Origin of the sequence: Chryseobacterium sp. StRB126 (assembly GCF_000829375.1) — a bacterium.
Taxonomy (GTDB): domain Bacteria; phylum Bacteroidota; class Bacteroidia; order Flavobacteriales; family Weeksellaceae; genus Chryseobacterium.
Genome location: NZ_AP014624.1, coordinates 573,993 through 631,663, shown reverse-complemented (window position 1 = coordinate 631,663; position 57,671 = coordinate 573,993). Strand labels below are relative to the sequence as shown.

The following is a 57,671-nucleotide window of genomic DNA, read 5'->3' as shown; positions in this document are numbered from 1 at the left end:
TTGAAAAAGAAACGATGAATCAACTGATGGAAGGTATGGAAACCATCCTTGATCAGATTATTGATAATCAAAATATAACAACAGGGCAAATTTCTCTTTTAACTGAAAAAAAATATAGAAATCTTACAGAGGACTGGAATAATACATGGGTTTCCATTTCTTCGCAAAAGACCATTCATCAGCTATTTGAAGATCAGGTTTCAGAAACCCCTGATCATACGGCATTGATATGTAAAGATATAGAGCTGTCTTATCAGGAACTGAATGCACGTTCAAATCGTTTAGCTAACTATCTCACAGGGAATTATAATATTAAACCGGATGATCTGATCCCTCTTTGCCTGGACCGTTCAGAACATATGCTTATTGCCATTCTTGCAGTAATGAAAGCGGGAGCAGCTTATGTACCGATAGATCCGTCATATCCTGCCGAAAGAATACAGCATATTTTAAAGGATACAAACCCCTTATTGGTTCTTGCTCAGGAAAGTACACAAGAAATCATAACTCAAAATACAGAAGGAAACCTGGATGTCTTATCTCTTGACAGCCTGTCTTTCAACAGCATACTTGCAAGGATGAATACCAATAATCCTCTTACTGAGGTTAATGACAGGAATCTTGCTTATGTGATCTATACCAGTGGAACCACGGGTATGCCTAAAGGGGTGATGATAGAACATAAAGGAGCGGTTAATTTAATTCATGACCTTTATCCACGTTATGGTTTAAACAAAACTGATGTTATCCTTCAGTTTGCGAACTATGTTTTCGATGCTTCAGTAGAGCAGATATTACTGGCTGTATTAAATGGAAATACGCTGGTATTGATAGAAAGTCAGAAGCTTTTACTCAACGAAGAGGCTTTTGTAAAAACATTAACGGATCATAGCGTTTCTTATATCCACCTTACTCCTTCCGTACTGCAAAGTATTGATGTAACTAAGGTGAAGAGTTTACGTATACTTAACTCAGGTGGGGAAGCTTTACCTACAGATTTGCATAACAAATTAAAAGATGGAGCATTTAAGTTGGTGAATTCCTATGGCCCTACTGAAACTACTGTTACCTCACTTGTTAATACCAATTCCAACGTAAACAATATCGGAAAAGCAATTGCGAATACCAGTATTTATGTTCTTGATTCTTATTATCGTCCTGTACCTGTAGGTGCCATTGGAGAACTTTATATTGGTGGAGCAGGGGTTGCCAGAGGCTATTTGAATCGTCATGAACTCACTTTGGAACGCTTTCTGAAAAACCCTTTCCAAACGGAAGAGCAAAAAGAAAAAGGTGAAAACGGGCGCATCTATAGAACCGGAGACCTTGTGCGTTATCTGCCTTCCGGAGACCTTGAATATATTGGGAGAAATGACTTCCAGGTAAAAATCCGTGGGTATAGAATAGAGCTGGGTGAGATTGAGAACAGGCTTCAGGAATATCCGGACGTGAAACAATCGGTTGTGTTGGCTAAAGAAAATAAGACAGGTCTTAAATACCTTGTAGGGTATTATGTTTCAGATTCTTCAATAGAGTCGGGACTTCTTACTACATTCTTATCACAGACATTACCGGAATATATGGTTCCTGTAGCATTTGTGCATCTTAATTCTTTGCCATTAACGATCAATGGAAAACTTGACCGAAGAAGCCTTCCGGAACCTGAATTTACAGCAGGAACGGATTATACAGCACCTGAAACTGAACTTCAAAAACAATTATGTCAGATCTATGCTCAGGTTCTGGGTTTAAATTCAGCAGATATAGGAATTTATGATGATTTCTTCAGATTAGGAGGAAACAGTATCATGGCGATCAAACTTATCAGCAAGATTAAGCAGGTTCTTGGTATCAGGGTAGAAGTAGCGGCTATTTTCAGCCACAAAACGATTGCTTCTTTGGCTGATGTATTAGCCGATGGAACTCAGCCTGAAGAACAGGTTGCCATTACCCCTGTAAAAGTAAATTCTCCGGAGGAACAAAGATTATCATTTGCCCAGGAAAGGCTTTGGTTTATAGAGACTTATGAAGGCGGAAGCAGTGCCTACAACATTCCAATGACGGCAATTCTGGATGAAAAAACAGATATTTCCGTACTGAAGAAAGCTTTTGAAGCGGTTATTAAACGTCATGAAGTGCTGCGCTCTGTCATTAAAACAACAGAAGATGGTGTAGGATATCAGATTGTTACTGATACTATGCCTGAATGGAAAGTGACCGAAATAAGCAAGAGAGAAGACCTAGAAGAAGCCATAAACAAATGTGCCAATAAGATCTTCCGGCTTGAGACAGAAATTCCTATTGAAATAAACATTTTCAGATTCGAAAACCAATATTATCTGTCAGCAGTCATTCACCATATTGCCTTTGACGGATGGTCTACGGATATATTCCTCAAAGAAATTCAGACGATCTATCAAGCTCTTCTCAATAATGAAAAGCCTCAGGGGCTTTCTGATCTGCCTGTACAGTATAAAGATTATGCTTTATGGCAACGTGATTACCTTGCTGGGCAACGTCTTGAAAAACAGATTAACTACTGGAAAGATCAGCTTCACGATTTCCAGAATCTGGATCTTCCGACTGACTTCAGAAGACCTTCCCAGATTTCTTACGAAGGAGAAAATCTATATTTCAGCTTAGATGAAGAACAGAGTGAAAAACTGAGAACTTTATCTAAAAACCTTGGAATAAGCCTGTATTCAGTCATGTTAGGAGGCTATTATCTGATGCTTTCTGCATATTCAGGACAGGATGATATTGTGGTAGGAAGTCCTATCGCCAACCGTCATCATGCAGGGCTGGAAGATATCATTGGATTCTTTGTCAATACATTGGCATTGAGAGAAACATTAGATCCCAAACAAAAGCTTAAAGAGTTCCTTCTTCAGGTTTCAAAATCAGTTACCGAAGCACAGTCTCATCAGGACTTGCCATTTGAGAAGCTGGTAGAGGAACTTGGAGTAGAGCAGGATACCTCAAGACATCCGGTTTTCCAGGTGATGTTTGGTCTTCAGAATTTTGGAGGGGATTCTTCTCAAAATAATCAGAACAAGCTGTTTTATCCTTTTGATGGAGAAATAGACTATCAGGTGGCTAAATTCGATCTGACGACCATGATTGATGATGGAGAAGACCATATCAAAGGAATGTTCAACTACGCTAAAGCCATTTTCTCAAAAGAAACGACAGGCAATATGATCCGTTCTTATGAGTTTTTACTGGAGCAGATAGCAGAAGGTGATGCTCAGAATGAAATGACTCTTTCCGAGTTGAATCTGGTCCCTCATGTTCAGTATAAAAAATTAACAGAAGAATGGAATGCGACTTATAAAGCATATCCATCAGAAATAACAATCCATCAGCTTTTTGAAGATCAGGTGAAAAAGACTCCTTCTCAAACAGCTTTGGTGTATCAGAATATCCGTTTCTCTTATCAGGAGTTGAATGAAAAAGCCAATCAGCTGGCTCATTATCTGAGTGATAACTATGCGCTTCAACCGGATGATCTGGTACCAATATGCCTGGAGCGATCTGAAAATATACTGATCGCCATTCTTGCCATACTAAAATCAGGAGCAGCTTATGTTCCGATGGATCCGTCCTATCCTTCAGACAGAATACAGCATATTCTTCAGGATACTCAGACAAAACTGGTGATCGGACAGGAAAGTACAGCAGAAAAACTGAAAAATACACCTGTTGAGGTTATTTCTTTAGACGATATCAATCTTAAAGCAAAACTTGAAATAGCATCATCTGAAAATCCTGTTACCCAGGTAAGCGCCAATAATCTTGCCTATGTAATCTATACCAGCGGAACAACAGGATTGCCAAAAGGAGTAATGATTGAACATTCAGGGGTGATAAACCTCATTGAATCAATGATAAAGGCTCACCAACTTCAAGAATATCAGGAAGTAGGATGCTACTCCAACTATGTATTTGATGCCTTTGTATATGAAGCATTCCCGGTATTATGCAATGGAAATACCTTGTGGTTATATAGCAATGATCTCAGAACCTCAGTAGGAGGGCTTAATGAATATATCAAAGAAAATAATATTGAAGTTTCCTTTATTCCGCCTGTTCTGTTAAGAGAAGTGGTAGAGAATGGAACGAACCTGAAACTCATATTTGCCGGAGGAGAAAGTTTTCCTGCTCTGGATAAAAATATTGATGATATTATTTTTGTGAATGAGTATGGTCCTACAGAAGGAACAGTCTGTGCAACACTTCATTACTATAAAGAAGATAGAAATCCATTGAATATTGGTGCCCCGATTGCCAATACCTATGCATATGTTCTTGATCAGCAAAATCGATTAGTTCCTGTAGGAGCTGTAGGAGAATTGTATATTGGAGGAGCGGGTATCGCAAGAGGTTATCTGAATCGTCCCGAACTAACGGAAGAACGCTTTATTTCAAATCCTTTTCAAACCTCTGAACAAAATGAAAAAGGGGAGAACGGAAGATTGTACAAAACCGGAGATTTGGTACGCTGGTTACCAAATGGTGAGCTGGAATATGTGGGCAGAAATGACTTCCAGGTGAAAATCCGCGGCTATCGTATCGAATTAGGAGAGATTGAAAGTACTTTACTGGGATATTCTGAAGTCCGTCAGGTTGCTGTATTGGCCAAAGAAAATAAAGCAGGATTGAAATATCTGGCTGCTTATTATGTTTCTGATGCGGCTATAGATTCAGAACTGCTTTCAGAATACCTATCGGCATCTCTTCCTGAATATATGGTTCCTGGTGCTTTTGTGCATTTAGTTAAATTACCAGTAACCATTAACGGGAAATTAGACCGAAAAGCTCTTCCGGAGCCGGATTTTACAGGCAGTAAAGAATACACAGCTCCGGAGACCTTCCTTCAGAAACAGCTTTGTCAGGTTTATGGCGAAGTATTAGGATTAGATGCAGACTCCATCAGCATTCATGATGATTTCTTCAGATTGGGGGGAAACAGTATCATGGCCATTAAGCTGATCAGTAAGATTAAACAGGCTTTACAGCTACAGGTAGAAGTTTCAAAAATATTCAATCATAAAACCATTGCTTTATTATCATCCGTTTTATCAGATGAAACTCAGGGTAATCAACAGATAAATATTGCCCCTGTAGAAGTTAATATTCCTGAAGAGCAGAGTTTATCTTTTGCCCAGGAAAGATTGTGGTTCATTGAAAATTATGAAGGCGGAACCAGCGCTTATAATATTCCAATGGCCTTCCTTTTAGATAAAAATACAGACATTACGATCCTTTGCAAAGCTCTGGATGCTATTGTAATGCGTCATGAAGTGCTTCGTTCTGTTATTCGCATGACCGATGAAGGAAAGGGTTGGCAATTGGTAATGAATGATATTCCAGCCATTCATCATAATGAGGTGAAAACAATGCAGGAGCTAGAAGAAAAAGTGAGTTGTGCAGCCAATAAGATTTTCCGTTTGGAAGAAGAATTACCTATAGATATCAACATCTTCAAGCTTGAAGAAAGTTATTATTTATCAGTAGTGATTCATCACATCGCATTTGACGGATGGTCCACAGACATCTTCTTAAAAGAATTAATCAGTATTTACAATGCTATTAAAGAAGGGCAGCCACACGAATTGCCTGCCTTAAAGATTCAATACAAGGATTTTGCACTATGGCAGCGTAATTATCTTACAGGAGAAAGACTTGAACAGCAAATAGGCTACTGGAAAAACAAACTTAGCGGATTCCAAAATCTTGATCTGGCAACAGATTTCAAGAGACCGGCTCAGATATCCTATGAAGGAGAAAATATCTATTTCGGCCTTGATACGGAGCAAACCCAGAAGTTGAAAAATCTGTCAAAAGATCTTGGAGTAAGCTTGTATAGTATTTTGTTAGGTGGATATTATTTAACACTTTCCGCTTATTCCGGGCAGGATGATATTATTGTAGGAAGTCCTATTGCGAACCGTCATCATGCAGGTCTTGAAGATATGATCGGGTTCTTTGTCAATACACTGGCACTCAGAGAAACTATTGATCCGAATCAACAGGTAAAAGACTTTATTTTACAGGTTGCCCAATCGGTAACAGAGGCACAATCTTATCAGGATCTTCCTTTTGAAAAACTAGTGGAAGAATTTGGGGTAGAGAAAGATACTTCAAGACATCCTGTATTCCAGGTGATGTTTGGACTTCAGAGTTTTGGGGAAGAGGTTTCTCAACCGGAAAATGAAACCACATTGCTATATCCTTTCAATGGAAATATTGATTATCAGGTAGCTAAGTTTGATCTGACGACCATGATTAACGATATCGGCCATAGCTTACAGGGAATGTTCAACTATGCGAAATCTGTTTTCTCAAAAGAAACCGTTCAGAATATGCTGAATACATATCTGTTCCTGCTTGGTCAGATCGCAGAAATCAATGATACAGAAAGCCTTGCTATATCCGAATTGGATTTGATTTCTGAAGAACAGAATACAGCAGTTTCTAAGCTGTTGTCTTCCGGCGTTCACTATCCGAGTGATACTACCATTCATCAGTTATTTGAAACGCAGGTTGAAAGAACACCAGATCATACAGCTGTTGTCTATCAGGATGTAAGATTATCTTATCGTGAGCTTAATGAACGTTCCAACCGTTTGGCGAATTATCTTATTGAAATGTATGATATTCAGCCTGATGATCTCATTCCTCTGTGCCTGGAGCGTTCCGAAGAAATGCTTGTGGCTATTCTGGCCGTGTTAAAATCCGGAGGAGCTTATGTACCGATGGATCCATCATATCCTGCAGACAGAATCAAACATATTCTTTTGGATACAGGCGCAAAAATTGTCATCACACAAGCAGGTTCAGAACTTAATGTTCTTGAAGCTTGTGGAGACACTACTTCCATGCTTATTTTAAACGATCCTAAGCTTGAAACTGTTCTTAAAAACAGCAGCATTGAGAATCCGGTTACTTCTGTGGCTTCTGGTCATCTGGCGTATGTAATCTACACCAGTGGAACAACGGGAATGCCAAAAGGAGTACTGCAGGAACACCGCAATGTAGCGCGTTTATTCAGTGCCACCGATCATTGGTATCAGTTCAATGACAAGGACGTCTGGAGCTTATTCCATTCCTACGTATTTGACTTTAGTGTATGGGAAATCTGGGGAGCGTTGTTCTATGGTGGAAAATTATTAGTTCCATCCTCTGAACAGACCAAAGACACGAATTTATTCTTCAGCTTATGTATGAAAGAAGGCTTAACGGTACTCAACCAGACTCCAACTGCATTCTATCAGTTTATTGATACCGCACTTCAAAGAGAAGAACAGTTAACAAACCTTCGTTATGTTATTTTCGGAGGAGAAGCGCTAAATCTGGCTTCTTTAAAACCTTGGTATGAGCGTTATCATTCTGCACCAACACTCATAAACATGTATGGAATTACAGAGACTACCGTCCATGTAACCTACAAGAAACTGAGTGCAGAAGACCTGGATAAAGTTTCATTGATCGGAGAGAATATTCCAGATCAGGGTATGTATATCCTTGACAAACACCTTCGAGCAGTTCCAGTAGGCGCTGTAGGAGAGCTTTATGTAGGCGGAGCGGGAATTGCCAGAGGCTATCTGAATCGTGAAGAGCTCACCGCAGAACGTTTCATCAGCAACCCTTTCCAGAGCTTGGAAGAGAAGAATCAGGGAAGTAATGGAATCCTGTACAAAACAGGAGACTTGGTACGCTACCTTGCCGATGGTGAGCTGGAATACATCGGAAGAAATGACTTCCAGGTGAAGATCCGCGGATACAGAATTGAGCTAGGAGAGATTGAAAACAGGCTTCAGGAATACCCTGAGGTAAAACAAGCCGTTGTTTTAGCCAAAGAAAACAAAGCCGGACTGAAATACCTTGTTGGATATTACGTATCAGAAAAAGCGAATGAAGTAAACGATCTTACCGCATTTTTATCAGAGGTATTACCAGAATATATGGTTCCTGCAGCTTTTGTTCATTTAACATCATTACCGCTTACTATCAACGGAAAGCTAGACAGAAGAGCGTTACCTGAACCCGAATTTACAGGAGGCAGAGAATACACAGCCCCTGAGACCGAATTACAGGAGAAATTATGCCAGATCTATGGTGAAGTCCTTGGACTGGATGCTTCAGGAATCGGTATTCATGATGATTTCTTCAGATTAGGAGGTGATAGTATTATCAGTATTCAGCTTGTCAGCAGAATCAGACAAAGGCTTGATATAAGAGTAAGTGTTAAAGATATTTTTACCACCAGATCAGTCCTGAAACTTTCCGAATTAATGGAAAGCAAGGCTAAAGAAGAACAAACTCAGATTCTGACGGAACAAGGTCAGCTTACCGGAAGTTTATCCTTTTTACCTATCCAGGAATGGTTCCTTAATTTGGTTGAAGAAGGCTATGTAGGAGATCTTAATCACTGGAATCAATCTTTCCTGATTACTGTTCCTGAACTTAATACGGAATTACTGAAACAAAGTATAAAGCTGCTTATTGAAAAACATGATGCCTTCAGAATCTATTATCCAAAAGAAAATAATACCTATACTCAACAGTACGGAATAGAGCATATACCGGAAATTAAAGATCTTGATATTTCAGGAATGTCATCAGAAGACCTTTCCAAAGTATTCACAGAATGGCAGTCTCATTTTGAGATAGAAAAAGGACCTTTATTCCAGATTGGATATGTTCATGGGTACAAAGATGGAAACGCAAGAATCTTCTTTGCATTACACCATTTGATTATTGATGCTGTAAGCTGGAGAATTATTACGGAAGATCTGAAAAATATATACCAGACGCTGGAAAAAGGAAATCAGCCTGAAGCATTTGTAAAAGGAAGCAGCTACCGCCAATGGACTGAGGCTGTAAAAGGATATCTTCTTGATAACTCCGAAGCCAGAACCAAAGAACTTGCTTACTGGGCTCATACAGCTGGAAATGTTGCGAAAAACAATGATATTTTAGCTGAAATATCTTCTGAGGATTATCATTTTGCAAACCTTAGTCTGGAAGAAAGCTATACAGAAAAGCTGATTAGAGAGATTCATCATGTTTATCATACTCAGATCAACGATATCTTATTATCTGCTCTTGCTTCTGCACTTTCAGATCTTACCGGAACATCAGGACATGCCGTTCTTCTGGAAGGTCACGGCCGTGAAGAGGTGTTCAATAATCTGGATATTACAGAAACGGTGGGATGGTTTACTTCCATGTATCCATTACTGCTGCAAACCGGGAAAGATGTAAAAGATACGGTGGTTTTAACAAAAGAATCGCTGAGAGGTATTCCAAATAATGGAATTGGGTATGGCAGTCTTGTAGGATATACTGAACAGGCACTTCCAAAAATCAGTTTCAACTATCTTGGGCAGCTTGACCAGGAAGAAAATACAGGCGAGAAAACCTGGTATATTTCAGGGGAAAACAGTGGAAATTCCATGGGTGATAAAAACCGAGACAGTTATATCATTAGTGTCAACGGAGCCATTGCCGACGGACAGCTTCGCTTTGGAATATCAGGGTATCTTTCACAGGATCAGGTAGATCTGCTTACTCAAAAATTCGAAGAATATATAAAACAGATTGTTGATGAATTAACAACAGAACAGAGAACCTGGTTAACACCATCAGATACAGAGAATATCGTTGCTAAAGATCAGCTGATGTATATTCAGGAATCCGGAGCAGTAGAAGGTGTATATCTTGCTAACAGCTTACAGGAAGGTTTTGTGTATCATGCATTGAATCAGGGAGATACTGATGATGCCTACCGTGTACAACTGGTGTGGGATTATCTTTCTGAAATGAATCTTGAAAAGCTGAAAGAAGCATGGGTATATACTCAAAATCAGCTTCCTACATTAAGACTGAGATTTGACTGGAGTGAAGAGATTGTTCAGATCATTGACAAAAAAGGAACTCTTGACTGGCGTTATCACGATCTGAGTGAAATGAACAAAGATCAACAGGAAGATCTGATTACGGAACTTACTCAGAAAGACCGTTTCGAAGTATACGATCTTGCAAAAGGAAGTCTTTTCAGAATATATTTATTCAAACGTTCAGAGAAGCATTATACCTGTCTGTTCAGTAATCATCATGCCATTCTTGATGGATGGAGCATGCCTATATTCCTTACACTTATTCATGAGGCTTATTTAAAACTCATTAAAAATCAGGAACTTTCTCCGGCACCGGATGAAGCGTATGCAGAAGCCCAAAAGTATCTTCAGAACCATAAAGATTCAAATTCTGACTTCTGGAAAGGCTACATGGGACTCCTTGAAGACCGTGAAGATATAAGCGGTTGGATCAAAGATTCGAAGAAGCATATTGACCTGTCCGAATATAAGCAGATTGTAGATCACCGCTCCATAAAAATGTCGATTGGTGGTGAACAATACCAAAAATTGAAGAAACTTACGGCAAAGAATGGGTTTACCATCAATGCTGTACTTCAATACTTATGGCACAAACAATTGGCGATTTACAGTGGAACTCAGTCTACGGTGGTAGGAACTACAGTTTCCGGAAGAAGTATTCCGGTAGATGGCATTGAATCATCAGTTGGGTTGTATATCAATACCTTACCGTTGATCGTGAGCCATACCGAGGGTAAAGTAGCAGATATTATTTCAGAAATCCAAAACAGAATCAGTGAACTTAATACCCATAGTAGTGTAAATCTTGCCAGCCTTCAGCATGACGGACGCAGAATTTTCAGCAGCTTGTTTGTATACGAAAACTATCCGGCTCCGAAAGGCGATGAGGATAATGAATTGTCATTTGTATTTAAAGGCTCTGTAGAGCGCCTGGATTATCCATTGGGTATCGTAGCTTATGAAGCGGGTGATGAGGTTTGGCTAAATATCAGTTATGAAGGGTATCTGTTTGAAGAAAGCATGATACAGCAATTAATCAGTGGAATGAACACTGTTTTGGATCAGATCCTTGAAAATTCAGAAATTTCATCCGAACAATTATCTTATCTGACCCAGGAAGAATATAAAACAGTTTCCAAGCTGTGGTCTTCCGGCGTTCACTATCCGAGTGATACTACCATTCATCAGTTATTTGAAACCCAGGTTGAAAGAACACCAGATCATACAGCTGTTGTCTATCAGGATGTAAGATTATCTTATCGTGAGCTTAATGAACGTTCCAACCGTTTGGCGAATTATCTTATTGAAATGTATGATATTCAGCCTGATGATCTCATTCCTCTGTGCCTGGAGCGTTCCGAAGAAATGCTTGTGGCTATTCTGGCCGTGTTAAAATCCGGAGGAGCTTATGTACCGATGGATCCATCATATCCTGCAGACAGAATCAAACATATTCTTTTGGATACAGGCGCAAAAATTGTCATCACACAAGCAGGTTCAGAACTTAATGTTCTTGAAGCTTGTGGAGACACTACTTCCATGCTTATTTTAAACGGTCCTAAGCTTGAAACTGTTCTTAAAAACAGCAGCATTGAGAATCCGGTTACTTCTGTGGCTTCTGGTCATCTGGCGTATGTAATCTACACCAGTGGAACAACGGGAATGCCAAAAGGAGTACTGCAGGAACACCGCAATGTAGCGCGTTTATTCAGTGCCACCGATCATTGGTATCAGTTCAATGACAAGGACGTCTGGAGCTTATTCCATTCCTACGTATTTGACTTTAGTGTATGGGAAATCTGGGGAGCGTTGTTCTATGGTGGAAAATTATTAGTTCCATCCTCTGAACAGACCAAAGACACGAATTTATTCTTCAGCTTATGTATGAAAGAAGGCTTAACGGTACTCAACCAGACTCCAACTGCATTCTATCAGTTTATTGATACCGCACTTCAAAGAGAAGAACAGTTAACAAACCTTCGTTATGTTATTTTCGGAGGAGAAGCGCTAAATCTGGCTTCTTTAAAACCTTGGTATGAGCGTTATCATTCTGCACCAACACTCATAAACATGTATGGAATTACAGAGACTACCGTCCATGTAACCTACAAGAAACTGAGTGCAGAAGACCTGGATAAAGTTTCATTGATCGGAGAGAATATTCCAGATCAGGGTATGTATATCCTTGACAAACACCTTCGAGCAGTTCCAGTAGGCGCTGTAGGAGAGCTTTATGTAGGCGGAGCGGGAATTGCCAGAGGCTATCTGAATCGTGAAGAGCTCACCGCAGAACGTTTCATCAGCAACCCTTTCCAGAGCTTGGAAGAGAAGAATCAGGGAAGTAATGGAATCCTGTACAAAACAGGAGACTTGGTACGCTACCTTGCCGATGGTGAGCTGGAATACATCGGAAGAAATGACTTCCAGGTGAAGATCCGCGGATACAGAATTGAGCTAGGAGAGATTGAAAACAGGCTTCAGGAATACCCTGAGGTAAAACAAGCCGTTGTTTTAGCCAAAGAAAACAAAGCCGGACTGAAATACCTTGTTGGATATTACGTATCAGAAAAAGCGAATGAAGTAAACGATCTTACCGCATTTTTATCAGAGGTATTACCAGAATATATGGTTCCTGCAGCTTTTGTTCATTTAACATCATTACCGCTTACTATCAACGGAAAGCTAGACAGAAGAGCGTTACCTGAACCCGAATTTACAGGAGGCAGAGAATACACAGCCCCTGAGACCGAATTACAGGAGAAATTATGCCAGATCTATGGTGAAGTCCTTGGACTGGATGCTTCAGGAATCGGTATTCATGATGATTTCTTCAGCCTTGGAGGAAACAGTATCATGGCCATCAAATTAATCAGTGCTATCAAACGAACTCTGGATATGCAGGTTGGGGTAGCCGTGATATTTGGCCATAAAACGGTAGCCTCACTTTCAGAAGCGTTAAATGATCAAAATAATATTGATGAACAGGTTACAATTATTCCGATAAAAGTAAATATTCCTGAAGAGCAAAAACTATCATTTGCTCAGGAAAGACTTTGGTTTATTGAAACTTATGAAGGAGGAAGCAGTGCCTATAACATTCCTATGACTGTTCGTCTGAATGAAAAAACAGACCTTTCAATAATAGGGAAGGCACTCGAAACCATTGTAATACGACATGAAGTATTACGAACCATTATCCGTTCAACAGACGAAGGTAAAGGATATCAGTTGATTCTTGACCAGGTTCCGACCATTCATTTACACGATGTAGATACTAAAGAGGAACTGGACGCGGAAATCAACAGAGTTTCCAATAAAATCTTCCGTCTGGATGAAGAACTTCCTATAGAAATTAGCATTTTTAGGTTAGGAGACCACCATCATTTGTCTGTTGTGATTCATCACATAGCATTTGATGGTTGGTCAACGGATATTTTCTTAAAAGAAATACAAATAATTTACAATGCCCTTATCAAGGGTGAAGAGCCTCAACTTCCGGAAGTTAAGGCACAATATAAAGACTTTGCGTTGTGGCAGAGAAATTACCTTTCCGGAGAGCGACTTGATCGTCAGGTAGACTATTGGAAAACAAAACTGGATGATTTCCAGACCCTGAACCTGCCTGTAGATTTTAAGAGACCTCATCAGGTTTCTTATGATGGAGAAACCATTCATTTTGTACTGCCTCCGAAAGTAGCTTACGGCTTGAGAAAAACATCTAAAGATCTGGGAGTAAGTTTATATAGTGTGATGCTTGGAGGCTATTATCTGATGTTGTCTGCTTATTCCGGTCAGGATGATATTGTAGTAGGAAGTCCTATTGCCAACAGACATCATGCAGGTCTTGAAGATATGATTGGGTTCTTTGTGAACACATTGGCCTTAAGAGAAACCATTGATGCAGAGCAAAATCTTAAAGACTTTATTCTTCAGATCGCTCAGTCCGTAATGGAGGCGCAGTCTCATCAGGATCTTCCGTTCGAAAAACTGGTTGAAGAACTCGGTGTAGAGCAGGATATGTCCCGTCATCCGGTATTTCAGGTGATGTTTGGTCTTCAGAGTTTCGGAAGAAATACTGATGATACAGAGGTATTATTCCATCCTTATGAAGGAGATACGGATTATCAGGTGGCTAAGTTTGATTTGTCTACTATGATTGATGATGGAGAAGAAACCATTCAGGGAATGTTCAATTATGCCAAGACAATTTTTGCAAGAGAAACAGTCAATAATATGATTGATTCTTATCTGTATCTGCTTGAACAGGCATTTGGTAATGACATGAACCTGGAAACGATCCAGCTATCCCACCTTCGTTTAATAACAGAAGATACTGGTAAAAAAATGATGGAAGAATGGAATGCAACAGAAGGATTTTATCCTTCTGATATAACCATTCACAAGTTATTCGAAAAACAGGTTGCCAAAACTCCGGATTATATTGCAGTAGTGTATCAGGACGTAAGATTATCTTACCATGAACTTAATGAACGTGCCAATCGCTTGGCCAATCATCTTATTGAAACTTATGGTCTTCAACCGGATGATATTGTTCCATTATGTCTGAACCGTTCCGAGCACATGTTGATTGCCATCCTGGCGGTATTAAAATCCGGAGCCGCTTATGTGCCGATGGATCCTTCATATCCGGCAGACAGAATAGAGCATATTCTTCAGGATACGGCAGCTAAAATCATTCTTGCAGAAGAAAATACATCAGAAAAAATAAAGAATACATCAGCAGAAGTTATTTCACTCAATACAATCACTTTCCAGGCAATTCTTGAAACGGTGTCTTCAGAAAATCCTGTAACAGAAGTGAAACCTGAGAATCTGGCTTATGTAATTTATACCAGCGGTACTACAGGACTTCCAAAAGGAGTAATGATTGAGCATAGAAGTGTAGCCAACTTAATAGAGCAGGAAGCTAAAGAATTTGGTCTGAAATCAGAATCAGTTCATAAAAACTGCCTGTGGTACGCTAACTATGTATTCGATGCCCATGTTTGGGAATTATATCCAGCCATTACGCATGGACACAGTATTTATATTCTGGAAAAAGACAAGCAAACGGATCTTGCTGCTTTACAACAGTATATAGAGGAAAATAATATCAGTATTGCGACTATACCACCGGTACTTCTTACAAAAGATCATATTCTTCCTTTAGAAAAAATGGTGGTGGCAGGAGATGTTACTAATCCTCAGGTAATGAAACTGTATAAAGAACAGGGAGTAGATCTAATCAATGCCTATGGACCTACAGAAAGTACCGTATGTGCCACTTTACACCATTATAACGAAGATGGCAATCCGTTGAATATCGGAGGTGCTATTGGTAATATGACCGTTTATGTTTTGGATGATTATCTGCGTCCTGTTCCTGTAGGAGCCGCCGGAGAGCTTTATATTGGTGGTGCGGGTATTGCCAGAGGCTATCTGAACCGTCCTGAATTGACAGAAGAACGATTCATCACTAATCCATTCCAAACTCCGGAGCAGTATAAAAAAGGAGAGAATGGCAGATTGTATAAGACAGGGGATTTAGTACGCTGGCTGTCAAACGGAGAGCTGGAATATATAGGAAGAAATGACTTCCAGGTGAAAATCCGTGGCTATCGTATCGAATTAGGAGAGATTGAAAATACTTTATTAAGTTATCCAGGCATTAGACAGGTTGCAGTAATAGGCAAAGAAAATAAATCAGGAATTAAATATCTGGCCGGATACTATGTTTCTGATATGATGATTGATTCAGTATTACTTTCAGAATATTTATCTGAAACCCTTCCTGAATATATGGTTCCCGGAGCTTTTGTTCATTTAACAGCTTTACCATTAACCATCAATAGAAAACTGGATAAAAGAGCATTACCGGAACCTGATTTCACAGGAAACAAAGAATATTCTGCTCCGGAAACGGAACTTCAGAAGAGTCTTGTAGAAATTTATGGAGAAGTACTGGGAATCAATGCTGAAAGTATCAGTATTCATGATGATTTCTTCAGATTAGGAGGAGATAGTATCATCAGTATTCAGCTGGTGGGAAAAATAAAGCAACGCCTGGAGGTAAGACTGAGCGTGAAAGAAATATTCTCCTCAAGAACAGTGGCAGCATTGGCTATCCTGATGGAAGAGAAAAAGTCAGGAACAGAAGTTGAGATCCTTACGGAACAGGGAATCCTTACAGGTGAAGTTCCGCTTCTCCCTGTTCAGGAATGGTTCTTTAGTGAAAAAGAAAAAGGGTACCTTGCGGATTCGAACCACTGGAATCAGGCATTCTTGATTAATGTTCCTGAGCTGGATAACGATCTTTTAGAGCAAAGTATTGAGCTCCTGATTGAAAAACATGATGCATTCAGACTGTATTATCCATTTGAAAACGGAAATTACAGTCAGTATTACGGTGATCAGAATACAGCAGCCAAAATCAATTATCTTGATGCTTCCCAATTGAATAAGGAAGAATTAGCTGAGATATTCACAGCCTGGCAGTCCAATTTCGATATTGAAAACGGACCATTATATCAGATTGGATATATCAATGGTTATCATGACGGAAGTGCAAGAGTATTCTTTGCTTTCCATCACCTGATCATTGATACAGTGAGCTGGAGAATCATTCTTGAAGATCTCAGAAACATCTATCAGGCACTTGAAAAAGGAGAAAATTACCAGATTAAAAAAGGCAGCAGCTACCGTCAATGGGTACAGGCGATTAAAAATTATAAATCTGAAGATACAGAATCCAGAGATAAAGAATTGACCTATTGGAACGGAATAACTTCTCAGGTAGATGTAAGCAATCAGATCCTGGAGGAAATTTCCGGTGCCGAATACCATCATGATATTCTTCTTTTGGATCAGAATACTACCGAAAAACTGATCAGAGGAAGTCATCATGTATACCAAACAGAAATCAATGATCTGCTGTTGGCAGCATTAGCATCAGCACTTACAGATTTCACCGGAACATCCCGACATGCTATCGTATTGGAAGGACATGGGCGTGAAGATGTATTCTCTAACCTGGATATTACGGAAACGGTAGGCTGGTTTACTTCCATGTATCCGTTATTGTTGGATACAGGAAGAAATGCGGGTGAGACTGTGATATTGACAAAAGAGGCTTTAAGAGAAATTCCGGACCATGGTATCGGATACGGAGGACTTGTAGGCTATACTAACCATGAACTTCCAAAGATTGGATTCAATTATCTGGGACAACTGGATCAGGAAGACCATTCCGGCGAAAAAATATGGTTTATTGCAACCGAAGATACCGGTCTTTCAATAGGAAAAGGCAACAGAGACAGTCATATCATCAGTATCAATGGTGGTGTATTGAGCGGGCAGCTTCGTTTCAGTATTTCAGGATATCTTACTCAGCAGCAGGTAGCGCAGCTTACCCAATCTTTTAAAGAGCAGCTTATCCACGTGGTTGAAGAACTTTCTCAAAATACCCGCAGCTTCCTTACCCGTTCGGATGTTGATTATGTCATAGATCAAAAACAACTTTTAACGGTTCAGGAATCAGAAGAAGTAGAGAAAATATACCTGGCGAACAGTCTTCAGGAAGGATTTGTGTACCACGCCTTGAACCAAGGTGATACAGATGATGCATATCGAGTACAATTAGTATGGGATTATCTTTCTGATATGAACATTGAAGCCCTTAAAGAAGCATGGTCTTACACCCAGCAGCAGTTTCCGGCACTCAGACTTAGATTTGACTGGAGCGGAGAAATCATCCAGATCATTGATAAAAAAGGAAACTTAGACTGGCGTTATCAGGATCTGAGTACCATGAATGAAGAGGATCAGGAGGAATTGATTAAAGAAGCTACCCAAAAAGACCGCTTTGAAGTATATGATTTATCAAAAGGAGGACTATTCAGGGTATATCTGTTCAAACGTTCCGAAAAGCATTATACCTGCCTATTCAGTAACCATCATGCGGTATTGGATGGGTGGAGTATGCCTATCATACTGACCAGTATTCATGATATCTATTTGAAACTAACCAAAAAACAGGATCTGAATATCGTAGCAGATCATGCCTATATCAAAACCCAGGAATACCTTCAGCAGCACAAAGAGGGCAGCCGAAGCTTCTGGAATACTTATATGAACCTTCTCGAAGATCGTGAAGATCTTAGCAGCCTGCTCAAAGAATCTCAAAAACACATTGATTTGGGAACCTATCGCCAGATTAAAGACCATCAGGCTGTAAAAATGACGATTATTGAAGAGGAATATCAGCAACTGAAAAAATTCACTACGGAAAACGGATTTACTATTAATGCACTTCTGCAATACTTGTGGCACAGTCAGTTAAGCGTATATGGAGGTGTTGGAACTACTGTAGTTGGAACTACCGTATCCGGAAGAAGCCTTCCTGTAGATGACATCGAATCTTCTGCGGGTCTCTTTATCAATACACTTCCATTAATTGTACAGCATACTGAGGGCAGAGTGGTGGATATTATTTCGGATATCCAACAGAGAATCAGTGAACTAAATACCCATAGTGACGTAAACCTTGCAGAACTTCATCAGGATGCAAGACGTATTTTCAGCAGCTTATTTGTGTATGAAAACTATCCTGTACCACAAGGTGGAGATGATAATAATGAATTAGGATTTGTATTCAAGGACTCTGTTGAAAAGCTGGATTATCCATTAGGAATTATGGCATTTGAGCAGGGAGAAAGCGTTACCCTGAAGATCAACTATGAAGGTGTTCTTTTTGAACAGCATACCATGGAGCAGCTGATTGATGGAATGAAAACGGTTCTTGCCCAAATCCTTGAGAATTGGAAAATTACTTCCGATGAATTCCTGCATATTTCTGACAATCAGTTTAAACTAATGGAAGGATGGAATGCCGTAGAATCAGATTATCCTTCTGATAAAACCATTCATCAGCTGTTTGAAGAACAAGTGGAGAAAACTCCGGAAAATATAGCATTGGTTTATCAGAATGTTGTTTTAACATATAGAGAACTGAATGAAAGAGCAAACCGCTTAGCCCATTATTTGATAAGTACTTATGATCTTCAGCCGGATGAATTGGTTCCATTATGTCTGGACCGTTCCGAGAATATGCTGATTGCCATTTTAGCTGTTTTAAAATCCGGAGCAGCCTATGTACCGATGGATCCGTCTTACCCTGTAGAGAGAATAGAACATATTCTTCAGGACACTGGCGCAAGACTGATTTTAGGTCAGGAATATACCGCTGAAAAGTTGAAAAATGTTGCAACAGATGTGATTTCTTTAGATGAGATTACCTTTAAAGCAACACTAGAAACAGAATCAGCTAATAATCCTGTTACCAATACTCAACCCAATAATTTAGCATACGTCATTTTCACCAGTGGAACGACCGGGCTTCCTAAAGGAGTAATGGTTGAACACAGAAACGTATCCAACCTGATCCATCAGGAAGCTAAGGAATTTGGCTTGCTTGAAACCGGAGTTCAAAAGAACAGTTTATGGTATGCGAATTATGTATTTGATGCCCATGTTTGGGAACTGTACCCATCCATTACCCATGGACATACAATTTACATTTTGGAAAAAGAACTTCAAACCGATTTGTCTGCTTTAAAAGATTATATCGAAGAGAATAGCATCCGTATTGCAACGATTCCTCCGGTATTATTAACAAGAGAATATCTTTTACCATTAGAAAAACTTGTAGTGGCCGGAGACGTTACCAATCCACAGGTAATGGCAATGTATAAGGAGCATGGAGTAGACTTAATCAACGCTTACGGACCAACAGAAACTACGGTATGCGCCACTTTACATCACTATAACGAAGATGAAAATCCTGTAAATATTGGAGGACCAATTGGGAATATGACTGTTTACGTACTGGATAATCATCACCGTATTGTTCCTGTAGGAGCTGTAGGAGAGCTTTATGTAGGTGGAGCAGGAATAGCCAGAGGTTATCTGAACAGACCAGATCTTACAGAAGAGCGTTTCATTGTTAATCCTTTCCAGACTGCAGATCAGAAAGTAAAAGGAGAAAACGGATGTTTATACAAAACGGGAGACTTAGTACGCTGGTTATCCAATGGAGAGCTTGAATACATTGGAAGAAATGACTTCCAGGTGAAGATCCGTGGCTATAGAATTGAGCTGGGAGAGATTGAAAACCAATTGCTGGGCTATCCTGGAATCAATCAGGTAGCTGTTTTAGCCAAAGAAAATAAGGAGGGCTTAAAATACCTAGCCGGATATTATGTTTCTGATACTGCAATAGATTCATCCTTACTATCAGAATATCTGTCAGAATCCTTACCTGAATACATGGTTCCCGGAATCTATATTCATTTAACCTCTTTACCGCTGACGATCAACGGTAAACTGGATAAAAAAGCATTGCCTGAACCAGAGTTTACTGGAGGTAGCCATTATGTTGCTCCTGAAAATGAATTACAGGAGAAATTATGTAAGGTTTATGGTGATGTGTTAGGAATTAATCCTACTGCAATCAGTATTCATGATGATTTCTTCAGATTGGGAGGAAACAGTATTATGGCTGTTAAGCTCATCAGTAAAATCAGACAGGATCTGGATCAGCAGGTCAATGTAGGAATGGTATTTAACCATAAAACAGTAGCCTCTCTTTCAGGTGTTTTAGCCTATGAAAATCAGAATGAAAATCAAATAGACTTTGTTTCAGTCAAAGTTAATTCCCCTGAAGAACAAAGATTATCTTTTGCTCAGGAAAGACTTTGGTTTATAGAATCCTATGAAGGCGGAAGCAGTGCCTACAATATTCCTATCATTACAAGATTAGACGACAGTATTCAGCTTGGTCTTTTTGAGGAATCTCTGAGAACAGTAATCATGCGACATGATATACTCCGTTCCATGATTCATACTACTGAAAATGGAATAGGGTATCAGAAGGTTACAGACCTTGTTCCGGAGATTAAAGTTTCAGATGTGAAGAATGGGGAAGAATTGGAAAACTCCATCAACCAATGTGTGAATAAAGTCTTCAGACTGGATGAAGAGCTGCCTATAGAGATCAATATGTTTAGAATGGCAGGGCAGGTTTACTTGTCTATTGTTGTTCATCACATTGCCTTTGACGGATGGTCTACGGATGTTTTCTTAAAAGAAGTGGCCTCTATTTACTACGCGCTTGCAGAAGGAAAAGAGACTGAACTTTCTCCTGTAAAAGTTCAATACAAAGACTTTGCATTGTGGCAGCGTAATTATCTTTCAGGAGAACGTCTTGATAATCAGATTGGGTATTGGAAAAATAAGCTGGATGATTTCCAGAATCTGGACCTGCCTTCAGACTTTAAAAGATCGGCTCAAATATCCTACGAAGGAGAAAATCTATATTTCAACCTTACTACAGAACAGGGAGAAAAGCTTAGAGCCCTTTCCCAAAAGCTGGGGGTAAGTCTTTACAGTCTTATGCTGGGAGGCTATTATCTGATGCTATCTGCTTATTCCGGTCAGGATGATATTGTAGTAGGAAGCCCTATTGCTAACCGTCACTATGCTGGTCTTGAAGATGTTATAGGGTTCTTTGTCAATATGCTAGCATTAAGAGAAAAGGTAGATCCTGCTCAAAATATCAGCGATTTCATTCTTCAGGTATCAAAATCAGTTAATGAAGCCCAGTCTCATCAGGATCTTCCATTTGAAAAACTGGTGGATGAGCTTGGCGTGGAACAGGATACTTCAAGACACCCTGTTTTCCAGATCATGTTTGGTCTTCAAAGTGTTGATAAAGAGTTGAAAGCGAGTGAAGGAGACGTGTTATTCCATTCTTTTGCAGGAGAAGTAGACTATAAAGCAGCCAAATTCGATCTCACTACAATGATTGACGATGATGGAGAAAATATCCGCATCATGTTCAATTACGCGAAAGCTTTGTTTAGAGAAGAAACCATTACCCGAATGGCAGGTTCTTATCAGCTTCTTTTAGATCAGATTATAGAGAGCAATCCGGATGATACACCAATCCGTAACCTTTCCCTGATATCAGAAGAAGAAACTCTTCAGTTGGGGCATTGGAATGCCACACAGGAAGATTATCCTTCGGAAATGACCATTCAAAAGCTATTTGAATATCAGGCTGAAAAAAATCCTGATACCATTGCCCTGGTATACAATGATGTCAAGCTTTCATATCGTGAACTTAATGAACGGGCAAACCGTTTAGCGAATCATCTGATCCATCAGTATCAAATTCAGCCAGATGATCTGGTGCCGTTATGCCTTGAGAGATCAGAAAATATGCTGATTGCCATCCTTGCGATATTAAAGTCAGGAGCTGCTTATGTACCAATGGATCCGTCCTATCCTGCAGATAGAATAGGACACATTCTGGAAGATACCCAGGCAAAATTGGCCATTGCACAGGAAAGTACAATAGAGAAATTACAGAATATAGAAATCATTTCACTGGATGAAATTACCCTTAAAGCAACACTTGAAACAGAATCAATTAACAACCCTGTTACAGAAGTTCATTCAGGAAATCTCGCTTATGTAATCTACACCAGTGGAACAACAGGACTTCCTAAAGGAGTAATGATTGAACATAAAGGAGTAATAAACCTCATCAGATCAATGATTAAGGCGCACCGACTTGAAGAATATCAGGAAGTAGGATGCTATTCCAATTATGTATTTGATGCCTTTGTGTATGAAGCATTCTCTGTATTGGGTAACGGAAACACTTTATGGGTATACAGCAATGAGCTTAGAACTTCAGTGAATGAGCTTAATGATTATATTAAAACCAATGCCATCGAAGTTTCCTTTATTCCACCAGTTCTGTTAAGAGAAATTGTGGAAAACGGAACTAGTCTGAAACTGATCTTCGCAGGAGGAGAAAGCTTCCCTGCATTGGATAAAAACATTGAAAATATTACCCTTGTCAATGAATATGGGCCAACAGAAGGAACTGTATGTGTCACACTACATGACTATAAAGAAGATAAAAACCCATTAAATATTGGTGGAGCCATTGCCAATACAACTTTATACGTTCTTGATAATCAATACCGCCCTGTTCCTGTAGGAGCTGTAGGAGAATTGTTTATCGGTGGAGCAGGTATTGCCAGAGGTTATCTGAACAGACCTGAGCTTACAGAAGAACGTTTTATGGCAAACCCATTCCAGACGGAAGATCAGAAGGATAGAGATGAAAACAGCCGTTTATACAGAACCGGTGACTTAGTTCGCTGGCTGCCAAACGGAGAGCTGGAATACAGAGGAAGAAATGATTTCCAGGTGAAGGTCCGTGGCCATAGAATTGAATTGGGAGAGATTGAAAATACCCTGCTTCAATTTGAAGGCATTCGTCAGACAGCAGTTCTGGCTAAAGAAAATAAATCAGGCTTAAAATACCTGGCAGCTTACTATGTGTCTGATTCGGCCATTGATGCCAACAGGCTTTCTGAATTTGCATCAGAATCCCTTCCGGAATATATGGTACCAAGTGCTTTTGTTCACCTGATTGAACTTCCGCTTACCATTAATGGAAAATTAGACAGAAGAGCATTGCCGGAACCTGAATTTACAGCAGGTAAAGATTATGTAGCCGCTGAAACAGAACTTCAGTCCACACTTTGCCAGATCTATGGTGATGTACTTGGGCTTGATCCGGATACGATCAGTATTCATGATGACTTCTTCAGATTGGGTGGTGACAGTATCATAAGTATTCAGCTGGTAGGAAAGATCCGCCAGCAGTTAGAAGTAAGATTAAGTGTAAAGGAAGTCTTCACTGCCCGAACTGTAGCCTCATTATCCCAACTGATAGAAGATAAAAAACATGGTAATGAAGCCGCTATTCTTACCGAACAGGGAATTCTGACAGGAGAAGTTCCGCTTCTTCCGGTACAGGAATGGTTCTTTGAGCAAAAAGAATCCGGATATCTGGCAGATTTCAATCACTGGAACCAGGCATTCTTAATCAATGTTCCTGAACTTGATAAAATTCTCTTTGAACAGGCTGTGGAACAATTGCTGACAAAACATGATGCATTCAGACTAGGATATACAGGCCATACACAAGAATATAAAATAGGGCAAAAAGCTTCTGAAATTAAATATCTTGATGCTTCTGATTTGAAGGCTGAAGAACTGGCTGATATATTCACAGACTGGCAGTCGCATTTTGATATTGAAAACGGTCCGTTGTATCAGATCGGGTATATCAATGGCTATCAGGACGGAAGTGCAAGAGTATTCTTTGCATTCCACCACCTTATTATTGATGCAGTAAGCTGGAGAATCCTGACCGAAGACCTGAAAAATATCTATCAGACTCTTGAAAAAGGAGAAGCCTATCAGGTTCAGAAAGGAAGCAGCTACCGTCAATGGGTAGAAGCCATTAGAAACTATAAGAAAGAGAACCCGGAATTAAGAGATAAAGAAACCACCTATTGGAATCATATTGCTGATACCGTTGAAGAAAGCAATTCAACATTATCTAAATTGATTACGGGCGAATACCATCATGGTCATCTTCAATTGGATAGAGAGTCCACAGGAACTTTGATTCGTGGAATCCATCATGTATACCATACTCAGATCAACGATTTGCTGTTGTCTGCTTTAGCTTCAGCTCTTACTAAAGTTACAGGAGATGAACGTCATGCTATTCTGCTGGAAGGGCATGGCCGTGAAGAAGTCTTCAGTCAATTAGATATTACGGAAACGATGGGATGGTTTACCACCATGTATCCGGTGCAGCTGGAAACAGGAAAATCATCAAAAGAAACCGTTATTCTGACCAAAGAATCTTTAAGAAGCATTCCGAATAATGGAATTGGTTATGGTAGCCTGATAGGATATATTAACCGTGAATTACCGAAGATCAGCTTCAATTACCTAGGTCAGCTTGACCAGGACGACGTATCCGGAGATAAAGCATGGTTCATTGCAGCTGAAAATAGTGGCACCGGAGTTGGAGCTTCTAACCGTGACAGTCATTTTGTAAGCATTAACGGTGCTGTAGTTGACGGACAGCTTAGATTTGGAATTTCAGGATACCTTTCTGATGAAAAGATCACACTTTTAGCAGGAAACTTTAAGCAGGACCTTGAAACCATCATTAAGAACCTTTCAGAAGAAAACAGAAGCTACCTTACAGTATCAGATGTAGACTATGTAGTAGAAAACGTTCAACTTTCAGCCATTCAGGAAAAAGGAGAAATAGAAGGAGTGTATCTGGCTAACAGCTTACAGGAAGGATTCGTATACCATGCCCTGAATCAGGGAGAAACAGACGATGCATACAGAGTACAGCTGATGTGGGATTATCATGCTAAAATCAATACAGATAAGCTTAAAAATTCCTGGAAGTTAACGCAGGCACAATATCCAGCTCTAAGAATCCGATTTGATTGGAATGGTGAAATTGTACAAATCATAGACAAAGAAGGAATATTAGACTGGCGATACGAAGATATCAGCACGATGTCTGAAGAAGCTCAGGAAGGGTTGATTCAGAAAATTACGGATAATGACCGCTTGGAAGTATATGATCTTTCTAAAGGAAATCTGTTCAGAGTATATCTATTCAAACGAAATGAAGAACATTACAGCTGTCTGTTCAGTAATCATCATGCTATTCTGGATGGATGGAGTATGCCTGTTATCATGAATAGTGTTCATGATGCCTATCTGCATCAGCTTCACGGTCAGGAATTAACTTTATTGACAGATTCTGCATATGCTGTAAGCCAGAAATATTTACAGGACAATAAAAAAGCAGGACGTAACTTCTGGAATCAATATATGACTCTTCTTGAAGATCAGGAAGACCTGAGAAACCTTGTAAAAGAAGATCAGAGACATATCGATTTAGGAACTTACCGCCACATAAAAGACCATCAGAAGGTAACAATGCTGGTGAATGGAGACCGTTATAATAGTCTGAAAGACCTTACGAAAGCGTATGGATTAACGGTAAATGCAGTAATGCAATACTTATGGCACAGCCAGTTAAAACTGTACAGCGGATTGCAGACCACTGTAGTAGGAACCACCGTTTCAGGAAGAAACCTACCTGTAGATGGGATAGAATCCTCAGCCGGATTGTATATCAATACCCTGCCATTAATTGTGAGTCATGAAGAAGGACGCGTAGTGGATTGTATTATGGAAATCCAGAACAGGATCAGTGAGCTAAATTCTAATAGTGATATTAGCCTTGCAGAGCTTCATCATGATGGCCGCCGTATTTTCAGCAGTTTATTCGTATATGAAAATTATCCTGTACCAAAAGGAGGTGGCAATAATGAGCTCGGTTTTGCTTTCAGAGATTCCGTTGAAAAACTGGATTATCCGCTCAGCATAATGGCCTCAGAGCAGGGAGATCGTGTGACATTAAAAATCAACTACGAAGGCTTTATTTTTGAATCAACAATGATGGAGCAGCTGGTAAAAGGAATGGAATTGATGCTGGATCAGATTGTAAAAGACCCTGATGTAAACTCAAACAGTATTTTATATATTGCTGATAAACAGATTGGTTTGTTGAATTCATGGAATAATACTGAAGACTTAACAACTTCATATAATACCACCCTTCATCAGCGATTTGAAGAACAGGCAGCCAAAACACCGGATCATATTGCATTGGTGTATAAGGAGACCCGGTTATCTTACCAAGAACTGAATGAGAGATCAAACCGTTTAGCCAACTATCTGCTTCAAACCTATGATCTTCAGCCGGATGATTTGGTTCCATTATGCTTAGAGCGCTCAGAAAATATGCTGATTGCTATTTTGGCAGTATTAAAATCCGGAGCGGCATATGTTCCGATAGATCCTTCATATCCAACTGAAAGAATAGAGCATATCCTTAAAGATACAGATCCTAAAATCATCATAAGCCAGGAGAGTACAAAAGATAAAATAGAGGTATTAGAGGTAGCTAAGGTTATTTCCTTGGATGATTTTGATATACAGTTAGTTGTTGGTGAAATGTCATCAAAAACACCTGCTGCTTTAACATCTCCTGAAAATTTAGCTTATGTGATCTACACCAGTGGAACTACAGGACTTCCTAAAGGAGTAATGATTGAGCATAGAAATGCAGTCAATGTAGTAGATCAGGTAAGGGAAGCTTATGGTTTCAGTGAAGGAAGAAAGATAACCGCTTATACTTCATATGTTTTCGACGTTTCCGTATCTGAGTTTTTCAATACGCTGTTGTTCGGAAATGAACTTCATCTATTGGATGAAGAAACGAAAAAAGATGCAGACTCCATAAGCAGATATTTGCTAACCCATGAAATTGACTATGCTTATTTACCCCCTGTAATGCTTTCTGTACTGCCGCGTATAGAATATCCGAGCCTTAAAGGACTATTGTATGCAGGAGAACCATGTGATTATGAAACAGGTAAATACTGGTCAGAATATACTCAGCTTTATAACCTGTATGGTCCAACTGAAGCAACCATTTATGGAACCTATAAAAAAGTGGAATATGGTGATGTACAGCTTATAGGCCGTCCCGTAGGGAATTCTACGGCTTATATTTTGGATGGCTGTGGTCGCTTACTTCCTGTAGGAGCTATTGGTGAACTTTATCTTGGTGGTGCAGGCATTGCCAGAGGCTATCTGAACAGAAAAGACCTTACAGAAGAAAGATTTGTTGATAATCCTTATCAGACTGAAGAGCAAAAGAAAACCGATGAAAACTCTCGTTTATACAAAACCGGAGATTTGGTTCGCTACTTAGCTGATGGAAATATAGAATACATTGGCCGTAACGATTTCCAGGTGAAGATTCGAGGATACAGAATAGAGTTAGGTGAAATAGAAAACACCCTTTCCCAATATCCGGAAATAAGACAATCTGTGGTGCTGGCTAAGGAGAATAGTAAGGGCATGAAATATCTTGCCGGATACTATGTTTCAGACACAGCATTGGAAGTAGAAAAGCTTACCGCATTTTTATCAGAAACATTACCGGAATATATGATTCCTTCCGCATTCATTCATTTAAAATCATTACCATTAACCATCAATGGTAAGCTTGATAGAAAGCTACTGCCTGAACCTGAATTTACAGGCGGAAGTGAATATACGGCCCCAATGAACGAACTTCAGGAAAAGCTTTGTACAATTTATGGAGAAGTACTCGGAATTAATCCGGAATATATCAGTATTCATGATGATTTCTTCAGATTAGGAGGAAATAGTATCATGGCCATTAAGCTTATTGGTAAGATCAAACAGGAACTGGGATTACAGGTGAGTGTATCAATGGTTTTCAACCATAAGACAGTCGCTTTATTGGAAGGAATATTAACAGCTGGAGACAGTATTGCTGAACAAATTGAAATCATTCCTGTTGAGGTTAGCTCACCGGAAGAACAGCGTTTATCTTTTGCTCAGGAAAGACTTTGGTTTATAGAATCTTATGAAGGCGGAAGCGGTGCTTATAACATTCCAATGATGGTTACTCTGGGTGCAAAAACAGATATTGCTGCATTGTGTAAAGCTTTGGAAACAGTGATCCGGCGCCATGAAATACTCCGTACACTCATTCTGACAACAGAAAATGGAGTAGGTTATCAGGTAGTTACCGATCTTCTTCCGGAAATCAGGACGATAGAGGCAGGAAGCAGAGAAGAGTTAGAAGAATTAGTAAACAAAGTTGCTCATAAAGTATTCCGTTTGGAAGAAGAAATCCCTGTTGATATCAGTATTTTCAGGTTAGATACCACCAGTTATCTTTCTGTGGTTATTCATCATATTGCCTTTGATGGCTGGTCTACCGATTTATTCCTGAAAGAAGTGGCTGAAGCCTATCAGTCCATTTCAGCAGGTCAGCAGCCAGAGCTTCCTGAATTAACAATCCAGTACAAAGATTTTGCATTATGGCAGCGAAATTACCTTTCGGGAGAACGTCTTGACCGCCAGATTGAATATTGGAAAACAAAACTGAATGACCATCAGAGCTTAGATCTTCCGGTAGATTTCCACAGGCCGGCTGAAACTTCCTATGAAGGATATACCATCGGGTTCAATATTTCGGAAGAAACAACCCTTGGGTTGAAAAAAGTATCTAAAAATCTTGGGGTTAGCCTGTATAACGTGATGCTGAGCGGTTACTACCTTACCCTTTCTGCCTATTCAGGGCAGGACGATATTATCGTAGGAAGCCCTATTGCCAACCGTCATTATGCAGGTCTTGAAGATCTTATCGGATTCTTTGTCAATACATTGGCGTTAAGGGAAAAGATTGATCCTAAACAGAATATCAGTGACTTCATCCTGCAGGTATCAAAATCCGTAACAGACGCCCAGTCTCATCAGGATCTTCCGTTTGAGAAACTGGTAGAAGAACTGGGAGTGGAACAGGATACCTCAAGACATCCGGTGTTCCAGGTGATGTTTGGGCTTCAGACCAGCAATGCTGGTGAGGCAGCAAACCAAGGAGAAGAAGCTATTTTCCTGCCTTTTGATGGTGATGTAGACTATCAGGCAGCAAAATTTGATCTTACAACGATGATTAATGAAAGCCCTGACGGAATTCAGATAACTTTCAACTATGCGACATCTTTATTTAAGAAAGAGACGATCAACCGTATAGCAGGCACTTATCAGTACCTACTGGGGCAGATTGTAGAATTTGGAGCATCTAATACTAAAAATCTGGAAATAGGAGAAATGTCTCTTCTGCCAGAAACAGAAAATAAACAGATCACAGAGATATTGAATGATAACAGAAAAGCATATCAGGAGAAAAATACCATTCATCAGCAGTTTGAAACTCAGGTGATCAAAACTCCCGATGCTGTAGCCCTGGTGTATCAAAATGTAAGTCTGTCTTATAAAGAACTGAATGACAGAGCTAACCAGCTGGCTAATTATCTTATCAGAGAATATCAGCTTCAGCCGGATGATTTGGTTCCGCTATGTCTCGAACGTTCCGAAGAGATGTTGATCGCCATTCTTGCCGTATTAAAGGCCGGAGCAGCATATGTTCCGATGGATCCTTCATATCCTGCAGAAAGAATCAGCCATATTTTAAATGATACAGGGGCTGGGGTTATGCTGATCCACGAAGAAGCAAAGCATAAATTAAGTGAAGTTCCTTTGAATGTAAATCTGGTTTCATTAAACAGCAGAGAATTAATTGATAAACTAGCAGCTGCAGATTGTCATAATCCTGTAACTCAGGTATCTTCAGACAATTTAGCTTATGTAATCTATACCAGCGGAACGACAGGACTTCCAAAAGGAGTAATGATTGAACATAAAGGAGTGATCAATCTGATAGATGCCATGACAGAAGTTCATCAGCTTGAAAAATATCAGAATGTAGGAGTGTACTCCAATTACGTATTTGATGCCTTTGTATATGAGATTTTCCCATCTTTATGCAATGGAAATACCCTTTGGCTGTATAGCAATGATTTGAGAACCTCAGTGAATGATCTTAATGATTATATTAAAGCAAATACCATAGAAGTTTCCTTTATTCCGCCGGTTCTGTTGAGAGAAGTTGTGGATGATGGAACGGGCTTGAAGCTGATTCATGCAGGGGGAGAAAGTTTCCCTGCTCTGGATAAGAATATTGAGAACATTACTCTTGTTAATGAATATGGGCCGACAGAAGGAACTGTATGTGCTACGCTTCATCATTACAAGGAAGATAAAAATCCACTGAACATTGGTAGAGCCATTGCGAATACAAGTTTATATGTTCTTGACAGCCAATATCGCCCTGTTCCAACAGGAGCAATAGGAGAGTTATATATTGGTGGAGCCGGTATTGCAAGAGGTTATCTGAACAGGCCTGAACTTACTGAAGAGCGATTTATGGTAAACCCATTCCAGACGGTAGATCAGAAGGATAGAGGAGAAAACAGCCGGTTATACAAAACAGGAGATTTAGTACGCAGACTAACGAATGGAGATCTGGAATATATGGGAAGAAATGACTTCCAGGTGAAGATTCGTGGTCACAGAATTGAGCTGGGTGAAATTGAAAATACATTACTTAGCTATGAAGGTATTCGCCAGGCTGCTGTTTTGGTTAAAGAAAATAAAGGAGGAATAAAATACCTGGTTGGATATTACGTATCCGATCCTGTGATTGATCCGCAGTTGCTTTCGGAATTCCTGATGGAATCTCTTCCGGATTATATGATCCCGAATATTTTTGTTCATCTTGAACGGCTTCCGTTAACGATCAACGGTAAACTGGATCGAAGACAGCTTCCTGAACCTGAATTTACAGGCATTTCAGAATATGCAGCTCCTGTAAATGAATTGCAGAAACAACTGACAGAGATTTACGGTGAAGTGCTGGGTATTGATTCCGAAAGCATAAGTATTCATGATGATTTCTTCAGATTGGGAGGAAACAGTATCATGGTGATCAAGCTGATAAGCAGAATAAGAGCATTATTGGATGTCCAGATCAAAATCCTGGATATTTTCAAAGAAAGAACCATTAGCAAATTGTCGGTGATTCTTAGCAAGAATGATAAAGAATATAAAACGATATCTACGCTGGGCGGAGTTAACAACAAGCCTAATATTTTCCTTATTCATCCCGGAAATGGAGGCAGTGAAGTATATCAGTCTCTGGCAGAGCAGCTTAAGTCAGATTATGATTGTTATGGAGTAGATTCCTATAACCTGTACCATGAAGAGAAAATTGATAATCTCAGCAGGCTGGCCAATTATTATTTGGAACACATGGATGTTATACAAGAGCAGACTCAACAGGAAGAATACATTTTGCTAGGCTGGTCCTTGGGTGGAAATATCGCATTGGAAATCGCCTCTGAACTGGAGAAAAGAGGACATCAGAAAATTAAGGTCTATTTGCTGGATACAATTCTGTATGCATCAGATCAGACATTAATAGACTTTCTTTCATTCCCAACGGATGAAGAATTAAGTAGCAGGCTGGAAGTTCCGATTGGAGACAGCCATTTTATAGCTACTAAAAGCTTTATGTCAGCTGAGTTTACGATTGCTAAAGAGCCTATTTCCAATACTTTGAACTCAACCCAGATTGTATTATTGAAAGCAATGCAGAGTGGAGATACATTCAATGAATCATTTAATAATCACATCAAAAATTCAATGTACAATAATATAGACTCGATCGTAGAAAACAGAGATTTACTTTTTGTTTATCCTATTGAAGCTTCGCATCAGATGATGCTGGAGAAAGAAGAGCAGATCCTGGATATCATTAATCAAACAGTTGGAAAATAAAAAAGACATGGGAGATTATAGTCTCCCATGCTTTCCTATAAAACGAAAAGAAAAACCTATGAACAGAACAACATCATCAAAACCACAGATATTTTTATTACACTATGCCGGCGGAGACAGAAGCTCCTTTCGCCCTTTAATGGAAGAGTTACAGTCGCAGTTTCAGATAGAAACTCCAGAGCTCCCGGGAAGAGGAGACCGAATGTCAGAGCCCCCTCTGAAAGATAAACAGGAAGCCGTAGCAGATATATTGGAGCAGATAAAACGCACCCGACAGAAAGAAGTTCCCTATTTGATCTATGGTCACAGCATGGGAGCCATATTGGGCTTCGAAATTTGTCATGCTATGGAAAAAGAGAACGATGCCCCCGTACATTTTGTAGCCACAGGATACCCGGGGCCAGGAATAAAAGATACTCCGCCTATTGCAGACCTTCCCAAAACAGAATTCTTTGCAGAAGTAAGAAAACTGGGTGGAATTTCTGATGAGGTGATGCAATACGAAGAATTATTAGACTTCTTTGAGCCTTTATTGAGAGGAGATTTCGGGCTTCTGGAGAATAAAAACAACCAGACACCCAATATAAAAATAAAGACTCCTGTTTATGCCGTAATGGGGAAAAATGAAAAATATGCCCTGAATATAAGAAACTGGGCCAATTACACAGAAGCATCATGTGAATGTCAGATTGTGAATGGAAACCATTTCTTCATCAATCAGAATTTCAATTATCTGTCACAGGTTATCAAAAACCTGATGAATGCCACAACGGCCAAATGATAAAAGAACCTATTCATTCACACAATAAAACCTAATTTATGCCTGGAAAAAAAGAATATGCATTAACCTTTATCTATATTACAGTTCTTATTGATATCATTGGAATAGGAATTATCATACCCGTACTTCCAACACTGATTACAAAACTTTCAAATACAGATAATATAAGTGTTACTGCTCAATACATCGGATGGTTTATCTCCGTATATGCTTTAATGCAGTTTCTGTTTGCCCCTGTCTTAGGAGGTCTAAGCGATCGGTATGGTAGACGGCCGGTCCTGTTATGTTCATTACTGGGACTCGGAGTAGATTATCTCATTCTGGCATTGGCTCCAGACATTGCCTGGCTGTTTGTAGGAAGAGTTATCAATGGAATTATGGGGTCAAGCATGACAACAGCAGCAGCTTATATCTCAGACATCAGTACTCCTGAAAAAAGAGGGCAGTATTTTGGAATGATGAGTGCAGTGGCCGGAGTAGGAATGATTATTGGGCCGGTTATAGGAGGAGTACTTGGACAATATGGAGAAAGAATTCCTTTTTATGCCGCCGCCGGATTAAGTTTACTGAATCTTATCTATGGATTTTTTACCCTCCCTGAATCATTATCCAAAGATAACCGCCGTCCGTTTTCATGGAAAACAGCTAATCCCATTGGAGTCATGAAGAGTCTGAATAAAGAAATACTGGCCCCCGCATTTATCGTTGCTTTTATTCTGATTGCATTGGCAGGGCATTCTGTGCAAAGCTCCTGGAGTGTATATGTAATGGATAAATTTAACTGGAAAGAAGATATGATAGGCTATTCAATGGGGCTTTTGGGATTGTTGACAGTTGTTTTCCAGGGTGGATTAATTGGCCTCTTTATCAATAGACTGGGACAGGAGAAATCAGCAATCATTTTTCTGGTATTCTTTTGTGTAAGTATGTTATCATTCGGATTAGCCAATAAAGGATGGATGATGTTTGTGGTCATAGCGATGTATGCTCTCGGAGGAATGGCCTCACCTATACTGCAGGCTATGATCTCTTCCAAAATTCCCGATAATAAACAAGGATTACTGCAGGGAGGACTCACCAGTATTCTCAGTTTATCCTCCATTGTAGGACCATTGCTGATGACCTGGGTATTTGCTTATTTTACCTCTCCCCAATCACCTATTTTTTACAGTGGAGCCCCTTTTATTTTAGGAGCCATTTTAGCAGTAATCGGTAGTCTTTGTATATATATTGCTATGAAGAAAGGCAATTAAACTTTGAGCACAAGAAAGACAATTAATTGTTTATTGTATGGGGTAAAGGGATTACCCTTTTACTTCAACGAATCAACGGAGTTGATTTCATTCTTAGCTACCTAAAAATATAGCCTAACAAAAATAAAACTTTGTGTCAATAAAAATTATGGAGCTACATTATTTAGCAATAATAGACAACTGAAATGAGTTTAGGATCAATATCTTTGTGATTCTATACCTTTTATTTTGGAAAATTATAAAAAACGGATTGTAAAAACAATACACTATATTGATGCAAATCTTGACGCTGATCTTTCTCTGGAAAAAATTGCAGAGATCAGTGCCTATTCACCGTTTCATTTTCACAGAATATTCAAGCTGGTTACAGGAGAAACCCTTCAGAACTATATTATCCGGAAAAAAATAGAAAAAAGTGCCTTTCTTTTAGCCATGCATAAAAATATCGAGATGAAGGAAATCTACTTTGATCTTGGTTTTTCAAATCCATCTGTTTTTAGCAAAACCTTTAAAAAATATTACGGATTAGCACCATCCGAATTCCGTAAAACAGCTCCCGAAGCATTTCACAAGATTTTACAAACACAAAGCAAGAACGGACAAATTGATACGGTTTTCAGCCAATACATTTGTACTATTGAAAACCTATTAAAATGGATAACAATGAATTTAAAAATTGAAGTAAAAGAAATGCCGGAAATGAATCTGGCAGCAGTAATGAGCCTTGGTATTGCCGGGGTAGAACCTTCTTACAACGTGCTCATAGACTGGGCAAAAAAGAAACATCTTTTTCCTAGAGAAAATGTAAAAATGATCTCTGTGTATCACGATAGTTTTAAAGTAACACCGCCCGATAAAGTAAGAATTCATGCCTGTATGCTGTTGGATGAAAAACTGGAAGAACCAACAGGAGAAATTTTTTCAGAAACCATAGAAGCCGGAAAATTTATTGTCGGAAGTGGTGAAGTTACCCTCAACGATTTTGAGCAATGCTGGGTATCATTATTTTTATGGATGAATGAACACAATTACTCCACACGGAGAACCTTTCCGTTTGAGATCTATCACTCTAATTTTAAAGAACATCCTGAAGGGAAAATGAGAGTGGATTTCTGCATCCCGATTCAGTAATTAAACTCAAGTCAAAAAGGCTTGGATCAAGGAGTTGGAATAAGAAAGCAATGAGTTTGATAGTGAATATTAATATCTACAACTAAGAGTAACTTCCAGTCTCCTTTCTTCCAGCTTCCAGCCTTTTTACCATTCAGCAACAAAAGGATGCCCTTCAGTAATATTTTTTTTACATAAGGGCATTTTTCATATTATTTTTGATCCAGAAATTAATAACCATGAAAATGCAAGGACATAAAATACTTCTTCTGATAGCACTCATTACCTTTACATTGGGATATTCTCAGGTAAAGATTTCAGGAAGAGTCGTATTTAAAAATAAAGGAGTAAGTGAAGTAAACGTCACGCTGAAAGATACTTATGATGGAGCCACTACTGATGCTCAAGGTAATTTTTCCTTTGAAACTTCAGAAAAGGGAAGCCATCAGATCACTTTTATTCATCCTAAATACGAAGAGGTTGAAAAAACAATTGGTATTGAGAATCAGGATATTACCATCAGTGCTGATCTTAAAGAACAAATCAGTGAAATTGATGCTGTAGTGGTTTCCGCCGGGTCCATTGAAGCCAGCGATCGAAAACGGGCTACTGCATTATTGAGTCCCATTGATATTTATACCACAGCCGGGTCTGACGGACAGATATCATCCGCTTTAACGTATCTGCCGGGTGTTCAGAAAGTAGGTGAGTCCGGAGGATTGTTCATTAGAGGAGGTACGGGTGCTGAATCTAAGATCTTTATGGATGGAAGTCTCATCAATAATTATTTTTCTAATTCTGTACCCGGAATTGCAGGAAGAGACCAATTCAATACTTCCCTTTTCAAAGGGAATATATTCTCAAGTGGCGGATATTCTGCATTGTACGGACAGGCTCTTTCGGGAGTACTAATGTTGGAAAGTGTGGATCTGCCGGAGGAGAGTTCATATAATCTGGGTGTTTCTCCTATCTTTTTAGATGCGGGATTTCAGAAATTAGGAGCTCAGAAAAATTATTCTTTTGGAGCATCAGCCGGATATTCTCTTTTAAGCCTCATGCAGAAGGTTTTAAATTTTAATACCGATTTTATTGATGCACCTCAGGGGTTCAACAGTGATTTTAATTTTAGATTTAAAACAAAGTCCGGAGGCTTTTTTAAATACTATGGGATGTATAACTCCAATAAAATGGGAGTGAAAACAGAAAGTCTGGAACCTGAATACGAGTTCGGGTTGGTAAGATTAAAAGGCAAAACAACCTATCACAATCTGTCTTTCAGACAAAAATTTGGGAAATATCTCCTCAATGTAAGCGGTTCCTATTCTTATAACCAATCAGATCTTAACTTTTCTACAGAAACCAACGGAGTGGAAGATGGAAACAGCAAATTACTGACCGATGGAAACTATATTAATTTTAAAACGGTTATCGAAAGAAAGATTAACAAAATCAGTGCTTTAAGAGGTGGTTTTGAACTCAATAATACCAATGAAAACCTAAACTTTGAAACTGTTCAGAAAAATTATAAAGATTTAATTTCAGCTGCATTTATAGAAACAGATCTTGGGTTCAGCAATGCACTGTCTGCAAAGGTCGGATTGAGAGCAGAAAACTCATCTTATCTGAAAAAAAATAACATAGCACCCCGTTTTGCCCTTGCATACCGTCTTGCAGATAAATGGACAGCTAATGTAGCGTATGGAATTTTCTATCAAAACCCCGAAAGTAAGTACATCAATGGGCCTGCGAATCTGAATTTTCAAAAATCACAACACTACATTTTTCAGCTTCAGAGGAGTTCGGAAGGAAGGAGCTTACGTTTTGAGGCCTTTTACAAAAAATACGATGAGCTTATCAAAACATTTAATATTCTTCCGGGAAAAGAACAGAACCAACAGGTTCAGACAGCGATGAATAATGATGGATATGGCTATGCAAAAGGGTTGGAGCTATTTTGGAGAGACAACAAAAAAACATTTAAAAATATTGATTACTGGTTGACGTATTCCTTCCTGGATTCCAAAAGAGACTTTATCAATTATCCGGCAAGCTTAAAACCGGGTTTTGCAGCAGAACATACATTTTCTGCCGTAGTCAAGAGATTTATTCCGGAGTGGAAGCTGGGGGTAAATTTATCCTACACCTATGCTAAAGGCCGCCCTTATTATGATATTGCCACTGAATTTAAAAACGGAGAAGCATTTAATTATACAAGAAATGAAGGAAAATTGAAGGATTACAATGCTTTGAATATCAGTTTCAATTATCTCCCTGCAATAGGAAAAAAAGAGGCAAAAGCATTTCCTGTATTTGTGTTGAGTATTTCAAATGTTCTGGGATCTAAAAATATGTACGGATATAATTTTTCAGCCAATGGGTCAAGAAGCTCAGCTGTAGTTCCACCAGTTAATACCTTTGTTTTTATAGGCGCTTTCATAAGCTTCGGAGTAGATAAAACAGAGGATGTAATTAATAATAACTTATAAAAACATACCTTCGAATAAACAATATATTAACTTTTAAAATTTGATATCATGAAAAAATACATTTTAAGTTTTGCTTTAGCTTTAATGAGCTTAACTGCTTTTGCTCAGACAGATTATGATAAAATAATGACAGAAAAAGTTGCAAAAATTGAATCCTGCAAAACCCCTGAAGACTTTCAGACCCTGTCTAATGATTTCCAGAGAATAGGAAGTAAGGAAAGCTCACAATGGCTTCCGCCATACTATGCTGCATTGTCTCAGATTCAAAAAGGAAGAATTATGATGAGAAATGGAAATACTCAGGATCTGGATGGGGTGGCTGCACAAGCAGAAAAATATCTGGGAACGGCTCAAAGTCTTGCGGGAGCTGATAATGCAGAGATTCATTTGTTGAAAAAAATGGCATATTCACTGAGAATGATGGTTAATCCGCAGCAACGTTTTATGACAGACGGGGCAAGAGCATCTGAAGAGCTTACTAGAGCTGAAAAGCTTGAGCCTGCCAATCCGAGAATTGCGCTTATTAAAGCAGAAGACACCTATTTTACCCCTGAACAGTATGGTGGAAGTAAAAGTAAAGGAATAGAAATGTTTAAAGATGCGCTTTCAAAATTTAATGCATATACACCTAAAACAGCATTGGATCCGAATTGGGGTAGAGGAGAAGCTGAATACTTCTTAAGCTTACCTGCAGAAAAGAAATAATAGAAATTAACCTTCACACAGTGGAGGTTTTTTTATGCTGTTAAACGCCATGATATAAAAAAAGAAAGAGTACCATATGAAATAGTACTCTTTTCAAAGTTTTTATCTTAAAGGCTGAGTTTACTCACACAGGTTCCAGTCTTTTGTACAAAACCCTTGTTTGCTTCTGCACATATTCCAGGCACAGCCATCATCATTTCCTGGTTCTCTAGGAATTGTACCTCCACCTGCAATATTCTTTTGTTCGTTTCTGGAAAGATGTTTTAATCCTTTCAGCTTAACTTGTTTTTTCATGTTTAGCTTGTTTTTGATGTTTTTAATCTCGAATTAATTTTGATTAGCAGGCAAAAACGGAGCATCTTCCAAACTGATTTCTGCACATGTTCCATCCACAGCCATCATCTTCAAAAGGATCTTTTGGAATTAAGCCTCCTCCAACTTTCTTTTGTTCATCTCTTGTCAGTTTTTTTAACTCTTTGAACTTAATTTGTTTTTTCATGTTTAGTTTGTTTTTTTTGATATTCCTACTCTTTAAGCTTTTCGGATAACGCTGTTTTGTATTTCCCTAAATTAGGATAAATGTTGTGAATGGCAAAATTATTTTTAATTAAACATTTGTTTTTTTAATGAATAATTTATTGAATTGTGTTGTTTTGGTGTTGAATTGTTAGTTTTGTGTATGGTGTCTAAAGCAGAATTCATTCAATCCCATATATCGATACTACTCAGTAATAAAAACTAACCCTTCGGTAAGAAATAATTTTGGATACCTTTAATAAAAGCTAATTTTGAATCAAGAAAACATATCATGAAACGTAAGGATATTATAACAATGTTTTGGATCTCATTCATCGTCTCTATGTTTTTCTTTTTTGCATTTACAGAAGAGAAAACCCTGGAAAACTTTGGATTAACCATACTCATTTCATTGATGTATACTTTTGTATTAGGAGGTGGAAATGGAATCTTGAACAGATTTCTCAACAAAAAATTTCCTTGGTCTGAAGAAACATCCAAAAGAGCGGTGATAAGCATTATTTCCGTTATTATTGTTAATATTATATTGGTCTATTTTTGTAATTACATCAATTTTGTAATGATCCAAAAAGCGGCCACTACAGGAGAATATTTTTCGGGAAAATATAATTTCGCCAATTGGTTTACCATTAATATTGCATTGCTTATTTCTGCTTTTCTTCATGCAAAGAGTTTTATGCAGGAATTGAAAAAAAATTCCAGAAAAGAAGTGGTGGAACAGAAACTCATTGCGAAGTCTGCTAATGCACAATTTGAAAGCTTAAAAAACCAGCTGGATCCTCATTTCCTTTTCAATTCTTTAAATGTTTTAAGTTCATTGATTGATGAAAATCCTCATCAGGCACAGAAGTTTACCGCCTCAATGTCAAAGATTTACCGTTATGTACTTGAACAGAAAGATAAAGAGCTGGTAACGGTGGAAGATGAAATAGAATTTGCCAAAACCTATTGTGATCTTTTAAAAACAAGGTTCGAAGACAGTGTTGATTTTATTTTTGATGTTACGAAAGAAGACTATCGGAAATTTGTAGTGCCTTTGTCTTTACAGCTTCTGCTGGAAAACTGTATCAAACACAATTTTGCCACCTCCTCAAAGCCATTGGTCATTAGAATATTTTCAAAAGATGATATCCTTTGCATTGAGAATAATTTACAGGTAAGAGAGCAGATCAAAGAAAGTTCCGGAATTGGATTGGCTAATATTGTACAGCGTTATTCTCTGCTTACCAAAAGAAATGTTTTCATTGAAAAATCTGAAGATTATTTTAAAGTAAAACTTCCGATGCTGGTTAATAAGCCTAATATTGTCAGTGAAAAACAGGATGATGATCTTAAAGCGTATAAAAAAGCCCAGAAGAGAATGAAGGAAATTAAGGATTTCTATATTAATCTCATTTCTTACTGTATTGTAATTCCCTTTTTAGTCTTTATTAATTTTTTTACCAAAAGCTCATTTCACTGGTTTTGGTTTCCGGTATTTGGATGGGGAATTGGAGTAGCTTCTCATGCTTTTCAGGTCTTTGGAGTGGGAGAATCCTGGCAGGAAAAAAAGATTCGTGAAATTATGAACAACCAAAAAAATAATAACGATGGAAAGATTTAACGAAAATGATATTGAATATCAGAGAGCAAAAAGATATGTAGAAAAGTTAAGAGGTTTTTACGCCCATTTATTTGTCTATATTATTGTGAATGTAATGATTGTTTTTTACAATTATACCCATCTGAAACCTGGTGAAAGCTATTTCGAGTTCAAGAACTTCTTTACACTTACATTCTGGGGTATTGGGATATTGGCCCATGCAGCAACCGTTTTCCTGTCAAAAAGCGGCTATCTGCAGAATTGGGAAGAGAAAAAAATCAGGGAACTCATAGAAAAAGAGAAGAAAGATTGGTAGAATAAAAGGATGATTAAAGACAACTTTTATTCAAAAACATCATTAAATTCTTTTATTTTTTTTGACTTTTCACCTAAAAACACTTTAAATATCAATCAAAATGAAAGCTTTACAAATTTTGTATGTCATATCAATGATTGTGTGGTTCCTCAGTGAGTTTCTTTATAAAAACATGCTGAAATCCGGCAAAGATGATAGAAAAGGGATGGACAAATCTACTCTTAATATTTTATGGCTGGCTATTCCTTTTTCAATTGCAGCAGCAGTAACAATTTCCAACCTATCAACATTACCCATTACCCATGGAAGCTGGATTTTGTATCTGGGAGAAGCATGTATCCTTATCGGGATTATTTTCAGGTTTATCATCATAAGATCCTTGGGGAAATATTTTACAGTGGATGTTACTATTAAAGAAGACCACAAGATCAAAAAAGAAGGATTTTATAAATATTTGAGACATCCATCCTATACTTTTTCCCTGCTTACTTCATTAGGATTGGGGCTATACCTCAATAACTGGCTATCACTGATTTTTGCTTTTATTCCTCCGTTTTTAGCCTTTGCTTATAGAATTGAAATTGAAGAACTGGCTCTTGTGGAACAATTCGGTGATGAATATATTGAATACAGAAAGAGAACAAAAAAGCTGATTCCCTTTATTTTTTAGAGCTTAAGAGTTTTTTTTTACCATTCGGGAAGCATAATCTACCGTTCGGTCATATAAAATTGATTTGAGGGTCTTTTCCATCATACATTTGACTCAAGAAAAAGATAAATTAACCTTTAAAATTAAAAAAATGGAAACTTTTAATAAAGAAACAACTGCTTACGAGAGAGCTTCAAAAAGAGTAAAAGAATTAAAAGAGTTCTATGGAAACCTTACTTCTTACTGCATCGTGATTCCTTTCTTAGCTTTTCTGAATCTTATGACTGCGCCTGGTTATTTATGGTTCTTATGGCCAATGCTGGGATGGGGAATAGGAATTGCCTTTCATGCAGTAAATGTATTTGGAATTGGGAAAAACTGGGAAGAGAAGAAGATTAAAGAACTGATGGCAGAAGAAAAAGGAAAAATAAAAACACTATAACAACCTATCAACAAGTAATCATGGATTATAACAGTGCATACAACAGAGTTAAGAAGCTGAAGAAATTCTATAAGAACCTGGTATGGTTTGGAATTATATCAGTGATTATTATCGGGAATGATTGGTTGAATGATGAGCTCCGATATCGAATTTTTGGCGGGCATTTATTTTTAGGGATTTGGGCCTTAATTCTGATGATGAAGGCAACCTCTTTATTCATTTTTAATGATGAATGGGAAAAAGGAATCATCGAAAAAGAAGCTGAAAAAAATAAAAAAACAATAGATTTTTAAATCTGATTATTTTACCTAATTTTATTTTCAAATTTTAAAACTAAAACTACGAGCTCAATGATTAAGACTGTTATTATCGAAGACGAAAAACCAGCTTCAAGGAAATTAGAGAGAATGTTAAGTAATTTTTCTGATATTGAGGTGGTTGCTAAAATAGAATCTGTAGAAGAGGGAGTCGCTTGGTTTTCTGAAAATGAACATCCACAGCTGATTTTTTCTGACATTGTTCTTGGAGATGGGTTGTCATTCGATATCTTTGAAAAAATTTCTACCAAAGGATTTATTATTTATACAACAGCATTCGATCAGTATACCCTAAAAGCCTTTAAACTAAATAGTATAGATTATCTGTTGAAACCAATTCTTGAAGAAGATCTTTCAGGAGCTATTGAGAAATTCAAATCTTTTTTGCCTTCCAATAATGACATTGGGGCGCAGGATATCAAGCAGCTGATAAGAAAAGAAAAATCTATTCTTTCAAGGGTTTTAGTAAAAATAGGATACAACCTGAAAATTGTTCAGACCCAGGAAATAAGTTGTTTTTTCAGTGAGAATAAGATTGTGTATCTTCAGACCGATGATCGCTCTTATCCATCAGATTTTACACTGGATGAACTGGCAGAAATTCTGGATGAAAAAAAGTTTTTCCGCGTGAACAGACAGTTTATTATCAATTCTGACTACATCAAAAACATCCATATCTCACCTTATTACAAAGTAGACCTCGAATTTCAGCCTCAGGAAGAAATAACCGTAAGCAGGGACCGGGTGAAAGACTTCAAAGACTGGCTCGTAAGTTAAGCCGCAAAATCTCACATTACTAACCACCAAAAAAACATAATCATGGACCTCATTCTACTTCTTTTCAGCCTGCTCCTTTCCATTTTCTCAGCCTGATTACCGGGAATAAAAATCACTGGCAGATTTTGTAAACTGATGAAAAGCTTCCGTTATTTCGGTCTTGTGCTTATGCGTCAGCGGAAAAGGAACCATATGAGAATAATCAAAAGGGAAATCCTTGATTTCAACATCTACATGGATGTTTCTGTAACCACCTTGCAGGGTATTTAAGGCTTCCATGGGAGGAGCAACGCTATCTTTCTCCAATACATAAGCTTTTATCTGAGACTGAATTTCATGAATTCTTTCCTCTCTTTCTTTTTGGAAATAATTATATCGGAGCATCTTTTTGAACCAGCTTTCCTGTGGATGAAGTTCATCATCCTGATAATGTTTCAACCTGTTATCAAATTTAAAATCAGAACTTAGCAATTCTGTAAAAACAGCCTGCATTTTAATGGTAGCCTGGGAATCCATAATGTATTTGGAAATCGGAAACATCCTGTCAATGGTCATGCCACCACAAAAGCAAAAAACTTTGGATTGAGTGAAAAAACCATGTGGATCAGCCATTTTAATAATCATGGAAAGAAATGAACCTATTGAATATCCAAACAGATCCAGGCTTGCATCCGGAGCAATGCTTTTAATCTTATGGGCTTTAATTTCCTTTACTACTTCAATGATATCTGAATAGGTTTGTAACCCTGACCAGAAAATTCGTTGTGGATGAGCTTCCAGCCTGGAACTTGTGGCAGCATTTACATAAGAAAAATGGGTGTTTTCAGGGTATTTTTCCTTTCGGAACTTAACAATTTCTGTCATCTGATGACGGTCGCTCCATATTGCTTCAGCACGATCCATGTGAAAGGCAATGGGAAATAACATGACCGCTTTACGGGTTTTCTGAGCCAACTCATAAGCCCACGGAAGATACTTATCCCATTTCTTCTCATTCAGCCCATGGAAAAAGATAATGCAGCCATCAGCAGTTTCTACATCGGCCCTTTTGAGAATATGATACTCAAATTTTTTATTACATTCAATATCAAAATCCTTAATATCTATTGAAGGCTGGTGATATATCTGATAAGCTGTTTCATTGATTTTTAATGGGTGATGATGTTTAGGACAATCCGTATTATCAGAACCATGAAGAAGATCGGAAACCTTAGATTCAAAAGGAATAGACTCAATGGTTATGTTCAAATCCCTGATTTCCACAATCTCTTTTCTGGAATCAAAATGCCTTTTCAAAACTTCATACAATTCATAATATTCCATAGCAAGATCATTGAGGGTTCATATTTAGAACAATGAAATTAGGTAATTATTGTAGTAAAGTGTTGGTTTTTAAAGGTTAAAAGTATTCCAGGCATAATTAAACCCGAAACAATTATGCTTCGGGTAGATAGGGTGAATAGATGATGATGTTTTATATTTTCTTTTTTTCATCAGTTTTGGTTCCATATTTCTGAACCATTACCGAAGTAAGTGCTGCCAGAATAACCCATATAAAAAGATTTTATTTTTCCGGATGGTAGATTTCCTGGTAAATATGATACCCTAAAAGCATAGAAACCAAAAAGATTAAAATACTATTAGCAGCGCTGTACTGATTGTTGGAGGCAGAAGTTTTCATAAGGATATTGTTTATTGTTGTTTACCCAGTAAGTATGACAATTCAGAATACGTTACAGAAAAATTTTTAAAAAAAAGGTATATTTTTCATACCCCAACCTTGGCACCTCGCACCCCGGATTCTGAAACACGTTCCCACCTACCTGTAATCAATCCTGTTAGACTCAGTATCCTCAAGCTGTTTAAGAATAGATTCCGGAATTTCATCACTATCAATAGGAAAGCTGATAGAATCCGAAATAAAGCTTTTTCTGTCTGCTTTCCGGAAGATTTCAAACAGGGCAATGGGTTCCTGGTTAAAACTGATACAAGTGCTGATAAAGTGAAGTTCATGCAGCTTATAATCTGGGTTTTTAAGCTTTTCCTTGCTGTCTTTTATTCTAGATATAAAATGCCTTTGTCGGATAAAAGTATTGCTGTTCATGATGATAAAAACATAATCAGAATAAGCCGTTACTTTTCCGAAATATTTATGATGATCTCCGCCACTTCTTTCTATAAAATATTCTCCGGTGGTTTCAGACTTGTAGATTTCCATGGCAGAACGCCAGATCCTATCTTCCTGGGCCTGTGTGGGATTTTCAGGAAGATTTCTGTTATAGGAATACCAGCAACCTATGAGACGGTCTAAAAGTACCGTATTCTGATTCACATTATTCAGATCAATCTTAAGATCATTAAAGTTGAAAGATTCCGTATTGGAATTGATAAAATCAATATAATTGGAGTATCCTAAAACCCTGACAATCAAACTTAATTTAGCGAGATTAGGCCTGCTTAAAATAGCATTTTCATTCTGGTTGAATTTTTTAAGTTTATTGATAATCAGATGTTCATAAAGATAATTAGTTCCCAGAAGATCGGGAGTTTTCTTTATTTCCTTTTCCGAATGCTCAGCGATGATAAGTTCATTAAGCTCAGCACAGATATAAGACCATTCAGTTTTGGTAACATCTTCCCAATGATTTTTCTTTAAAAAATGTCTACTTAAGAAATTCATGAGCTTCTCAAGGTGGAGAATATCTTCTTTTTTCATATTTTGATTTTGTAAGACTAATTTAAGATTTTTATCAAACCAAATAAGATTTTTTAAAGACTTTTATATTATAGAATCCATTGAAATTTGAGTAGAAAAACAAAAGAAAAAACAATGGAAACAAGAATGTTATTAAAAGATGAGTCCCTTTGGAACAGGATCCAGGGATTTTCACTGGATGCTTCCGATGCAGATTTTCCTTTTTCTAAAAAACTGGCCAAAGAAGAAAACTGGAGCCTGGATTTTACCATAAAAGCCATCGAAGAGTATAAAAAATTTGTTTACCTCTGTTGTATCCTTCCCAAAGGAGCTTCTCCAAGCGAAATTGTAGATAAGGTCTGGCACCTGCATTTGATTTACACCCAAAATTACTGGGACGATTTCTGTCCGAATATTTTAAAGAGGCCCTTGCATCACCATCCATCAAGAGGAGGGTTTAGTGAAAAGATGAAACATCAGCATTGGTTTACAGACACATTAAAAAGCTATCAGGATATTTTCCAGTCTGAAGCTCCTCAGGATATTTGGGTGAATAGAAATAATACTGAAAAAACAAAAAATAAGTCGCGAATATGGAAGTTTATTCCATTCCTGATGCTACTTCTGCTGCTTACTTCCTGCCTTGGAGAGGTGATAACAACAATCAGTTCTATCTTCTTCTCCTTCGTAGGAATTATCATTTTTGGAGGAATCACCTCTTCCTTTAAAAAGGGTAAAGATCAGAATGGAGGAAACTCTGATTCAAGTTGTGGCGGAAGCAGCTGCAGTGGCGGAAGTAGTTGTGGCGGAGGCTGCGGCGGGGGATGTGGCGGTTGCGGAGGTTGTGGTGGATAAAAATGAATAACTAAAAATAATAATGAATCATGAAAAAGCTGTTCATCCATTGTATACCGTTTGTGATAAGTTGTATATGGCTTGTTGCTGAATGTAGGACACTTAATCCGATAATACTGAAGGGACCAGACTTCTTGAAATTCTATTTAATTCTGGTACTGGGATTTTATGGCTCAATCTTTATTGTAAAATCGGTAGGGGAAAGAGTTTCACCAACAACTTTTTATTTTCTAACGGGTATTGGCTGTTTGGGAACTGTCAAACTAATTCGGGGAATTATGTTGGGAAAACCAATTGGATTCTTAGCTATGATATTAATTGCAGAGTTGATTATTGCATTTTTATTGATGAGTTGGAAATTTAATGATAAACTCAAACAATAAAAAAACAAACCCAAAGCAAAATGCTTCGGGCTATATTAAGGTATTGTGATTAATTGTTTTCTTGATCCTTTCTTTGCTTATAACCGTATTTTCTGACCATAATAGAGGTAAGAACCACCAAAATAAGGCTAATGGCAATATTCGATTGGTCAGGATGTACAATTGCCTGATAAAGGTTGTAGCCGAAAATGGCAGATACCAAAGCAATTAAAATACTGTTGGTAAAAGCATACTGATTTTTTGTAGTTGTTTTCATAGTGGTATTTTTTATTGTTATTTACTCAGTAAGTATGACAATTCTGAATACGTTACAAAATATTTTCAAAAATTATTTCTTTAAGAAAAACAAACCCGAAACAAAAACTGCTTCGGGCTTTATATATCACTAAGTATTGCTCTTAATTTTGTCTGATTTCTGGTTCAATGAACATATCGGTTTCATGGATCTCGAACCACAAAAGTATTATGAAATCACACCACTTCCAATAAGTTCATCATCTATATACCATGAAGCAAATTGTCCTTCAGCAATAGCCGATTGAGGCTCTTCAAACTCAACATAAAAAGCATCTTCAAATTGGTAAATAGTTGCTTTTTGTAAAGACTGTCTGTATCTGAATCTGGCCATTACTTCCATAGATTCTCCACTTTGAAGTCTCATATCTTCACGAACCCAGTGAAGTTCAGAATTGTCTATTTTTAATGCTTTTTTGTACAGTCCCGGGAAGTGACTTCCTTCTCCAACAAAAATAATATTGTTTTCCATGTCTCTGGAAACAATGAAACAGCTTTCTTTATGTCCGCCAATTCCTAATCCTCTGCTTTGTCCGATCGTGAAAAATTGAGCGCCCTGGTGTTTTCCAATCACTTTTCCATCCGCTTTTTTATAATTGATCTTTCTTGATAAGAAATTAAGCTCTTCTTCTTTTGTAGAAAATTCAGGGGCTTCTTCAGCAAATAAAGGGGAATCTTTGAAAATTTCTACGATTTCACCTTCATTCGGTTTCAGTTGTTGTTGTAAAAACTGTGGCAGGCTCACTTTTCCGATAAAACATAACCCTTGGGAATCTTTTTTATCAGCCGTTACCAACCCAATTTCTTTTGCAATTTCTCTTACCTGAGGCTTGGTAAGCTCACCGATAGGGAATAAAGCTTTTGATAACTGATCCTGACTTAGCTGGCAAAGGAAATAAGACTGATCTTTATTGTTATCCTTTCCTGCTAAAAGATGGAAAATTTCCTTTCCATTTTCATCAAAAGTGGAATGTACTCTTGCATAATGCCCTGTTGCAACTTTATCGGCGCCTAAAGACATGGCAGTCTTCATAAAAACATCGAATTTTACTTCTCTGTTACACAAAACATCAGGATTCGGAGTTCTCCCTCTTTGATATTCTTCGAACATATAATCTACAATACGTTCCTTATAAAGTTCGCTCATATCGATGACCTGAAATGGGATTCCCAGCTTCTGGGCTACCATTAATGCATCATTACTGTCTTCAATCCATGGACATTCATCTTCCAGTGTTACAGAAGCATCATTCCAGTTTCTCATAAACAAAGCCACTACTTCATGACCTTGCTGCTGTAGCAAATAAGCGGTAACGCTTGAGTCTACACCTCCTGAGAGGCCTACTACTATTTTCATTGTATTTCAATTTTACGAAACTCTTAACGGGAGTTCTTAGTTTGACGCCGCAAAAATACAACTAAATAAATTCGTAAAAAAACCATAATTTTAAACATTGATAAAAACGATAGGAATATCAAAACCATTAATCACAACGTTTACAACATCCAAAAGCAGGTTGAATAAGGATGGTTGATAGATTTTAGAACAAAATAAAATATTTAAATATGAAAAAGTTTATTATTTCTATGATGCTGGTCGTTTCCGGATCTGTATTTTCCCAGGTTTCAATAGGGGCGCCAATCCAGGAAAATAACAAATGGACCTTTGGGGGAGGAATAGGTCTTGGATTTGGAAGCAACAGTTCATTTTATCTGCAGGCTTCTCCAAGAGTAGGATATCGTCTTACTGAAGATCTTGAAGCAGGGGCTGTGGGAAGTGTTTCCTGGCAAACCTCAGATTATTATAGATCCACGATGTTTGGGATAGGTCCTTTTGCCAACTATTATATTGCCCGTTCGTTTTATTTAAGTGCCAACTTTCAGCATTATTTCATCAATTATAAAGATAAATACTACGATTATAAGTACAACAGAGAGGAAAATGCATTATACCTTGGTGGTGGATACATGCAGAGAATTGGCAACAATTCTTTTATGCAGATTGGTTTAATGTATAATGTGCTTTGGAAAGAGAATTCAAGTGTATTCTCTAATGGTTTAGTCCCGAATATCGGATTTGTAGTGGGACTTTAATCATTATTTAAAAAACTCAGCAGCATTAATTTTATCGGAGATAAAAGCCTTGCGCTTTAAAGCGCATCCTAGATAAAAATCTTTGCGCCTTCGCGTTTTCCAACAAAAACGGTTGTGTTTAAGTATAATCTTGCAGATTTTTCAGATTAATGCAGATGATTTCAAACATTGCAATATTAATATTCAATAGGGATGGGCTTTAGCCCATCTGACAAAAAATATAAAATCACATTGGCTTTAGCCAAAACTTATAAAAAACAAAAAGCACCAGGAGTTTTCCCGGTGCTTTTTTATTGAAATTAAATTATTTATTTAAGATTGAGGTGAAGATTTTTCAGCCGCTGATTTTTTAGACTTTGAAGTTTTTCCTCCTACTAACCCGTCTTTTGCTTCGTTAAGCTCAAGAACTACAGTTTCACCTTCGGTCAGTTGTTTATTCACAAGCATTTCTGCCAATAAATCCTCAATGTACTTTTGGATAGCTCGCTTCAATGGTCTTGCTCCGAAGTCTTTATCCCATCCTTTTTCAGAAATAAAGTCTTTTGCTCCTTCAGTTAATTCTACTTTATAGCCTAATTTTTCAAGTCTGCCATACAGTTTGTTCAGCTCAATATCAATAATTTTCTTGATATCATCCTGTACAAGAGAGTTGAAGATTACAATATCATCAATTCTGTTTAAGAATTCAGGGGCAAATGCTTTTTTCAGGGCATTTTCAATTGTGCTTCTTGCTCTGGAGTCTGAAGTTGTTTTCTTAGCTGAAGTTCCAAATCCTACACCGTCTCCGAAATCTTTAAGATCTCTTGTTCCAATATTGGAAGTAAGGATAATAATGGTATTTCTGAAGTCGATTTTTCTACCTAAACTATCGGTTACGTGCCCTTCATCAAGAATCTGCAACAGGATATTGAATACATCCGGGTGAGCTTTTTCAATCTCATCCAAAAGAACCACTGCATAAGGTTTTCTTCTTACCGCTTCAGTCAGCTGACCACCTTCTTCGTATCCAACGTATCCTGGAGGGGCACCAACCAATCTTGAAACAGCGAATTTTTCCATGTATTCACTCATATCGATTCGAATCAGAGACTCATCGGATTCAAAAAGCTCTCTCGCCATTACTTTGGCAAGCTCGGTTTTACCAACCCCTGTTGTTCCAAGGAAGATGAATGTACCAATCGGACGGTTCGGATCTTTAAGGCCTGCTCTGTTTCTTTGAATAGCTTTCACTACCTTTTTCACAGCATCTTCCTGACCGATAACCTTTCCGTTAAGTTTTTCATCCATTTGAGCCAGTTTGTCAAGTTCGTTCTTACCAACTTTCGTTACTGGAACCCCGCTCATCATAGAAACTACTTCTGCAACATTTTCTTCGCTTACGGTTTCTTTTTTCTCTTTTACATCCTTATCCCATTTGTCCTGGGCAGCATTCAATTCCATCTGGAGACGTTCTTCTTCATCCTTAAGCTTTCTTGCCTCAAGATAATCCTGAGCTTTCACCGCTTTTTGTTTCAATTCCTTGATCTCTTCAATTTTCTTTTCAAAATCAATGATTTCGGTAGGAACTTTCATGTTCTTGATGTAAACTCTTGACCCTGCTTCGTCCATCGCATCAATAGCTTTGTCCGGTAAAAAACGGTCTGTAATATATCTCGCTGTCAAATTAACACACGCAGCAATGGCTTCAGGGGTATAAATTACATTGTGATGCTCTTCATACTTATCCTTAATCTGATTCAAAATCTGAATGGTTTCTTCAATAGAAGTAGGTTCCACCATTACTTTCTGGAATCTTCTCTCTAAAGCTCCGTCTTTTTCAATATATTGACGGTATTCATCCAGAGTCGTTGCTCCAATGCATTGAATCTCACCTCTAGCCAATGCCGGTTTGAACATGTTGGATGCATCTAAACTTCCTGTAGAACTTCCTGCACCTACGATAGTGTGAAGCTCATCAATAAATAAGATGACATCTCTGTTTTTTTCCAGCTCAGTCATAATGGCCTTCATTCTTTCTTCAAACTGACCACGATACTTAGTTCCTGCTACTAAACTAGCAAGGTCTAATGTGATAACACGTTTTCCGTAAAGAACTCTGGAAACTTTTTTCTGCTGAATTCTTAAAGCTAACCCTTCCGCAATCGCAGATTTACCAACTCCGGGTTCTCCAATAAGAAGCGGATTGTTTTTCTTTCTACGGGATAAGATCTGAGATACTCGCTCAATTTCTTTCTCACGTCCGATTACTGGGTCTAATTTTCCATCCCTTGCTAAAGATGTTAAATCTCTACCAAAGTTGTCCAATGTAGGCGTTTTGCTTTTTGCAGAGCCTAGATTTCCTGTAGGCTTTCTCATTTGCTCAAACTCCTCTCTTTCATCATCGTCATCATAAGCACTCATTTGTGGTGACTGCCCGGAATTTTTAAGCATAGTCTGGTACTCTCTTGAAACACCTTCATAGTCGATGTCATAAGCTCCCAAAATATTTGAAGTAGGATCCTCATATTTATATAGAATACCTAAAAGCAGATGAACGGTATTAATTTCATTGCTTTTGTATTGTCGGCATTCTAACTCCGCACGTTTAATAGCATGATCTGCCATTTTGGTGAAAGAAATATTGGTAACCTCCTCAGAAATAGGATTTAGACTTGTTGTATTTAGAGTTTCAATTTTTCTTCTGATTTGTGTTAAATCCGCATTGAGGTTTTGAAGGATTTCTTTTGCAGAGTTTTCCGTTTTTATAATACCTAAAAGTAGATGTTCTGTATTAAGAAATTCACTTTTCAGCCTCTTAGCTTCGCTTTTGCTTTGTTTGAACACTTGGCTCAAACCTTGTGAAAACTTATAATCCATAATATATCTCATTAGAATAAAAGCAACATTGCCATTTATTCATTATCTAAATTACAAATATTTTACCAAAAATCAATAAATGACTTTATGGCAGAAAAAATTTTATTATCTTATTGAAAATGATTAAGTTTGTTATCATTAAAAAATCTCAATGAATCCTGAAATTATCACTTACGTCGGATACTCAGCCTCAGTTTTTATCGTACTGAGTTTCATACTGAAAGATGTAAGAAAAATCAGAATTGTTAACATGATTGGCTGTGCCTGTTTTGTCATGTATGGTTTCTTTAGCGGACCGTTATGGCCGGTCATCATCCCGAACGGGCTCATTTGCTTTATTCAAATCTATCATTTATTGCTTGGAAAAAAAGCTTAATGAAGAAAAAAATTATTACATCCGCCTTCAGTAATTTGTATACAGACCAGCGTATTGAAAAGGTATGCCGGACTTTACATGAAAACGGGTATGATATTGAATTGATTGGAAATGACTGGAATGGAGCTGAAGAAATGAAGCGCCCTTATCCGTTCTCACGAATTCATTTGGCTTCAAAAAGCCTCAAAACGGCTTACTTTGAATTTAACTGGAAGCTTTACCATGAGCTCAAAAAAAGGGCGGATCATAATACAATTCTTCATGCCAACGATATTGATGCATTGTATTCCAACTATCTTATTGCCCAGAAATTAAGTATTCCTTTAGTTTTTGACAGTCATGAAATTTTTTCGGAAATGCCTGCTGTTCAGGGCAAAATGTCACAAAAATTGTGGCGTTATGTCGAAAAGACTGTTATTCCGAAGTTGACATGGATGATTACAGCAAGCGGAAGTTATGGAAAATGGTTTGAAAAAAAATATGGCATAAGTCCCGTGATTGTTCAAAATTCGCCCAGAAGATTTGATTTTAATCTTGATATTCCCGAAAATAACCCTAAAATACTGTTGTATCAGGGAGCCATTAATCCTTTCAGAGGAATTGATAAAGTGATCCTTGCCATGCACCATATGGATCATGTACAATTGAAAATTGCTGGTGATGGTCCAAGAAAGAAAGAATATGAAGAGCTTGTAGTGAAAGAAAACCTTCAGGATAAAGTTCAGTTCCTTGGAAAATTAAAACCCGAAGACTTAAGAAAGCTTACACTAACTGCTGACTGCGGAATGAGTATTGAAGAGAATGGGGGAGATAGTTATTTGTATTCTTTACCGAATAAGGTTTTAGACTGTATTCAGGCAAGAGTTCCTTTGATTTTATCAAACCTTCCCGAACTTCAGAATATTAAAAATCAGTTTGATGTGGGCGAGTTAATTAAAAATCATCAGCCGGAAAATATTGCAGCTGCAGTAAAGAAGATTTTAGCAAAAGGCAGAATTAACTATCAGCCGGAACTGGAAAAAGCATCTGAAGCACTTTGTTGGGAAAATGAAGAAATAAAGCTATTGCAGGTTTTTCAGAAAGCTTGTAATTCGTTAGACTTTAAGCAATAGACTACTTTTCATAGTATGATATTCCTGAAATTAGCTTGTGGACTAATACTTTAGGTCTAAAGCATAATTTACTATCTTTGTACAAAGAAATTTGATTTACAATGACCATTAAGGAAAAACAGCAGGAAATTATCGACGAATTTGCGTTTCTTGACGATTGGGAGCAGAAATATGAATACATCATTGATCTCGGAAAAGAACTGAAAGGACTTTCGGAAGATAAGAAAACAGATGAAAATCTGATTAAAGGCTGCCAGAGCAAAGTTTGGATAGATGCTGAATTTAAGGAAGGTAAGCTTTTCTTTGATGCAGATTCAGACGGAATTTTACCAAAAGGTATTGTCTCTCTTTTGGTGAGCATTTATAGTGGGCATTCTACTCAGGAAATTCTAGATTCTGACTTTGAATTTATCTCAGAGATCGGATTACAGGAATTTCTTTCACCATCCAGAGCTAATGGATTGATGGCCATGACTAAACAGATCAAATTTTACGCAGTAGCTTACCAGCTGAAATCATAATCGTGACCAGAATTTTAGCATATCGTTTTTCTGCATTTGGAGATGTTGCCATGACGGTTCCTGTTTTTAAGGAATTTTTGGAGCAAAATCCTGGTGTGGAGATTGTCATGGTTTCCAGAAAGAACTTTGAAGCATTGTTTGCGGATGTTCCTAATGTTATATTTAAAGGAATTAATGTAGATGACTATAAAGGCTTCTTTGGACTGAGAAGATTGGGAGATGAATTGATTAAAGAATTCAAACCGGACTATATTGCCAATCTTCATGATGTGATAAGAACCAAAATCTTGGATAGGATTTACAGGAGAAAAGGCTTGAAGGTTTTCAAAATAAATAAAGGAAAAGAAGAAAAAGAACACCTTACCGATGTCTGGAATTTGGATAAAGTTCAATTAAAAAAAACAGTTGAACGGTATGCAGATGTTTTCCGTGAAATGGGTTTTAAAGTTGAGCTTTCACAAAAACTCAGACCGGTTTCGGAACATAAATCAGGAATTGGGTTTGCTCCGTTTGCTCAACATAAAGGGAAAATGCTTCCTCTGGAAAAATCATTTGAATTGGCCAGGCTTTTGGCTCAGAAACATACGGTATACTTCTTTGGAGGCGGAAAAAAAGAGACAGAAACCCTAGAATCTTGGGAAAGCAAAATTCCTAATACCAAAAGTTTTTCCGGTAAATTAAGCCTTAATGAAGAACTTCAGAAGATCTCAGAACTGGAAGTAATGGTTTCTATGGATTCAGCCAATATGCATTTAGCAAGCCTTATGGGAACCCGATGTGTTTCTATATGGTGTGCAACACATCCTTATGCCGGATTTTTAGGATTCGGGCAGAGTGAAGATGATGTGGTGCAGGTAAAAGATCTTTCCTGTAGGCCGTGTTCCGTTTTTGGAGATAAAGAATGTTATAGGGGAGATTGGGCTTGTCTTGAAGAGTTCAGTATTCAAAAAGTTGTTGAGAAAATCTGACATCATGAAGCTGTCAATCTGTATTCCAGTCTATAATTTTGATGTTCGTGAATTGGTCTTTGATTTAAAAAAAGAAATTGATGCCCAGAATATTGATGCTGAAATTATATTGATAGATGATGCTTCTGATACTGCTTTTAAATCAATCAACAAAGAACTTAAGAATCGGGTGAAAAAGCTGATTTTCCTGGAAGAAAATATCGGACGTTCCAGGATTCGTAATCTCTTTCTGCAATATTCTTCGGGGGAATACCTCTTATTCCTGGATTGTGATGTTAAAATAGCTGGGAAAAATTTCCTTTGGAATTACATGTCCGAAATAAGAAGACAGCCGGATTTAGAGCTTATCTACGGAAGTTTTACAATTGATTCCCAATATGCATCAACTCTTAGAAACAGGTATTCTGTGGAAAGAGAAATTTTTTTTGGCAGTCGGTCCTATGACTTTTCATTATTTAAGACCGTGAATTTTATTATCTCAAAAAAAGTTTTTGAAAAATTTCCTTTTAACGAAATGCTGACGGAATATGGATATGAAGATTTTGTTTTTGCCAAACTCTTGGAGCAAAATAAAATAAAATTCCTGGCTATGACTAATCCTGTTATTCATGTGGATGATACCAGTAATGCAATTTTTCTGGGTAAAGCAGAAGCGGGGATGGGGTCTTTATTCGGGCTTTCAAAAAATCCACAAAACAGGATCTTTATTAAGGATATTAAGGTATATAAAGCTGCACTAATATTGAAGCGGTTTGGGCTTGTCTCGTTGTTTCTCTCCATTTATAAGGTTTGTGAAAAAAAAGTAAGGACTAATCTTCTTTCAGAGAATCCCAGTATACGGTATTTTGACTTTTATAAATTGGCTATGTTGTTAAGAAAAATGAAATAAATTAAAGAAAATTAAAAATAAAAAAATCTCCCAGAAATCTGAGAGATTTTTTGTGGGCCCTGAGGGATTCGAACCCCCGACCCTCTGGGTGTAAACCAGATGCTCTGAACCAACTGAGCTAAGAGCCCGAATTTTTTTTAAAAGGTTTCGTTTCCTTTCTGTGGGTCCTGAGGGATTCGAACCCCCGACCCTCTGGGTGTAAACCAGATGCTCTGAACCAACTGAGCTAAGAACCCTCTAGACTTTTTTGTTGTTTTCTCGTTTAGAGTGGTGCAAATATACAACTTATTCTTTAAATTTTAAATTTTTTTCTAAAAAATCTCCCACAACAAAGTTGCTTCCGCCAATAAAAATCATTTCTTCGTTTGTACATCGTTCTTTTGCAGATAGATACGCTTCCTGCACGGAATTAAAAATTTTATAAAAAATTTTTGCCTCCTGAAGTAAGTTTTCGTAATCTTCGGGGTGTCTTCCCCTGTTGATGGATGGTTTGGCAAAATAAAACTCAGAATTTTCAGGAAGTAAATTCATCACTTCATCTATTTTTTTATCATTTACAAACCCCAAAATGACATGCTTGTGCCTGTTAATTGAATTTAATTGTGAAAAAACATACTCCAAACCTGCCTGATTGTGTCCCGTATCACAAATCGTAAGCGGATCTTTTGAGAACTCAAACCAACGCCCAATGAATCCTGTATTTTTGTGAACATTCAATAAACCGTTCTCAACATTCTTATCTGTAATATTGATGCCTTGTTTTCTTAATTCTTCAACAATGGCCAGAACCACATGGATGTTTTTTCTCTGATAATTTCCTTTCAGGTCAGAAACAAGATCAGTATGAAGAAGGGTAGCATCTATAAAAGGAGCCTCTTCCTTCATTGCTTTTTCTCTGATGATTGTTTTTACAGCTTTATTTTCATCTCCTGAAATAATTGGGATACTCTTTTTAATGATTCCGGCTTTTTCTGCTGCAATTTCTTCAATCGTGTCTCCTAATATATTCTGATGATCGAGCTGCACGTTTGTAATTGCAGAAACCAGAGGCGTTATAATATTCGTAGAATCCAGTCTTCCCCCTAAGCCTACTTCAATAATTGCAAAATCTACCTGCTGCTGATAAAAATATTCAAAAGCCATGATGGTGGTAAACTCAAAGAATGATGGCTTAATATCTTCCGGAATATTTTTAAGCTTCTGAATAAAATCAAAGACAAACTCTTTATGACAATTTTCACCATTCACCTTAATACGTTCTGTGAAATCGATAAGATGTGGAGAATTATATAAGCCTACTTTGTAACCGGCTTCCTGAAGGATGGATGCCAGCATATTGCTTGAAGATCCCTTTCCATTGGTGCCGCCAACATGGATGCATTTTATTTTCTCCTGTGGGTTTCCAAAGTAAGCACAAAGCTTGATGATATTGTCAAGTCCCGGTTTATAAGCCTTCTGTCCATCTATCTGATAGTTGGGCATCTGTACGAAAAGCCAGTCGATAGCTTCCTGATATT

At 37.9% G+C, this 57,671-nt stretch carries 27 protein-coding genes and 2 tRNA genes (2 of these 29 cut by a window edge); 19 read left to right on the top strand and 10 right to left on the bottom strand.

What is annotated here, in order from left to right:
* The 6 genes from CHSO_RS02750 to CHSO_RS02725 form a co-directional block, all read left to right on the top strand.
* Window positions 1–32,156, top strand: partial view of a non-ribosomal peptide synthase/polyketide synthase gene (locus CHSO_RS02750; protein WP_045492111.1) — the 3' portion only. Its footprint begins 12,085 nt before the window's first position; 32,156 of the gene's 44,241 nt are visible here — the last part of the coding sequence; its start codon lies beyond the left edge, outside the window; the stop codon is at window positions 32,154–32,156.
* Window positions 32,157–32,214: 58 nt separating this feature from the next.
* The gene (locus tag CHSO_RS02745; RefSeq protein WP_045501751.1) at window positions 32,215–32,937 is read left to right on the top strand and encodes a thioesterase II family protein; all 723 of its coding nucleotides are present in this window, start codon (window positions 32,215–32,217) and stop codon (window positions 32,935–32,937) included.
* 38 nt (window positions 32,938–32,975) lie between these two features.
* Complete coding sequence (locus CHSO_RS02740; RefSeq protein WP_045492109.1) at window positions 32,976–34,190, top strand: TCR/Tet family MFS transporter; 1,215 nt, start codon at window positions 32,976–32,978, stop codon at window positions 34,188–34,190.
* 228 nt (window positions 34,191–34,418) lie between these two features.
* Window positions 34,419–35,321 carry a GyrI-like domain-containing protein gene (locus tag CHSO_RS02735; protein WP_045492107.1) on the top strand — a complete coding sequence of 301 codons (903 nt, stop codon included), beginning with the start codon at window positions 34,419–34,421 and terminating at the stop codon, window positions 35,319–35,321.
* 218 nt (window positions 35,322–35,539) lie between these two features.
* Window positions 35,540–37,786 (top strand): TonB-dependent receptor, encoded by a 2,247-nt coding sequence (locus tag CHSO_RS02730; protein ID WP_045492105.1) that lies wholly within the window; start codon window positions 35,540–35,542, stop codon window positions 37,784–37,786.
* 48 nt (window positions 37,787–37,834) lie between these two features.
* Window positions 37,835–38,491 carry a hypothetical protein gene (locus CHSO_RS02725; RefSeq protein ID WP_045492103.1) on the top strand — a complete coding sequence of 219 codons (657 nt, stop codon included), beginning with the start codon at window positions 37,835–37,837 and terminating at the stop codon, window positions 38,489–38,491.
* Window positions 38,492–38,611: 120 nt separating this feature from the next.
* Here CHSO_RS02725 and CHSO_RS25795 read toward each other — a convergent pair whose 3' ends face one another.
* Both CHSO_RS25795 and CHSO_RS25790 read right to left on the bottom strand, forming a co-directional pair.
* The gene (locus tag CHSO_RS25795; RefSeq protein WP_171817589.1) at window positions 38,612–38,785 is read right to left on the bottom strand and encodes a hypothetical protein; all 174 of its coding nucleotides are present in this window, start codon (window positions 38,783–38,785) and stop codon (window positions 38,612–38,614) included.
* A 43-nt stretch (window positions 38,786–38,828) separates the two neighbouring features.
* Window positions 38,829–38,990 (bottom strand): hypothetical protein, encoded by a 162-nt coding sequence (locus tag CHSO_RS25790; protein ID WP_171817588.1) that lies wholly within the window; start codon window positions 38,988–38,990, stop codon window positions 38,829–38,831.
* Between the two features lie 309 nt (window positions 38,991–39,299).
* On the opposite strand from CHSO_RS25790, the gene CHSO_RS02720 reads away from it, so the two are divergent.
* The 6 genes from CHSO_RS02720 (at window position 39,300) to CHSO_RS02695 (ending at window position 43,111) form a co-directional block, all read left to right on the top strand.
* Complete coding sequence (locus tag CHSO_RS02720; RefSeq protein ID WP_045492101.1) at window positions 39,300–40,631, top strand: 2TM domain-containing protein; 1,332 nt, start codon at window positions 39,300–39,302, stop codon at window positions 40,629–40,631.
* Window positions 40,618–40,926: a 2TM domain-containing protein gene (locus CHSO_RS02715; RefSeq protein WP_045492099.1), complete on the top strand. Its 309-nt coding sequence runs from the start codon at window positions 40,618–40,620 to the stop codon at window positions 40,924–40,926. The genes CHSO_RS02720 and CHSO_RS02715 overlap by 14 nt, the downstream gene beginning before the upstream one ends.
* A gap of 100 nt (window positions 40,927–41,026) precedes the next feature.
* Window positions 41,027–41,596, top strand: a complete 570-nt coding sequence (locus tag CHSO_RS02710) for a methyltransferase family protein (protein ID WP_045492097.1) — start codon at window positions 41,027–41,029, stop codon at window positions 41,594–41,596.
* Between the two features lie 130 nt (window positions 41,597–41,726).
* Window positions 41,727–42,017 carry a 2TM domain-containing protein gene (locus tag CHSO_RS02705; RefSeq protein ID WP_045501750.1) on the top strand — a complete coding sequence of 97 codons (291 nt, stop codon included), beginning with the start codon at window positions 41,727–41,729 and terminating at the stop codon, window positions 42,015–42,017.
* A gap of 20 nt (window positions 42,018–42,037) precedes the next feature.
* A complete protein-coding gene (locus tag CHSO_RS02700; protein ID WP_045492095.1) occupies window positions 42,038–42,310 on the top strand; it encodes a 2TM domain-containing protein in 273 nt (90 codons plus the stop codon).
* Between the two features lie 57 nt (window positions 42,311–42,367).
* Entirely contained in the window at window positions 42,368–43,111 is a 744-nt protein-coding gene (locus tag CHSO_RS02695; protein ID WP_084220916.1) for a LytR/AlgR family response regulator transcription factor, read from the top strand.
* A gap of 96 nt (window positions 43,112–43,207) precedes the next feature.
* Here CHSO_RS02695 and CHSO_RS02690 read toward each other — a convergent pair whose 3' ends face one another.
* Window positions 43,208–44,434: a DUF6051 family protein gene (locus tag CHSO_RS02690; RefSeq protein ID WP_045492093.1), complete on the bottom strand. Its 1,227-nt coding sequence runs from the start codon at window positions 44,432–44,434 to the stop codon at window positions 43,208–43,210.
* A 496-nt stretch (window positions 44,435–44,930) separates the two neighbouring features.
* Entirely contained in the window at window positions 44,931–45,827 is an 897-nt protein-coding gene (locus CHSO_RS02685; protein ID WP_045492091.1) for a hypothetical protein, read from the bottom strand.
* A 114-nt stretch (window positions 45,828–45,941) separates the two neighbouring features.
* On the opposite strand from CHSO_RS02685, the gene CHSO_RS02680 reads away from it, so the two are divergent.
* Entirely contained in the window at window positions 45,942–46,661 is a 720-nt protein-coding gene (locus CHSO_RS02680; RefSeq protein ID WP_045492089.1) for a glycine-rich domain-containing protein, read from the top strand.
* A gap of 29 nt (window positions 46,662–46,690) precedes the next feature.
* On the top strand, window positions 46,691–47,044 hold the full coding sequence (locus CHSO_RS02675; RefSeq protein WP_045492087.1) for a hypothetical protein: 354 nt from the start codon (window positions 46,691–46,693) through the stop codon (window positions 47,042–47,044).
* Between the two features lie 49 nt (window positions 47,045–47,093).
* Here the strand turns inward: CHSO_RS02675 and CHSO_RS02670 are convergent, their stop codons facing one another.
* A complete protein-coding gene (locus tag CHSO_RS02670) occupies window positions 47,094–47,300 on the bottom strand; it encodes a hypothetical protein (protein ID WP_045492085.1) in 207 nt (68 codons plus the stop codon).
* 207 nt (window positions 47,301–47,507) lie between these two features.
* Window positions 47,508–48,695 carry a tRNA 2-thiouridine(34) synthase MnmA gene (mnmA, locus tag CHSO_RS02665; RefSeq protein WP_045492082.1) on the bottom strand — a complete coding sequence of 396 codons (1,188 nt, stop codon included), beginning with the start codon at window positions 48,693–48,695 and terminating at the stop codon, window positions 47,508–47,510.
* A gap of 209 nt (window positions 48,696–48,904) precedes the next feature.
* Here mnmA and CHSO_RS02660 point away from each other — a divergent pair, with 209 nt between their 5' ends.
* Entirely contained in the window at window positions 48,905–49,432 is a 528-nt protein-coding gene (locus CHSO_RS02660) for a hypothetical protein (protein WP_045492080.1), read from the top strand.
* 312 nt (window positions 49,433–49,744) lie between these two features.
* Here the strand turns inward: CHSO_RS02660 and CHSO_RS02655 are convergent, their stop codons facing one another.
* On the bottom strand, window positions 49,745–52,288 hold the full coding sequence (locus CHSO_RS02655; RefSeq protein WP_045492078.1) for an ATP-dependent Clp protease ATP-binding subunit: 2,544 nt from the start codon (window positions 52,286–52,288) through the stop codon (window positions 49,745–49,747).
* 375 nt (window positions 52,289–52,663) lie between these two features.
* Here CHSO_RS02655 and CHSO_RS02645 point away from each other — a divergent pair, with 375 nt between their 5' ends.
* The 4 genes from CHSO_RS02645 to CHSO_RS02630 all read left to right on the top strand — a co-directional run bounded on the left by CHSO_RS02645 (window position 52,664) and on the right by CHSO_RS02630 (window position 56,154).
* A complete protein-coding gene (locus CHSO_RS02645) occupies window positions 52,664–53,776 on the top strand; it encodes a glycosyltransferase (protein WP_045492074.1) in 1,113 nt (370 codons plus the stop codon).
* A 101-nt stretch (window positions 53,777–53,877) separates the two neighbouring features.
* Window positions 53,878–54,297, top strand: a complete 420-nt coding sequence (locus CHSO_RS02640) for a SufE family protein (RefSeq protein WP_045492072.1) — start codon at window positions 53,878–53,880, stop codon at window positions 54,295–54,297.
* Between the two features lie 2 nt (window positions 54,298–54,299).
* On the top strand, window positions 54,300–55,265 hold the full coding sequence (locus tag CHSO_RS02635) for a glycosyltransferase family 9 protein (RefSeq protein WP_232509143.1): 966 nt from the start codon (window positions 54,300–54,302) through the stop codon (window positions 55,263–55,265).
* A gap of 4 nt (window positions 55,266–55,269) precedes the next feature.
* Window positions 55,270–56,154 (top strand): glycosyltransferase family 2 protein, encoded by an 885-nt coding sequence (locus CHSO_RS02630; protein ID WP_045501747.1) that lies wholly within the window; start codon window positions 55,270–55,272, stop codon window positions 56,152–56,154.
* A gap of 53 nt (window positions 56,155–56,207) precedes the next feature.
* Here CHSO_RS02630 and CHSO_RS02625 read toward each other — a convergent pair.
* The 3 genes from CHSO_RS02625 to CHSO_RS02615 form a co-directional block, all read right to left on the bottom strand.
* Window positions 56,208–56,282: transfer RNA gene (locus CHSO_RS02625), tRNA-Val, on the bottom strand.
* A gap of 33 nt (window positions 56,283–56,315) precedes the next feature.
* A tRNA-Val gene (locus tag CHSO_RS02620) sits at window positions 56,316–56,390 on the bottom strand.
* 49 nt (window positions 56,391–56,439) lie between these two features.
* Window positions 56,440–57,671, bottom strand: partial view of a bifunctional folylpolyglutamate synthase/dihydrofolate synthase gene (locus tag CHSO_RS02615; protein WP_045492070.1) — the 3' portion only. The gene runs 13 nt beyond the window's last position; the window shows 1,232 of its 1,245 coding nt (coding positions 14–1,245); its start codon lies off the right edge, out of view; its stop codon occupies window positions 56,440–56,442.

Bases quoted from the DNA above. Each gene is read 5' to 3' on its own strand.
- CHSO_RS02680 (WP_045492089.1), top strand. From the start codon at position 45,942: ATGGAAACAAGAATGTTATTAAAAGATGAGTCCCTTTGGAACAGGATC.
- CHSO_RS02660 (WP_045492080.1), top strand. From the start codon at position 48,905: ATGAAAAAGTTTATTATTTCTATGATGCTGGTCGTTTCCGGATCTGTA.
- CHSO_RS02705 (WP_045501750.1), top strand. From the start codon at position 41,727: ATGGAAACTTTTAATAAAGAAACAACTGCTTACGAGAGAGCTTCAAAA.
- CHSO_RS02700 (WP_045492095.1), top strand. From the start codon at position 42,038: ATGGATTATAACAGTGCATACAACAGAGTTAAGAAGCTGAAGAAATTC.
- CHSO_RS02690 (WP_045492093.1), bottom strand. From the start codon at position 44,434: ATGGAATATTATGAATTGTATGAAGTTTTGAAAAGGCATTTTGATTCC.
- CHSO_RS02630 (WP_045501747.1), top strand. From the start codon at position 55,270: ATGAAGCTGTCAATCTGTATTCCAGTCTATAATTTTGATGTTCGTGAA.
- mnmA (WP_045492082.1), bottom strand. From the start codon at position 48,695: ATGAAAATAGTAGTAGGCCTCTCAGGAGGTGTAGACTCAAGCGTTACC.
- CHSO_RS02725 (WP_045492103.1), top strand. From the start codon at position 37,835: ATGAAAAAATACATTTTAAGTTTTGCTTTAGCTTTAATGAGCTTAACT.
- CHSO_RS02720 (WP_045492101.1), top strand. From the start codon at position 39,300: ATGAAACGTAAGGATATTATAACAATGTTTTGGATCTCATTCATCGTC.
- CHSO_RS02685 (WP_045492091.1), bottom strand. From the start codon at position 45,827: ATGAAAAAAGAAGATATTCTCCACCTTGAGAAGCTCATGAATTTCTTA.
- CHSO_RS02645 (WP_045492074.1), top strand. From the start codon at position 52,664: ATGAAGAAAAAAATTATTACATCCGCCTTCAGTAATTTGTATACAGAC.
- CHSO_RS02675 (WP_045492087.1), top strand. From the start codon at position 46,691: ATGAAAAAGCTGTTCATCCATTGTATACCGTTTGTGATAAGTTGTATA.
- CHSO_RS02730 (WP_045492105.1), top strand. From the start codon at position 35,540: ATGAAAATGCAAGGACATAAAATACTTCTTCTGATAGCACTCATTACC.
- CHSO_RS02655 (WP_045492078.1), bottom strand. From the start codon at position 52,288: ATGGATTATAAGTTTTCACAAGGTTTGAGCCAAGTGTTCAAACAAAGC.
- CHSO_RS02695 (WP_084220916.1), top strand. From the start codon at position 42,368: ATGATTAAGACTGTTATTATCGAAGACGAAAAACCAGCTTCAAGGAAA.
- CHSO_RS25795 (WP_171817589.1), bottom strand. From the start codon at position 38,785: ATGAAAAAACAAGTTAAGCTGAAAGGATTAAAACATCTTTCCAGAAAC.
- CHSO_RS02640 (WP_045492072.1), top strand. From the start codon at position 53,878: ATGACCATTAAGGAAAAACAGCAGGAAATTATCGACGAATTTGCGTTT.
- CHSO_RS02710 (WP_045492097.1), top strand. From the start codon at position 41,027: ATGAAAGCTTTACAAATTTTGTATGTCATATCAATGATTGTGTGGTTC.
- CHSO_RS02740 (WP_045492109.1), top strand. From the start codon at position 32,976: ATGCCTGGAAAAAAAGAATATGCATTAACCTTTATCTATATTACAGTT.
- CHSO_RS02670 (WP_045492085.1), bottom strand. From the start codon at position 47,300: ATGAAAACAACTACAAAAAATCAGTATGCTTTTACCAACAGTATTTTA.
- CHSO_RS02715 (WP_045492099.1), top strand. From the start codon at position 40,618: ATGGAAAGATTTAACGAAAATGATATTGAATATCAGAGAGCAAAAAGA.
- CHSO_RS25790 (WP_171817588.1), bottom strand. From the start codon at position 38,990: ATGAAAAAACAAATTAAGTTCAAAGAGTTAAAAAAACTGACAAGAGAT.
- CHSO_RS02745 (WP_045501751.1), top strand. From the start codon at position 32,215: ATGAACAGAACAACATCATCAAAACCACAGATATTTTTATTACACTAT.